The organism is Alcanivorax sp. IL2, from assembly GCF_047495475.1.
GTDB lineage: Bacteria > Pseudomonadota > Gammaproteobacteria > Pseudomonadales > Alcanivoracaceae > Alcanivorax.
In genome coordinates this window covers 1,369,820-1,425,416 of the sequence record NZ_CP179932.1, presented here as the reverse complement: position 1 = coordinate 1,425,416, position 55,597 = coordinate 1,369,820, and the positions used below count along the sequence as shown (strand labels likewise).

General features: G+C 60.0%; 57 protein-coding genes (2 of these 57 cut by a window edge). 31 read left to right on the top strand and 26 right to left on the bottom strand.

The window, feature by feature from the left end; all coding sequences use genetic code 11:
* Both ACMG4N_RS06675 and ACMG4N_RS06670 read left to right on the top strand, forming a co-directional pair.
* Positions 1-844: the 3' portion of an esterase/lipase family protein gene (locus ACMG4N_RS06675; protein WP_414433125.1), read on the top strand. 113 nt of this gene lie to the left of the window's left edge; 844 of the gene's 957 nt are visible here — the last part of the coding sequence; its start codon lies beyond the left edge, outside the window; its stop codon occupies positions 842-844.
* Positions 845-898: 54 nt separating this feature from the next.
* The gene (locus tag ACMG4N_RS06670; RefSeq protein ID WP_297770355.1) at positions 899-1,897 is read left to right on the top strand and encodes a lipase secretion chaperone; all 999 of its coding nucleotides are present in this window, start codon (positions 899-901) and stop codon (positions 1,895-1,897) included.
* A gap of 93 nt (positions 1,898-1,990) precedes the next feature.
* Here the strand turns inward: ACMG4N_RS06670 and ACMG4N_RS06665 are convergent, their stop codons facing one another.
* Positions 1,991-2,515 carry a hypothetical protein gene (locus ACMG4N_RS06665; RefSeq protein ID WP_272962911.1) on the bottom strand — a complete coding sequence of 175 codons (525 nt, stop codon included), beginning with the start codon at positions 2,513-2,515 and terminating at the stop codon, positions 1,991-1,993.
* Positions 2,516-2,817: 302 nt separating this feature from the next.
* Between ACMG4N_RS06665 and ACMG4N_RS06660 the strand changes: the two genes are divergently transcribed.
* Positions 2,818-4,080 carry a 6-phosphofructokinase gene (locus ACMG4N_RS06660; protein ID WP_297770352.1) on the top strand — a complete coding sequence of 421 codons (1,263 nt, stop codon included), beginning with the start codon at positions 2,818-2,820 and terminating at the stop codon, positions 4,078-4,080.
* A gap of 109 nt (positions 4,081-4,189) precedes the next feature.
* Here the strand turns inward: ACMG4N_RS06660 and ACMG4N_RS06655 are convergent, their stop codons facing one another.
* From ACMG4N_RS06655 to ACMG4N_RS06645, 3 genes are all read right to left on the bottom strand, one after another.
* Positions 4,190-4,594: a VOC family protein gene (locus ACMG4N_RS06655; RefSeq protein WP_297770351.1), complete on the bottom strand. Its 405-nt coding sequence runs from the start codon at positions 4,592-4,594 to the stop codon at positions 4,190-4,192.
* 115 nt (positions 4,595-4,709) lie between these two features.
* On the bottom strand, positions 4,710-5,498 hold the full coding sequence (gene murI, locus ACMG4N_RS06650; RefSeq protein WP_297770348.1) for a glutamate racemase: 789 nt from the start codon (positions 5,496-5,498) through the stop codon (positions 4,710-4,712).
* A 138-nt stretch (positions 5,499-5,636) separates the two neighbouring features.
* On the bottom strand, positions 5,637-6,275 hold the full coding sequence (locus ACMG4N_RS06645) for a glutathione S-transferase family protein (RefSeq protein WP_297770345.1): 639 nt from the start codon (positions 6,273-6,275) through the stop codon (positions 5,637-5,639).
* A 320-nt stretch (positions 6,276-6,595) separates the two neighbouring features.
* Between ACMG4N_RS06645 and ACMG4N_RS06640 the strand changes: the two genes are divergently transcribed.
* Genes ACMG4N_RS06640 through ACMG4N_RS06625 form a run of 4 tightly spaced genes read left to right on the top strand, consistent with a single transcriptional unit; the run spans position 6,596 to position 8,595 of the window.
* On the top strand, positions 6,596-7,219 hold the full coding sequence (locus ACMG4N_RS06640) for a DUF2459 domain-containing protein (RefSeq protein WP_297770342.1): 624 nt from the start codon (positions 6,596-6,598) through the stop codon (positions 7,217-7,219).
* Positions 7,220-7,269: 50 nt separating this feature from the next.
* Positions 7,270-7,599 carry an ArsR/SmtB family transcription factor gene (locus tag ACMG4N_RS06635; protein ID WP_297770339.1) on the top strand — a complete coding sequence of 110 codons (330 nt, stop codon included), beginning with the start codon at positions 7,270-7,272 and terminating at the stop codon, positions 7,597-7,599.
* 25 nt (positions 7,600-7,624) lie between these two features.
* Positions 7,625-8,155, top strand: coding sequence for an SRPBCC family protein (locus tag ACMG4N_RS06630; RefSeq protein ID WP_297770336.1), 531 nt, complete (start codon positions 7,625-7,627; stop codon positions 8,153-8,155).
* Positions 8,156-8,193: 38 nt separating this feature from the next.
* Positions 8,194-8,595, top strand: a complete 402-nt coding sequence (locus ACMG4N_RS06625) for a VOC family protein (protein ID WP_297770333.1) — start codon at positions 8,194-8,196, stop codon at positions 8,593-8,595.
* A 270-nt stretch (positions 8,596-8,865) separates the two neighbouring features.
* Here ACMG4N_RS06625 and ACMG4N_RS06620 read toward each other — a convergent pair whose 3' ends face one another.
* The 3 genes from ACMG4N_RS06620 to upp form a co-directional block, all read right to left on the bottom strand.
* Positions 8,866-9,936 carry a peptidoglycan-binding domain-containing protein gene (locus ACMG4N_RS06620; RefSeq protein ID WP_297770330.1) on the bottom strand — a complete coding sequence of 357 codons (1,071 nt, stop codon included), beginning with the start codon at positions 9,934-9,936 and terminating at the stop codon, positions 8,866-8,868.
* 224 nt (positions 9,937-10,160) lie between these two features.
* Positions 10,161-11,459, bottom strand: coding sequence for a uracil-xanthine permease family protein (locus ACMG4N_RS06615; RefSeq protein ID WP_297770327.1), 1,299 nt, complete (start codon positions 11,457-11,459; stop codon positions 10,161-10,163).
* A 31-nt stretch (positions 11,460-11,490) separates the two neighbouring features.
* A complete protein-coding gene (upp, locus tag ACMG4N_RS06610; RefSeq protein ID WP_297770324.1) occupies positions 11,491-12,117 on the bottom strand; it encodes a uracil phosphoribosyltransferase in 627 nt (208 codons plus the stop codon).
* 140 nt (positions 12,118-12,257) lie between these two features.
* Here upp and ACMG4N_RS06605 point away from each other — a divergent pair, with 140 nt between their 5' ends.
* From ACMG4N_RS06605 to ppa, 3 genes are all read left to right on the top strand, one after another.
* Positions 12,258-12,440, top strand: coding sequence for a hypothetical protein (locus ACMG4N_RS06605; protein ID WP_290509341.1), 183 nt, complete (start codon positions 12,258-12,260; stop codon positions 12,438-12,440).
* Entirely contained in the window at positions 12,437-12,802 is a 366-nt protein-coding gene (locus ACMG4N_RS06600) for a rhodanese-like domain-containing protein (protein WP_297770318.1), read from the top strand. The genes ACMG4N_RS06605 and ACMG4N_RS06600 overlap by 4 nt, the downstream gene beginning before the upstream one ends.
* 152 nt (positions 12,803-12,954) lie before the next feature.
* Positions 12,955-13,485 (top strand): inorganic diphosphatase, encoded by a 531-nt coding sequence (gene ppa, locus ACMG4N_RS06595; protein WP_297770315.1) that lies wholly within the window; start codon positions 12,955-12,957, stop codon positions 13,483-13,485.
* Positions 13,486-13,687: 202 nt separating this feature from the next.
* On the opposite strand, the gene ACMG4N_RS06590 is transcribed toward ppa, so the two are convergent.
* Positions 13,688-14,716, bottom strand: a complete 1,029-nt coding sequence (locus tag ACMG4N_RS06590) for a helix-turn-helix domain-containing protein (RefSeq protein WP_297770312.1) — start codon at positions 14,714-14,716, stop codon at positions 13,688-13,690.
* 96 nt (positions 14,717-14,812) lie between these two features.
* Between ACMG4N_RS06590 and ACMG4N_RS06585 the strand changes: the two genes are divergently transcribed.
* Positions 14,813-15,676, top strand: a complete 864-nt coding sequence (locus ACMG4N_RS06585; RefSeq protein ID WP_297770309.1) for a metal-dependent hydrolase — start codon at positions 14,813-14,815, stop codon at positions 15,674-15,676.
* Between the two features lie 172 nt (positions 15,677-15,848).
* On the opposite strand, the gene ACMG4N_RS06580 is transcribed toward ACMG4N_RS06585, so the two are convergent.
* Complete coding sequence (locus ACMG4N_RS06580) at positions 15,849-16,856, bottom strand: DUF2333 family protein (protein WP_297770305.1); 1,008 nt, start codon at positions 16,854-16,856, stop codon at positions 15,849-15,851.
* Between the two features lie 258 nt (positions 16,857-17,114).
* Between ACMG4N_RS06580 and dsbD the strand changes: the two genes are divergently transcribed.
* The 12 genes from dsbD (at position 17,115) to ACMG4N_RS06520 (ending at position 32,466) form a co-directional block, all read left to right on the top strand.
* Entirely contained in the window at positions 17,115-18,980 is a 1,866-nt protein-coding gene (gene dsbD, locus ACMG4N_RS06575; RefSeq protein ID WP_297770302.1) for a protein-disulfide reductase DsbD, read from the top strand.
* Positions 18,981-19,213: 233 nt separating this feature from the next.
* Positions 19,214-19,654, top strand: a complete 441-nt coding sequence (aroQ, locus tag ACMG4N_RS06570; protein ID WP_297770299.1) for a type II 3-dehydroquinate dehydratase — start codon at positions 19,214-19,216, stop codon at positions 19,652-19,654.
* Between the two features lie 3 nt (positions 19,655-19,657).
* Positions 19,658-20,116 (top strand): acetyl-CoA carboxylase biotin carboxyl carrier protein, encoded by a 459-nt coding sequence (accB, locus tag ACMG4N_RS06565; RefSeq protein ID WP_297770296.1) that lies wholly within the window; start codon positions 19,658-19,660, stop codon positions 20,114-20,116.
* Positions 20,117-20,128: 12 nt separating this feature from the next.
* The gene (accC, locus tag ACMG4N_RS06560; RefSeq protein ID WP_297770293.1) at positions 20,129-21,478 is read left to right on the top strand and encodes an acetyl-CoA carboxylase biotin carboxylase subunit; all 1,350 of its coding nucleotides are present in this window, start codon (positions 20,129-20,131) and stop codon (positions 21,476-21,478) included.
* A gap of 167 nt (positions 21,479-21,645) precedes the next feature.
* A complete protein-coding gene (gene prmA / locus ACMG4N_RS06555; protein ID WP_297770290.1) occupies positions 21,646-22,527 on the top strand; it encodes a 50S ribosomal protein L11 methyltransferase in 882 nt (293 codons plus the stop codon).
* Between the two features lie 179 nt (positions 22,528-22,706).
* Positions 22,707-23,909, top strand: a complete 1,203-nt coding sequence (locus tag ACMG4N_RS06550) for a zinc-ribbon and DUF3426 domain-containing protein (protein ID WP_297770287.1) — start codon at positions 22,707-22,709, stop codon at positions 23,907-23,909.
* 230 nt (positions 23,910-24,139) lie between these two features.
* Positions 24,140-25,180, top strand: coding sequence for a tRNA dihydrouridine synthase DusB (gene dusB / locus ACMG4N_RS06545; RefSeq protein WP_297770285.1), 1,041 nt, complete (start codon positions 24,140-24,142; stop codon positions 25,178-25,180).
* Positions 25,181-25,224: 44 nt separating this feature from the next.
* Positions 25,225-25,506, top strand: coding sequence for a DNA-binding transcriptional regulator Fis (gene fis / locus ACMG4N_RS06540; protein ID WP_035250194.1), 282 nt, complete (start codon positions 25,225-25,227; stop codon positions 25,504-25,506).
* Positions 25,507-25,597: 91 nt separating this feature from the next.
* Complete coding sequence (purH, locus tag ACMG4N_RS06535) at positions 25,598-27,166, top strand: bifunctional phosphoribosylaminoimidazolecarboxamide formyltransferase/IMP cyclohydrolase (protein WP_297770281.1); 1,569 nt, start codon at positions 25,598-25,600, stop codon at positions 27,164-27,166.
* Between the two features lie 106 nt (positions 27,167-27,272).
* The gene (gene purD, locus ACMG4N_RS06530) at positions 27,273-28,559 is read left to right on the top strand and encodes a phosphoribosylamine--glycine ligase (protein ID WP_297770278.1); all 1,287 of its coding nucleotides are present in this window, start codon (positions 27,273-27,275) and stop codon (positions 28,557-28,559) included.
* 84 nt (positions 28,560-28,643) lie between these two features.
* Complete coding sequence (locus ACMG4N_RS06525) at positions 28,644-29,699, top strand: cyclic nucleotide-binding domain-containing protein (RefSeq protein ID WP_297770276.1); 1,056 nt, start codon at positions 28,644-28,646, stop codon at positions 29,697-29,699.
* The gene (locus tag ACMG4N_RS06520) at positions 29,671-32,466 is read left to right on the top strand and encodes a hybrid sensor histidine kinase/response regulator (RefSeq protein WP_297770273.1); all 2,796 of its coding nucleotides are present in this window, start codon (positions 29,671-29,673) and stop codon (positions 32,464-32,466) included. The genes ACMG4N_RS06525 and ACMG4N_RS06520 overlap by 29 nt, the downstream gene beginning before the upstream one ends.
* On the opposite strand, the gene ACMG4N_RS06515 is transcribed toward ACMG4N_RS06520, so the two are convergent.
* On the bottom strand, positions 32,405-33,436 hold the full coding sequence (locus tag ACMG4N_RS06515; RefSeq protein ID WP_297770270.1) for an AraC family transcriptional regulator: 1,032 nt from the start codon (positions 33,434-33,436) through the stop codon (positions 32,405-32,407). The genes ACMG4N_RS06520 and ACMG4N_RS06515 overlap by 62 nt on opposite strands.
* Complete coding sequence (locus tag ACMG4N_RS06510) at positions 33,423-34,898, bottom strand: AAA family ATPase (protein WP_414433124.1); 1,476 nt, start codon at positions 34,896-34,898, stop codon at positions 33,423-33,425. Before ACMG4N_RS06510 ends, ACMG4N_RS06515 begins: the two co-directional genes overlap by 14 nt.
* A gap of 152 nt (positions 34,899-35,050) precedes the next feature.
* Between ACMG4N_RS06510 and coq7 the strand changes: the two genes are divergently transcribed.
* Positions 35,051-35,710, top strand: coding sequence for a 2-polyprenyl-3-methyl-6-methoxy-1,4-benzoquinone monooxygenase (gene coq7 / locus ACMG4N_RS06505; RefSeq protein WP_297770263.1), 660 nt, complete (start codon positions 35,051-35,053; stop codon positions 35,708-35,710).
* 166 nt (positions 35,711-35,876) lie between these two features.
* Here the strand turns inward: coq7 and speD are convergent, their stop codons facing one another.
* Together speD and ACMG4N_RS06495 are read right to left on the bottom strand one after the other, a co-directional pair.
* Positions 35,877-36,683 (bottom strand): adenosylmethionine decarboxylase, encoded by an 807-nt coding sequence (speD, locus tag ACMG4N_RS06500; protein WP_052043094.1) that lies wholly within the window; start codon positions 36,681-36,683, stop codon positions 35,877-35,879.
* Between the two features lie 131 nt (positions 36,684-36,814).
* A complete protein-coding gene (locus ACMG4N_RS06495) occupies positions 36,815-37,240 on the bottom strand; it encodes an OsmC family protein (RefSeq protein WP_290539253.1) in 426 nt (141 codons plus the stop codon).
* Positions 37,241-37,540: 300 nt separating this feature from the next.
* Here ACMG4N_RS06495 and crp point away from each other — a divergent pair, with 300 nt between their 5' ends.
* Positions 37,541-38,170 carry a cAMP-activated global transcriptional regulator CRP gene (gene crp / locus ACMG4N_RS06490; protein ID WP_035250214.1) on the top strand — a complete coding sequence of 210 codons (630 nt, stop codon included), beginning with the start codon at positions 37,541-37,543 and terminating at the stop codon, positions 38,168-38,170.
* Positions 38,171-38,336: 166 nt separating this feature from the next.
* On the opposite strand, the gene ACMG4N_RS06485 is transcribed toward crp, so the two are convergent.
* From ACMG4N_RS06485 to trpE, 5 genes are all read right to left on the bottom strand, one after another.
* The gene (locus tag ACMG4N_RS06485) at positions 38,337-38,636 is read right to left on the bottom strand and encodes an isochorismate lyase (protein WP_297770253.1); all 300 of its coding nucleotides are present in this window, start codon (positions 38,634-38,636) and stop codon (positions 38,337-38,339) included.
* A 127-nt stretch (positions 38,637-38,763) separates the two neighbouring features.
* Positions 38,764-39,558, bottom strand: coding sequence for an indole-3-glycerol phosphate synthase TrpC (gene trpC / locus ACMG4N_RS06480; RefSeq protein WP_297770251.1), 795 nt, complete (start codon positions 39,556-39,558; stop codon positions 38,764-38,766).
* Between the two features lie 14 nt (positions 39,559-39,572).
* Positions 39,573-40,616, bottom strand: coding sequence for an anthranilate phosphoribosyltransferase (gene trpD, locus ACMG4N_RS06475; RefSeq protein WP_297770248.1), 1,044 nt, complete (start codon positions 40,614-40,616; stop codon positions 39,573-39,575).
* The gene (locus ACMG4N_RS06470; protein WP_035250222.1) at positions 40,613-41,215 is read right to left on the bottom strand and encodes an anthranilate synthase component II; all 603 of its coding nucleotides are present in this window, start codon (positions 41,213-41,215) and stop codon (positions 40,613-40,615) included. Before ACMG4N_RS06470 ends, trpD begins: the two co-directional genes overlap by 4 nt.
* Entirely contained in the window at positions 41,215-42,708 is a 1,494-nt protein-coding gene (trpE, locus tag ACMG4N_RS06465; RefSeq protein ID WP_297770243.1) for an anthranilate synthase component I, read from the bottom strand. Before trpE ends, ACMG4N_RS06470 begins: the two co-directional genes overlap by 1 nt.
* Before the next feature lie 354 nt (positions 42,709-43,062).
* On the opposite strand from trpE, the gene ACMG4N_RS06460 reads away from it, so the two are divergent.
* Genes ACMG4N_RS06460 through ACMG4N_RS06450 form a run of 3 tightly spaced genes read left to right on the top strand, consistent with a single transcriptional unit; the run spans position 43,063 to position 44,422 of the window.
* Entirely contained in the window at positions 43,063-43,521 is a 459-nt protein-coding gene (locus ACMG4N_RS06460; protein ID WP_297770239.1) for an MOSC domain-containing protein, read from the top strand.
* On the top strand, positions 43,518-44,084 hold the full coding sequence (locus ACMG4N_RS06455) for a DUF1415 domain-containing protein (protein WP_414433123.1): 567 nt from the start codon (positions 43,518-43,520) through the stop codon (positions 44,082-44,084). The genes ACMG4N_RS06460 and ACMG4N_RS06455 overlap by 4 nt, the downstream gene beginning before the upstream one ends.
* Positions 44,081-44,422, top strand: coding sequence for a DUF3301 domain-containing protein (locus ACMG4N_RS06450; RefSeq protein ID WP_297770232.1), 342 nt, complete (start codon positions 44,081-44,083; stop codon positions 44,420-44,422). The genes ACMG4N_RS06455 and ACMG4N_RS06450 overlap by 4 nt, the downstream gene beginning before the upstream one ends.
* 84 nt (positions 44,423-44,506) lie before the next feature.
* Here ACMG4N_RS06450 and ACMG4N_RS06445 read toward each other — a convergent pair whose 3' ends face one another.
* The 7 genes from ACMG4N_RS06445 to cyoA all read right to left on the bottom strand — a co-directional run bounded on the left by ACMG4N_RS06445 (position 44,507) and on the right by cyoA (position 51,438).
* A complete protein-coding gene (locus tag ACMG4N_RS06445) occupies positions 44,507-45,058 on the bottom strand; it encodes a response regulator transcription factor (protein WP_297770230.1) in 552 nt (183 codons plus the stop codon).
* A 3-nt stretch (positions 45,059-45,061) separates the two neighbouring features.
* On the bottom strand, positions 45,062-46,390 hold the full coding sequence (locus ACMG4N_RS06440; RefSeq protein ID WP_297770228.1) for an ATP-binding protein: 1,329 nt from the start codon (positions 46,388-46,390) through the stop codon (positions 45,062-45,064).
* A gap of 117 nt (positions 46,391-46,507) precedes the next feature.
* Complete coding sequence (locus ACMG4N_RS06435; protein WP_297770226.1) at positions 46,508-47,218, bottom strand: SURF1 family protein; 711 nt, start codon at positions 47,216-47,218, stop codon at positions 46,508-46,510.
* A 111-nt stretch (positions 47,219-47,329) separates the two neighbouring features.
* The gene (gene cyoD / locus ACMG4N_RS06430; protein WP_035250241.1) at positions 47,330-47,686 is read right to left on the bottom strand and encodes a cytochrome o ubiquinol oxidase subunit IV; all 357 of its coding nucleotides are present in this window, start codon (positions 47,684-47,686) and stop codon (positions 47,330-47,332) included.
* Positions 47,683-48,318, bottom strand: a complete 636-nt coding sequence (gene cyoC, locus ACMG4N_RS06425) for a cytochrome o ubiquinol oxidase subunit III (RefSeq protein ID WP_297770221.1) — start codon at positions 48,316-48,318, stop codon at positions 47,683-47,685. Before cyoC ends, cyoD begins: the two co-directional genes overlap by 4 nt.
* Positions 48,311-50,311, bottom strand: coding sequence for a cytochrome o ubiquinol oxidase subunit I (cyoB, locus tag ACMG4N_RS06420; protein ID WP_297770218.1), 2,001 nt, complete (start codon positions 50,309-50,311; stop codon positions 48,311-48,313). The genes cyoC and cyoB overlap by 8 nt, the downstream gene beginning before the upstream one ends.
* 140 nt (positions 50,312-50,451) lie before the next feature.
* Positions 50,452-51,438 carry a ubiquinol oxidase subunit II gene (cyoA, locus tag ACMG4N_RS06415; protein ID WP_297770215.1) on the bottom strand — a complete coding sequence of 329 codons (987 nt, stop codon included), beginning with the start codon at positions 51,436-51,438 and terminating at the stop codon, positions 50,452-50,454.
* 284 nt (positions 51,439-51,722) lie between these two features.
* On the opposite strand from cyoA, the gene ACMG4N_RS06410 reads away from it, so the two are divergent.
* Positions 51,723-53,021 (top strand): MFS transporter, encoded by a 1,299-nt coding sequence (locus ACMG4N_RS06410; protein ID WP_297770211.1) that lies wholly within the window; start codon positions 51,723-51,725, stop codon positions 53,019-53,021.
* Between the two features lie 295 nt (positions 53,022-53,316).
* Here the strand turns inward: ACMG4N_RS06410 and ACMG4N_RS06405 are convergent, their stop codons facing one another.
* Entirely contained in the window at positions 53,317-54,426 is a 1,110-nt protein-coding gene (locus ACMG4N_RS06405) for an NADH:flavin oxidoreductase (RefSeq protein ID WP_297770207.1), read from the bottom strand.
* A 158-nt stretch (positions 54,427-54,584) separates the two neighbouring features.
* Between ACMG4N_RS06405 and ACMG4N_RS06400 the strand changes: the two genes are divergently transcribed.
* Positions 54,585-55,046 carry a winged helix-turn-helix transcriptional regulator gene (locus tag ACMG4N_RS06400; RefSeq protein WP_297770205.1) on the top strand — a complete coding sequence of 154 codons (462 nt, stop codon included), beginning with the start codon at positions 54,585-54,587 and terminating at the stop codon, positions 55,044-55,046.
* Positions 55,043-55,597: the 5' portion of an N-methyl-D-aspartate receptor NMDAR2C subunit gene (locus tag ACMG4N_RS06395; protein WP_297770202.1), read on the top strand. It continues 72 nt past the right edge of the window; only the first 555 of its 627 coding nucleotides appear in the window; its start codon is at positions 55,043-55,045; its stop codon lies beyond the right edge, outside the window. The genes ACMG4N_RS06400 and ACMG4N_RS06395 overlap by 4 nt, the downstream gene beginning before the upstream one ends.

Here is a 55,597-nt window from a genome sequence, read left to right as displayed (position 1 = left end):
CCCCATCGTGCTGGTCGGCGGCATTATCGCCTTCGATGATATCGCCGGCGTGGACTACTTCTACGGCATTGCCGACAACCTGCGTGACTATGGCGCCCAGGTGTACGAAAGCAATGTCAGCGCGCTGCAAAGCAACGAATACCGCGGCGAGGAACTGATCGTCCAGATAGAGAACTACCTGGCAGTCACCGGCGCCGACAAGGTGAACCTGATTGCCCACTCCCAGGGCGCGCCCACCTCTCGCTACGTGGCGGCGGTACGGCCGGATCTGGTGGCATCAGTCACCTCTGTGCACGGTGAAAACCGTGGCACCGCCCTGGCCGATGTGATTCGCGGCCTTGCACCAGAAGGCGGCATTGGTGAAGGCCTGGCCGACAGCATCGCCGGCGCTTTCGGCGCGCTGTGGGAATTCGCCTCCGGCGGCCCCAACCCGGATAACCAGTCCGCCAGTACCGTGCTGGCCGCCTCCACCACCGCAGGCATGACCAAATTCAACCAGCGTTACCCGCAAGCGCTGCCCGCCGATGCCTGTGGCACCAGCGGCCAGCATAGTGTCAACGGCGTACGCTACTGGTCCTGGGGCGGCACCGGTGTGCACACCAACCTGCTCGACCCGTTCGATAGCATTATGGTCACCGTCACCCGGTTCGCCTTCCCATCAGGCGTCAAACATGACGGTATCCTGCCCCTGTGCGGTATGTACCTGGGCAAACCCATCCGCCATGACTACCGCCACAACCATGCGGATGCCATTCGTCACCTGTTTGGTCTGATGGGTTGGGAAACCGACCCCAAGACGCTCTACCGCAACCACGCCAACCGGCTCCGAAACGCGGGCCTGTAAAACCGACCCGCAGGGCCTGGTGCCCTGCGGGCCAACAGGAACAGGAGAGCCGTTATGAAACGCCATCTCGCCCTGCTGACCACTGTCGGGTTTTTGGCCGCTGCTGGCTTGTGGGGACTGCGACAGATGCCTGCCTCCGCGCATGGGGAAACCCGCCCGGCGGCTGCCCCCCTCCCGCAGACTGCCCGCGCTGACAGCCCCACTACCTCCCAGCCTTCGCACCCGGTTGCCCAGGCTCTGGCCAACACCTCTCTGGCCGGCACCAAAGTCCCTGCCGATCTGCTCATGGACGGCGAGGGGCAACTGATCATGAACAGCGGCACCCGTGCCATTATCGAATACTTCCTGTCACTGAGCGGGGAGCTGCCGGATACGCAGATCCGCCATCTGATCCGGCAATGGGCGGAAGAGAATGCCTCCCCCCGTGCGGCCAGTGACCTGCTCGCATTACTGGATCGCTACAACGATTACCGCCAGCGATTTGCCAGCGGCGACTTTGCCGCCAGCAGCGCAAGCGACATCACCGACAAGCTGAACCAGCGCCGACAATTGCGTGAAGCGATATTCGGCGCCGATGCCGCAGCCCTGTTCGCTGACGAGGATCGCTATGACAATTTCAGCCTGCAGCGGCATGCCATCCTCACCGGTGATATGAGCGATGCGGAAAAGGAGCGGGCCATGCAGACTCTGCATGCATCACTGCCGGCACATCTGGCAGATCAGTACCGGCAACAACAGGCCCTTCAGCATCTGCAAGAAACAGAGCAAGCCATCGAGGACACAGGAAAGAACCAAACAGACCGGTTTGCCTACCATCAGCAAACGTTCGGCGATGAAGCCGCGCTGCGCTTGCAGTCTCTGGCCAGGAAGCGGCAGCAATGGCAACAGCGCTATCAGGACTATGCGACACAGCGGGATCACATTCTGGCATCCGGCTTGGCTGACAGCGATAAACAGCAACAGCTGGAGCAATTGCGGGCCAGATTGTTTGCGGAAAGCGAACAACAGCGGGTGGCAGCCCTGGACCGGCTTGAGGAGCCGGCCGGCGAATAACTGGGCCTGGAGACAAGGGCAATGGCGATGTGGGCCGTGCTGAAAGTCACGACAAACAGACTGGCCTCAGAGCATTGATGCGCTGAAGGCGGATCAGCGAGTCACCGTCACCACTTCCGGCACCAGCATCACTACCGCCGCATAGCCGGCCACCAGCAGGGTCAGGGCAATACCCAGGCCCAGGAACGGCCCCACATTCATGGCCCGGTGGTAAACGAAGCTCTGCGCAGCCAGTTGCCAACTTACCAGCACCAGATACAGCCCCTCGATCCAGCCCAGGGACTGCTCCGCACCCGCATTGATCGCCAGCAGTGGCAGGGTCACCAGGGTCAGCACCACATCGATGCCCACCAGCGACAGGGCTGTCTGCAACCAACGGCTCTGCAGCCCCTTGAACCCCAACAGCACAAAGATGCCGGCCAGAATCACCGTCATCGAGGTGAGCTGGCTGCTCAGCAACACCAGTACCGGCAGCGCCGTCTGCAAGCTGCCAACCAGCAGTTGCAGGGCACACCAGCCCAGCAACACCAGGCCCAGCAGGCTGGGCGAGTAGGGGGCGTTTTCGGGGCCGGCACGAAATATCGCCAGCCGCCAGAACAAAGTCATCAATGCAGTCATGGATCCTCCGGCGGGCTATTGTTCCAGAGCCGGGGCGAAATAGTAAGCAGCAACAAGCTACAAGCCTCAAGCTGCAACGCGAAAACCAGTGTAGCCATACGACGCACTCCTTCCCCGCTAGCATCACACTTAGCATCGCATCGCGGGCAGGGCATTGTCGGTGCCACCGAATCCACCCCGCGCCTTGTCACTTGCAGCTTGAAGCTTGTCGCTGCCTTTTCCCTGTCATCGTCCGACAACACCGGGTGTGTTTCATGGGCTCCTTCGCTAGAATGCACGCAAATTGAATCAAGGGGTCTCTCATGGCGCGTAAAAACGCTTTCTATGCTCAGTCCGGCGGTGTTACCGCTGTCATCAATGCTTCCGCCGCCGGCGTGATCGAAGCCGCCCGCGAAAACAAGGATGTCATCGGCAAGGTCTACGCCGGCCGTAATGGCATTATCGGCGCCCTCACCGAGGAGCTGATCGACACCAGCAAAGAAAGCAAAAGCGCCATCGACGCGCTCAAGCACACCCCTGGCGGCGCCTTCGGCTCCTGCCGCTACAAGCTGAAAGACCTGAAGACCTCGCAGCGCGAGTACGAGCGCCTGATCGAAGTGTTCAAGGCCCACAACATCGGCTACTTCTTCTACAACGGTGGTGGCGACTCCGCTGACACCTGCCTCAAGGTGTCCCAACTGTCCGAAAAGATGGGCTACCCGATCCAGGCGATCCACGTCCCCAAGACCGTGGACAACGATCTGCCCTTCACTGATGTCAGCCCGGGCTTCGGCTCCGTGGCCAAATACACTGCGGTAAGCTGCCGTGAGGCGGCTCTCGACGTGGCCAGCATGTGCGCCACCTCCACCAAGGTGTTCGTCATGGAAGTGATGGGCCGCCACGCCGGCTGGATCGCCGCCGCTGCCGGCCTGGCAAAGGAAGACAATGACGACGCCCCGCACCTGATCCTGTTCCCGGAAATTGCCTTCGACAAGGCCGCCTTCATGAAGAAGGTGCAGGCCACCGTGGAGAAGGTCGGCTACTGCGTGATCGTGGTTTCCGAAGGCGCCCGCTATGAAGACGGCACCTTCCTGGCTGACGCCGGCAACACCGACGCCTTCGGCCACAAGCAGCTCGGTGGCGTAGCCCCGGTGATCGCGCAGATGGTCAAAGACGAATTCGGCTACAAATACCACTGGGCTGTGAGCGACTACCTGCAACGGGCTGCCCGTCACATTGCCTCCGCCACCGATGTGGAACAGGCCTACGCCGTAGGCCGCGCCGCCGTGGAATTTGCCGTAGCCGGCAAAAACGCGGTGATGCCCACCATCGAGCGCAAGAAAACCAAGAAATACAGCTGGACCATTGGTGAAGCGCCACTGAAAAAAGTGGCCAACGTGGAAAAGAAAATGCCGCGCAAGTTCATCACCAAGGATGGCTTCGGCATCACCCCCAGCGCCCGTGAGTATCTGGCCCCGCTGATCGGCGGCGAGTCCTACCCGCCGTACAAGGATGGTCTGCCGCAATTCGCCAAGCTGAAACTGGCCCCGGTGGCCAAGAAGCTGAACGACGCGTTCGAGGTGTAAGCGCACCCCGATACGACAAACGCCCCGCATCGCGGGGCGTTTTTGTTTTAGCCTTCCAACCCCACTATGGAGCCCCCCTGTAGCTCGGAAAGGGATCGGGGAGCCTGCACTAGCCCTCCATCGCCGCCATGTCCATCCACATCATTTCCCACACATGCCCATCCGGATCCGCCAGGTTACGGTTATACATGAACCCCAGATCCTGAACCGGGTTGATATCTGCCGTGCCGCCATTGTCCGCAGCAGCCCTGTTCACGGCATCCACCGCATCACGACTGTCAAAGGACAGTGCCAACATCACTTCACTGGCAGAGGAAGGCGGAATCGGTCGATCTGTGAAGGTCCGCCACTTGCCGTGGGTCAGCAGCATTACATGGATGGCTTCACTCCACACCATGCAGGCGGCCGTCTCGTCGGTGAATTGCGGGTTGTTCTCGAAACCCAGGGCACTGTAAAACGCCATGGACGCTTGCAGGTCAGTTACGGGCAGGTTTACAAAGATCATTCTGGTCATGATGCTGTCTCCTAAGGGCGGGTTCACAACAACCTTGCGAGCTGTCATCACCTTATCGAACTGCCCTCGGCGCTTTCGACACAGCCATCACATTTTTTAGCAAGACGCTTCGCGCCTATAACGAATAAACCGCCTTCTCCGGACCCCACAAGCGGTCAATCTGCCGGCCAAATACCGCCAGTTCGCCACTGGTGTAAAACGTTTCATCCCCACTTTTACCGGCCTCTGCCAGCAACCCCTCGCACGTTAACCGCCGCACCACTTCACGAGCCACCGCCGACTCGGTACTGACAATCTGCACCCCGGGCCCAGCCACCTGGGCAATCCGCTCGGCCAGATAGTTATAGTGGGTGCAGCCCAGCACAATGGTGTCCGCGCCCTTATCCAGCAACGGGGCAATATAGCGGTTCAACAACACTGCGGTCTCCTCGTCATCAAAGCGCAACGCCTCAATCTGGCCAACCAGATCCGGACAGGGCTGTACCGCAATACTCACCGTACTGGAAAACCGCGCCGCCAGGGCGCTGAAGGAATGGGTCTGCAGGGTTCTGGGCGTGGCCAGCACTCCCACCACCCCGCTACGAGTCGCCAGCACGGCCGGCTTCACACCCGGCTCCACACCGATAATCGGCACCGACCAGGTGGCCCGTAGCTGCGCAATGGCAGAGGTGGTCGCGGTATTGCAAGCCACCACCACGGCTTTGGCCCCCTGCCCAAGCAGGAAGTCCGTCACCGTGTTCATTCGCTCCAGAATAAAGCCATCGGATTTGTCGCCATAGGGCGCATGACGGGAATCGGCCACATAGAGGATATCGTCGGCAGGCAGTAGCTCACGGACCTTCGCGGCCACGGAAAGGCCACCGATGCCGGAGTCGAAGATACCAATGGGACGGGAATGGGACATGGCAGAATCTGGGGGTCGGATTGATCTTGGCTGGATAGTGTACTCGACCGGGGCAGGAACCGGGAAAGATATGGGTTAGTCCTGGCTCTCTACCGCAAGCAATGATCCAGGAGGCCGCGGTTTATATGAAGAGAAACTTCAGTCTGCGGCCGCAAAATGCGCCATCTGGTCGGCATGGGCCTTCACAAAGGCCGGCCGAGCCTTGGCCCGGACCACATAGTCTCGACAGACGGGATAGTCGGCCAGGCCGTCAAAGCGGTCCACCAACCGCAGAACATCCGCCATCAGGATATCGGCGACAGAAAAGGTACTGACCAGCCACTGGCACTCCGTCAACACAGCCTCCATACGCTGCAGGCGAGCCTGGAGGAACGCCTCAATATGCTGCCGCCCAGGTGTGTCGACCGTGTCACTGGAGAACTGAAAAAGCGACCAGGGCAAACTCGCTGCTTCTACCGAGTTGAGGCCCGCAAATAGCCACTGGGTCACTTCACTTCTGCCTTGCGGATCGGCTGGCATCAACGCCTCACTACGCTCAGCCAGATGCAAAAGAATGGCACCGCTTTCGAAAATAGAAAGATTCCCATCAGCCAGCCAGGGCACCTGCCCGAAGGGTTGATGGGAAAAATGCTCGGCAGTCCGGTCTCGGAACGGCACGCTCTCTACACGGTAAGGCAAACCAGCTTCTTCCAGCGCCCAGCGAATGCGCAGATCACGGACATAGCCGCGAGGAACCTCGGGCACCCAATCGAATGTGGTGAGGATCATGTGGGTCATTGGTTACTCCTGCTCCCTGCACTATCAGCTATCTGGCGTTATTCAAATTTCCAGTAGGCGATTAATATAGATGCCGAACGATTCGGCATGCACCATTAAAACCGTGTTATTTGAACACGTGCGCAATTACGTCTTTCTGGTGGCTCCCCAACACGTCGTTATTGACGATAGTCACGCGCAGCAACCCGGACTCGCGGCGTGAAATTTTTATATCCGTAAATTAGCCAGAAGCCTCAATTACCTACAACGCTAATATAGCTGAGAGACGCCCTCAGTATTTCGTGTCATGGTCTTGCTACACTGGCAGCATGATGCGTTTCTTGGCGAGTTTGCTTGCGATGTTGCTGTCGCTGCCGGTTATGGCCGAAGGCGAAGGCGAAGGCGATAATGTAACAGTGCTGGTGGTACGCCATCGCTGGCATACCGGTATTGCCTTTCCGGCGGATCGGCTATCCCCTGCCCTGGCGTTTCTTGAACCGCACTTCAGTGATCCCACGTTCTACGAGTTCGGTTGGGGGGATGATGCCTTTTACCGACAGGATGACAGCTGGTGGCTGCGGGTTCGGGCCATGCTGTGGCCAACCCGATCAGCACTTCATGTGGTGGGGCTGGAGCGACATCCCGCTGAGTTGCCGCATACAGACCTGCAGGCGCTGTGTCTGCGCGGGGAACAGCTCCGCCAGCTACAGGAAAGCCTGGCCGGTTATTTCCGGCTGGATTCACAGGGCCAGCTGCCTGCCGGTGACCCCGGACTGTACGGGGACAGCCGTTTCTTCCCCGCCGAAGGCACCTTCTGGTTCGGCAACACCTGCAATACCTGGACAGACAAACGATTGCGGGATGCTGGGCTACCGCTACGACCCCTTTTTACTGTGACTGCCGGCCAGGTGTTAAGCCAGTTGCGGGACAGTGACTTCACCGGCGCTTGTCCGCCCGTCGATTAAATTAAACAAAATGGTTGAATGTTGGATCATTCACTCCTAAATTAAACCATATGGTTAAACTTAATGATCAACATCTTGATGCCGTCTTTGCCGCCCTGGCGGACCCGACACGCCGGGCCATGTTGCAACATCTGGAGCATGGCCCCTGCAGTGTGGGGGAACTGGCAGGGCCTTTCGACATGTCCTTCGCTGGCGCCTCCAAGCATGTGAAGGTGCTGGAGAAGGCCGGACTGGTAACCCGTGAGGTGCAGGGGCGTATCCATCACTGCCACCTGAACGCCACGCCTATGGCCGAGGCAGATGCCTGGCTGCAACGCTACCGGGTGTTCTGGAACGACAAGCTGGATGCTCTGGAGCAGGCGATAAAAGACGGAGACTGACATTCACACGACAAGGAGATCTGTCATGGAATCCGATGTGCAGTTCACCAACCCCACCACTCTGACGGTGGAACGCACCCTGCCCGGCCCCATCGAGCGTGTCTGGGCCTACCTTACCGAACCGGACAAGCGAGCTCGCTGGCTGGGCGGCGGTGCGCTCGGACAGTTTGTGGGTGGCGCGGTGGAAATCCATTTCCATAACCGGGATCTGTCAGAGGACAAACAGCCTGCTCCGCCCCAGTACAAACACATCGAAAATCAGGCCGCATTATCAGGCACCATCACCCGCTTCGAGCCGCCCCATGTGCTGGCCCATACCTGGGGCGACAATGAGGGAGAAGTGACCTTTGAGCTGACGGAAAAAGGAGACCAGGTACACCTGCTGCTTACCCATCGTCGGCTACCGGAGGATATGGAAACCCGCACCAGCGTGGCAGGTGGCTGGCATACTCATCTGGGCATCCTGGTCGAGGACCTGAACGGCTTGGCCCGCAGCGCCTTCTGGCCGCGCCATACGGAGCTGCAAGCCCACTACCGCAAACAGCTCGCAGGGTAATCCTGCGGGCGCTCCGGCAAAGGGAAGGAGGCAATATTATGAGCGCGCAACTCACCCTGCAGCTAATGTTCCAGGGCCAGGCTAACCAGGCTCTCACCTTGTACGCCAAAGTAATTCCCGGTTTTACCCTGATACGCAAAGACCTCTACGGGCCCCATGGACCCGGCAAGGAAGGCAGTGTTCATGAAGCCGTGTTTGCCATTGGTGATACCACAGTGCACTGCATCGACAGCCCGGTGGATCATGCATTTGCTTTTACGCCATCCACGTCGCTGTGTTTGACCCTGGATGACAGAACAGCCGTCGAGCATGTTTTCAGCGCCCTGGCAGAAAACGGCAAGCCGCTAATGCCGCTGGATGACTATGGATTCAACCCCTGCTTTGGCTGGCTGCAAGATCGTTTCGGTGTGTCCTGGCAGATCGCAGTGAAATCAGTGTAATGCCAGGCGCTTCTGCCATAACACTCCACAGAGTACGAGCAAGGCTGAAATATGGACCAGTCATCAACGTCTTTCAGGGAGCCAGATCTTCATCGCCGCGATGACATTGAAGACTTACCCGCAGGTGTTCAGACATTCTGGATTTCAATTCCAGCCAGTCGTATTCAGCTGAAATCCCAGCGATATGCTGCATGATGAGATGATCAAATTTTCGCAGATAAAAAAAGGCCGGCAAAAGCCGGCCTTAAATACTAGGAAAGGAGCAGGACGTTAGAGTTTCACGCCCAGGTGGTCCAGCGTCTGCATGGTCAGCTGACCGGAGGCCAAATCATTGTCCTTCTGGTAAGCGACCACAGCGGCGCGGGTCTTGGAGCCGTAGACACCATCAATCCACACCGGATCATAGCCTTTATCTTCCAGGGCTTTCTGGAGGCGGCGGACCACATCCTGGGTGGTGTTGGTTTCACAGAGGATTTCGCGCCATTCCATATCGGCATCGGTGACCTTGACCTGCTTGGGCACGTCCTTGTACACGGCGGGGATAACGGTTTTCTGCTCTTTCGGCGGCTCTACCTGCTTGACCACATCAACCGTGCTGTAGACTGCCGGCACGGTGACTGTTTCGGTGCGCGCGGGCTGATCAACCACTTTCTTGGTAACGGTCTTGTACACCGCAGGAATTTTTACTTCTTCGGTACGCTCGGGTTGTACCAGTTCCTTGCGGCTAACCGTCCTGTACTCCGCAGGCACTTCTACCAGACACATGATTTCCCCGGTAGAGTCGTCGATTTTCTCGATGGGCCCACGACCTTTTTTCCAGGTGGTATAGGCAGGCTTGACCAGCACTTGCTCGGTAACGGTTTTATATTCCGCCGGCTTGGTGATCAGCTTGGTGGTGGCTTCTTTCACCAGCACTTTCTCGGTCACGGTCTTGTAGGTGGCCGGAATCACTTTCAGCTTGTCATAGGCTTCGCTGACCAGCACCTGCTCCTGGACGGTTTCATAGCTGGCAGGAGTCGTTGTGATCTTGCTGTCTTCCTGGGACACCATGACCCGCTGCATCTCGGTCTTGTAGGTTTCCGGAATGACAACTCGCGCATAACAATGGCCAGGCTTGGCGTTAGGCGGAAGGAGCTGATTCCCGGAGCTCGCGGGCGCCGGCGCAGGCTGCTGCTCACTGGAACTCAGCGCAGCACGCAGCTGCTGGTTTTCCTGTTCCAGTTGCTGCTGCTGACTTTGCAGCGACTGATATTCGGCACTTTCCTGAACGGTCTGGTTGCTGGCACAACCGGTGGCAAGAGCGGCAATAATAGCCGGCAACATGAGACGATTAAGTTTCATAGTCTGTTCCCTTTTGACAGGCTTCCTTGATTTCATCAGGGACAAACAATGCGCAATTAAAATGACAGAAACAGTTACAAAGATGTAATTTTACAAAAAACCTTTTTGAAAATTATTTTTGCGGATTTCATTTGTAAAATAGTAAGCAAAAAACTTTTTATCTTTAAAAAACTTTTTGCTTACTGGCAGTAAAAAAACACAACAGCCATGCACGGGTGTGCCAACTATTTTCTACCGCCACCGTGCTCCAGAACATCTTCCACGTAGGCACGCTCTTCATTCAGGTCATCACTGACCACCGGCGCAGCCGGCAGAACCTGATTCAGAATCACCGCTACCAGTCCACACAGGCTGACCCCCTGCAAAGTGAAATCGCCATTGCCCATCACCATACCGCCGATACCGAAAATCAGCGTCACCGCGACGATAACCAGATTGCGCTGAGCATTGAGATCCACCTGCGCCTTGATCAATGTGCTCATGCCTACACTGGCGATGGAACCAAACATGAGAATCAGAATGCCACCCATGACCGGGGTAGGAATGCTCTGCAGCAACAAACCGAATTTGCCGATAAACGCCAGGCTGATGGCAAATAACGCAGTCCAGGTCATCACCACCGGGTTGAACACTTTCGTCAGCATCACCGCTCCGGTGACTTCCGAGTAAGTGGTATTAGGCGGGCCACCGAACAAGGCGGCCGCCATGCTGGCGATACCGTCGCCGGTGAGGGTGCGATGCAGGCCGGGTTTGCGGAGGTAATCCTTGCCGGTGACGCTGCTGATCGCCAGTACGTCACCCACATGCTCGATGGCCGGTGCCAGAGCCACAGGTACCATGAACAGGATCGCCTGCCACTGGAAGCTGGGCGCCACGAAGTCCGGCATAGCCAACCAGCCAGCCTGTTCTACCGCAGTAAAATCCACCATCCCCATCAGCAAGGCTGCCAGGTAACCACTAACCACACCGCAAAGAATCGGCAACAAGCGGAACAGGCCATGCCCCAAGGTTGCCACCAGCATGGTGGCCAACAGGGCCACCATGGACACCAGCAGCGCCTCGCCGTAGGGGAAAAGCCGCTCGGCACCATTGCCGGTCATGCCCATGGCGAAGTTCACCGCTGTGGGCGCCAGACTCAACCCGATCACCATAATGATGGGGCCGGTGACCACTGGCGGCATCAGCCGGTGCAGGAAGCCGGGTCCACGCCATTTCACCAGTGCTCCCAGCACCACATAGACCACGGCGGTACACAACAGCGCCCCCATGGTGGCAGAGACGCCCCACTGTTCGACACCGTGAGCAATAGGCGCCACAAACACAAAGGATGAGGCCAGGAACACCGGTACCGAACGGCGGGTAATCCACTGGAACAGCAGCGTGCCAAGACCGGCGGTAAACAGGGCGACACTGGGGTCCAGCCCGGTGATCAGCGGCATCAGCACCATGGCGCCGAAGGCCACGAACAGCATCTGCGCACCGATAAGGATAATTTTCCAGTTCCAGAATCCGGGCTGTTGCATGCCGGAGGCTCCTGTTTTGGCAGAAAGAGGATTAGCGGGTGCCGAAAATCTTGTCCCCGGCGTCGCCCAGGCCGGGGATGATATAGCCATCTTCATTGAGCCCCTGGTCCACCGAGGCGGTGTAAATCGCCACATCCGGGTGGGCAGCCTTTACCTTTTCAATGCCTTCCGGCGCCGCCACCAGCACCAGGGCACGGATCTGTTGGCAACCCGCCTTTTTCAGCATGTCGATGCAGGCGACCAGGGAGCCACCGGTGGCCAGCATGGGGTCCACCACTAGTGCCAGGCGTTCATCAATATCGTGGGCCAGCTTTTCAAAGTAGGCCACCGGCTCCAGAGTTTCCTCGTTGCGGTAGACCCCTACTACGCTGACCTTGGCGCTGGGGATGAGCTCCAACACTCCGTCGAGCATGCCGATGCCGGCACGCAGGATCGGCACCACCGTGACTTTCTTGCCTTTGATGCGCTGGGCCGGCGCCGGGCCCATCCAGGTGTCCACCTGATAATCCTCCAGCTCCAGATCGCTAGTGGCTTCATAGGTCAGCAGGCTGCCCACTTCTGCGGTGAGCTGGCGAAAACTGCGAGTGGACAGGCTTTGTTGGCGCAACAGGCCCAGCTTGTGTTTGACCAGAGGGTGGGTGATTTCGTGGACGGACATGGACACGCTCCTTGGCACCGGGTGGCGAAATACAGATGGCCAATATTGTGCCGTTTACGCGGCAAAAGTCACTGCCGTGCACCTGTCACTGTTCTCGGGACCACAGCGGTGGTAGCGTCAGAAAGTAAAAAGGAGAACCCGTGAGCAAAACCCTCGACGAGTTGTCAAAACAGGCGTTCGTATATGAATGTGCCAGCCGCGCCCTCGCGGCCAGTTTTTCCAACCCTGCAGCCAAGCCTTCTGTTGCCAGCATGGTGCGGGATGCGGAGAAGCTGTGGGACGAGTTGCAGGAATGGCAAACCCGACAGGAGTCAGAGTCATGAAACGTATCAGCCTGGGCCTACTAATGCTGCTGAGCATTCTCGCCACCCCACTTTGGGCGGCCGACAGTATCAGCATCAACGAGCTCAAACAGGCCATGCAGGCCGACCGGGCCCCCATCATCATTGATGTCCGTGACGAGGATGAGTACCTGGCCGGCCACATTCCCGGCGCCATCATGGTGCCGGCCAAGCAGATGGAGCAGCACCTGGATATGCTCAAGCAATACCGCAAGCAGGAAATCGTGCTGTACTGCGTATCCGGACGCCGCGCCAGCGCCGCTGCCACCGTGCTGGAGGACGCCGGTTTCAAGAAGGTGCGGCTGCTGGAGGGCAACTATCCCGGCTGGAGCGAAGCCCAATAACCCGCCCGGGAGCCCACCACGGGCTCCCTAACTCATTGACCATAAAGCCATTATCCTTACGCCTTCGGCTACGACTTTCCGCCATTAGCCGGGACCGCCTCGCATTGCTATAATCCGCGCCCACCACCAACCCTGTTTGAGAAGGATAGATCATGGATTTTGCTAAGGTTCCCGCCGGGAAAGAGATTCCGGAAGACATCTACGTGGTCATCGAGATCCCGGCCAACGCTGACCCGATCAAGTACGAGATCGACAAAGACAGCAACGCCGTATTCGTGGACCGCTTCATGGCAACCCCCATGTTCTATCCGGCCAACTATGGCTACATCCCCAACACCCTGTCCGAAGATGGCGACCCGCTGGACGTGCTGGTTGTGACCCCCTACCCGGTGGTTCCCGGCTCCGTGATCCGCTGCCGTCCCGTCGGCATCCTGAACATGACCGACGAAGCCGGTAAAGATGCCAAGCTGGTTGCCGTGCCGCATACCAAGCTGACCAAGATCTACGACAACGTGAAAGAGATCAACGATCTGCCCGAGCTGCTGCTGGCCCAGATCAAGCACTTCTTCGAGCACTACAAAGAGCTGGAAGCTGGCAAGTGGGTGAAGGTCGATGGCTGGGACGGCGCCGAAGCCGCCAAGGCCGAGATCCTGAAGTCTGTGGAAGCCTACGAAAAAGGGTAAGGCAAGCCACAAGCTTCAAGCTGCAACGCGAGATAGTGTCGTGGAGCAGCAAGCAAAGAGGCCGCGCCCAGATAATGGGCGCGGCCTTTTTTTCAGCTGCCTTGATAACCCCTGGCAGGCTCCGTGCGCGGGCACAGCGGAGCACTCCTCTCCAGCCCTTCCCGTGGCTTCTAGCTCTTAGCTTGTAGCTTGAAGCTTGTTGTTATCTCTGCTCCCGGTAGGCTCGCGGCGTCACCCCACTCCAGCGCTTGAACGCCTTGGAGAAGTTGGCCACATCGCTATACCCCAAGGAATAAGCCACCTCGCTGATGCTGTTATCCGGCTTCGCCAGCAGACGCTGCGCCTGACGATAACGCTCCTGATCCTGGAGTTGCCGGTAGCTGAGCCCGGATTGTTGCAGATGGCGCTTGAGGGTACGGGGTGACACCGACAGCTTTTCCGCCATGGCTTCCAGAGACAACAACGGCGCCGGCCGATCCTGCAGGGCACTACGGATACGCTCTGCCATAACGCCGTCTTCGTCGGTACGCCACTGACGGAACTCCAGCTCACACTGCTCCCTTGCCAGCGCCGCCACCTGCGGATCAGCCAGACGGGGGCGGGCAGCCAGTGCTGTCAGCGGAAATACCAGAGCGTCCTCATCCTGATCGAACAGAACCGGCACCCCCACCTCTTTTTTGAGCGTCGACAGATAGGCCGGCGCACTGCCCCGGCGGCGAATCTCCAGCCCTTCCGGCGGTGCATCCAATAACTGTTCGATCATGAACACCAATCCCACCAGCATGGCTTCGATAACAAAATCATGGGCCACACCCAGCGAAGCCGTACTGCGAAGTCGCAGATGGGCCAACTCGCCAAGACGACACTGATCAATCACCAGGAAAGGCGCCCGCAGACCGAGGAAGCGGCAAGCCGCATCCAGGGCATCCTGGGCGCTGGCGCTGGACAAGGCCAGCAGGCCAACCGGGCCATGCAGGGTGATGCTCATGGCCCGGGCATAACGGAACCCCAGCCCCTGCTCGCCGACCATGGCCACACCCCGCTCGGCCACGGTCTGGGCCAGGGACATGGATACCCGCCGGTCCGGAGCCAGTAACTCGTCGCGGCTCACCCCCTGCCCCGCCAGCAGAGACGGGGCATCCAGCCCCATGCCCGCCAGCACGTCATAGAGCAATACCACGTAAATACCCGGTATCCCGGCACTTCCCCAGGGACGGCCCGAACTCACCATTTGTTGGCCCTCCACGACAAGACCTTGACTGCAAGACTGAGCATAGTAGTTGTCATTGAACGATGTCATCAATGGCATTTGTACCAGGAGACACTGATGAATCTGAAGCTGGTGAAAAAAAAGCAGCGCCCTTCTGTGCCCATTATCCCCCGTCGCATGGGGTTTTCCTTCGACGGCATACAGCACGATGATTACTGGTTCGATAACGATCCGGTACTGACCCATCTGCTGAACATCCTGTCACTGACCTTTCCTGAGGGCGAGCGTTTCTTCGTGGATTCTGTTCGGGCCCTGCGTGACCAAGTAGAGGATAAGGATCGCCAGAAAGATATTTCCGGCTTTATTGGCCAGGAAGCCATGCACTCCCTGGAGCATCAGGCATTCAACGACCTGATTGCTGACGGCAAGTATGACGACATCGTTGCCCATGCCCTTGGCGTCACCAACAAGCTGTTGGCCGGTGCCCGCAAGTACATGAGCAAACGTCAGCAGCTGGCAGCTACCGCAGGCCTGGAGCACTTTACCGCCATTCTTGCCGACGCCATCCTGCGCCGCCCGGAGTTGCTGGAAAAGATGGACCCGGCAGTGCGTGACCTGTGGGTGTGGCACGCCATCGAAGAAACCGAACACAAGGCCGTCGCCTACGACTTGTACATGGATGTCAGCGGCAACTACCTGGAGCGCCAGCGACTGTTCCTCTCCAGCACCGCCTACCTGATCGGCTTCTCCAGCTACTTCACCTGGCAGATGCTCAAGCGCGACAATGCCCACCGCAAGCCCCTCACCCTGGCCAAAGGACTGTGGAAAGGGTTCGGCTACAAAGGCGTGATCAGCAGCATCATACCTGCCTGGTTCAGCTACCTGAAACCCGGCTTTCATCCCTGGGATGATGACAACAGCGCACTCATTGAAAAATGGCGAGCAAGCCTGCCACAGCCCAAGGAAAAGAACGCGGCGTGATTTAAGTTAACAGTTAATAGTGAATAGTTAACAGCTACGCGAACAATATTTGTTGTGTCTGAAACGCAAGAGGCCGCGCCCACAGGTTGGGCGCGGCCTCTTTGCTTTGGATAACCGCTAACGCTTTCCGCGCCGCTGTTAACTATTCACTATTAACTGTTAACTGCCTTCCTCACCCTTCCTGCAACAGTTTCCGCAGATCCACCAGTGCCGCATTGGCCCGCGACACATAGTTGGCCATCACCAGGGAATGGTTGGCCAGCATGCCAAAACCATCGCCGTTGAGAATCAGCGGACTCCACAGGGTTTCCTGGGTGGCTTCCAGTTCGCGCACCATCTGGCGGAAGCTGACGGTGGCGTTCTTTTTCCGTAACACCTCGGCGAAATCCACCTCGGCGGCTCGCATCAACTGGGTCAGCGCCCAGGTTGCGCCCCGTGCTTCGTAAAACGCATCGTCGATCTTCAACCAGGGCGTTTTCACAAAGTCTTCCTTATTACCTGGCTTGGCAACGGACTCGGCACTGCCCACATCCATGTTCAGCTCACTGCGCCCCACACTCTGGCTCAGTTTCAGGCTCAGGGAACCCAGCCGGCTCTGCACTTCGTTGAGCCAGTAATTGAGGTTATCCGCCCGGGCATAGAATTTGCCGTCGCCTTCGTTGGCATCGGTAAGGCGATCCAGGTAGCTCTGCAGCGCCTTGATACCCCGGCGGTATTCACTTTCCGTGGCCGGCATGGCCCAGCTTTGCGCATCAAAGTTGAATTGAGGCTCGGCAATGGCCAGATCGCGGTCTTCCTGACTCTGGGACTGGGAGCGGCTCATATCCCGACGCAGCACCCGGGTAAAATCACGCACCTGCACCAGTACGCCGTATTCCCAGGCTGGCATGTTATCCATCCACAGACGGTGGGGCAGGATATCGTTACTGAGATAGCCTCCCGGCTTGGACAGCAAGGTGTCGGAAACGAAGATAAGTTCACGGGCAATGGTTTCCCCGGCGACCGCGTTCTCTCGACTGGGCAATTCACGCAGATCAGGCTCCTGGCTCCAGTACCAGCTCAGCAGAACATCCACCAGCAGTAGTAGCCCCAGCAACCACAGAATCCCTTTCCAAATCCGGTTATGGCGGGGGTCGAGCATGGCGTCACCCATTTTTTCGCTGAATTTTTCGTTACTCATGATCACTCCCAAGATCCATCTGCGAATCACTATACAATAGGCCGACGGTGAAAACTCAAATCTCCAGCAGGCTGTTGAAAAGCCTGCTACGCCCGGCCAGAAATATGCACCGCCCGGGTCGACACCCTTTGCCTTCTGCCCGCCCACTGGCGAGAATAGCGGCCCGACGCCACTGCGCTGCCGGGCTTTGCGGGTTACAGCCAATGAAACTTCCCGCCCTTTTGTGCATCGAAGCAGTGGCCATCATAGGAGACAGGCATGCGATCAGCTTGGCAACCGCTACTTTTCATTATTGCGCTTTTCCCGGTGTGGGCGGGTGCCAGTGATCTGTTCGGGGACGCCCCTTTACCCACCGTGGACGAAGCCATCCAGCTTGTCACTGATGCAGACTGGGACAACCAGCAACTGCTGCTGGATTTCGAGCTGATCGATGACGTTTACCTCTATCAGCACCGTTTCGGCTTCAGCCTGCGTGACCAGAACGGCAACGTGCTGGAGGATTTCGCTGACTATGCCCTGCCCCCCGGCAAGGACAAGACCGACGAGATTTTCGGGGATGTGGAGGTGTATTACGACCGTCTCTCCCTGACCTTGCCGGTTAACAGCGTGCCGCTGGTGGCGACCGAGCTGGAGGTGCGCTATCAGGGCTGTATCGAGGACACCCTGTGCTACCCGCCCACCAAAAAAGTCATCCCGCTGGCCAACCCGTCACCAGCAAAAAAGTCTCCGGCCGCGACCGCGGCCACTCCCCCTGAGTCCGCCAGCCCCCGCGATGATGACGGCGGCTTTCTCAGCACCCTGCAATCCGAAGACGCCAATGCCTTTAACCGGTGGATGACCGACCGCTCTCTGGGCCTGATTATCGGCCTGTTCTTCGTGGGCGGCCTGCTGCTGGCGTTCACGCCTTGTGTCTTCCCCATGGTGCCGATCCTCTCCGGGATCATCGCCGGCGAAAAGGAGCCCAGTGCCAGTCGCGGCTTTGTGCTTAGCACCAGTTATGTGCTGGGCATGGCGGTGCCCTATACCCTGGCCGGGCTGCTGGTGGCGGTATTTGGGGCCGGCTTGAACCTTCAGGTCCTGCTGCAACAACCGGCGGCCATCATTACCTCCACGGTGATCTTCGTGTTGCTGGCGCTGTCCATGTTTGGTCTCTACGAGCTGCAACTGCCCGCCTTTCTGCGTAACAAGCTGCACCAGCCCGGCGACAGCAAGCGCGGCAGCCTGTTCGGTGCCGCTATCATGGGCACCATCTCCGCCCTGGTGGTGTCTCCCTGTGTCACCCCGATTCTGGCCGGCGCACTGATCTATGTAGCCGCCAGCGGTGATGCCCTCACCGGAGCGGCGTCCCTGTTCGCCCTGTCCATGGGTATGGGCCTGCCACTGATCATCTTTGGCACCGGCGGCGGCAGCCTGCTGCCCCGGGCCGGAATGTGGATGGAAGAAATCAAACGCTTCTTCGGCGTGGTCATGCTCGGGGTGGCCATCTGGCTGCTGGATCGCATCATCAGCGGCACCATTACCCTGGGCCTTTACGGCTTGCTTCTGGCGGTCTACGGCGTGCAGCTCGGCGCCCTGGAAGCCGCCGGCGAGGGGCTCGCCCGGCTCAAGCGCGGCATTGCCCTGGTGCTGGCCCTGTATGGCTCGGTGATGATTGTCGGCGCGCTCAGTGGCGGTGACGATCCACTGCAACCCCTGGCCCCGATGACGCAATCGGCACCGGCAGCTGCCACTGCCAACACCCCGGGGGATCATGGCCCCTGGCAAACCATCCTGGGCCGCGACAATCTCAACGCCGCCCTGGCCGATTCCCGCCAGGCAGGCAACCCGGTGCTGGTGGATTTCTTTGCCGAGTGGTGCGTGGCCTGCAAGGTACTGGAGGAAACCACCCTCAGCGACCCGCAGGTACTCGCCGCCATGAAAGACTTCGATCTTTATCGGGTGGATATTACCGAGATCAGTGCGGACAGCCAGGCGATCATGGAGCAATACAACATCCTCGGCCTGCCGGCGCTGGTGTTCTTTACCCCCGCAGGCACGGAGCTGCCTGAATCGCGGGTACTGGGGGAAATGAAACCGGAACGGTTTCTGGAGCACCTGAACAAGCGTGTCATGCCGGGGCTGTAACAGGATCGCTCTACGTAGCCGCTGTAGGAGCGGCGCTCTCCCGCCCGAACAAAAATCGTGAAACAGTACCGATTGCACGGCATCTTCCGGTAACTTGTAACGAATGTTGTAAAACCCTTTTTTCTGTCATGATTTCCCCCTAATATTGCACAAGTGCCAGAAACGCCGGGATAACCGGTGCTTTTCCTGCACGTTCACGGCAAATAACGACAAATTCCCCAGGGGGACCTGTTTTGGCTTCCATTCTGGTCTTACACGGCCCAAACCTGAACCTGCTCGGCACCCGCGAGCCGGACAAGTACGGCCATACCACCCTGGCCGATATCAACCAGCAATTGCAGGCCCAGGCCGGCGATGCAGGCCACCACCTGCAGCATCTGCAAAGCAACGCGGAATACGAGCTGGTTGAACGGATCCACGATGCCCGCACCGAAGGCATCGACTTCATCATCATCAATCCGGCGGCATTCACCCATACCAGCGTGGCCCTGCGTGACGCCCTGCTGGCGGTGGACATCCCCTTTATCGAGGTGCACTTGTCGAACGTGCATGCCCGGGAAAGTTTCCGCCATCATTCCTATTTTTCCGATATTGCCCGGGGCGTGATCTGCGGGCTCGGCGCAACTGGCTACCCGCTGGCGCTGACCGCCGCCCTTGAACAACTGGATGGTTAATACATGGATATTCGCAAGGTAAAGAAACTGATTGAGCTGCTGGAGGAATCCGGCATTGAAGAGCTGGAGATCTGTGAGGGAGAAGAGTCCGTGCGCATCAGTCGCGGCTCGCGTCACCCTGCAGCGCCGGCCCATTACTATGCCGCCCCACAGGCCGCCGCGCCCGCTCCGGCTCCTGCCCCTGCTGCCGCTGCTGAAACACCGGCACCGGCTGACAACACCCCCAGCGGTCATCTGGTGCGCTCGCCCATGGTTGGCACTTTCTATCGCTCACCGTCACCGGGAGCCTCGTCCTTTGTCGAGGTAGGCAAGAAAGTCCAGGCTGGTGACGTACTGTGCATCGTCGAAGCCATGAAGATGATGAACCAGATCGAAGCGGACAAATCCGGCACCATTGATGCCATCCTTGTGGAAGACGGCGAACCGGTTGAGTTCGATCAGCCTCTGTTCTCCATCGTTTAACGGAGGCATCTCATGCTGGAAAAGGTTGTCATTGCCAACCGCGGCGAAATCGCCCTGCGCATCCTGCGCGCTTGCAAGGAGCTGGGCATTCGCACCGTGGCGGTTTATTCCAAGGCGGACCGGGATCTGATGCACGTGCGACTGGCCGACGAAGCGGTCTGCATCGGCCCGGCCTCGTCCACCGAGTCCTACCTGAACATCCCGGCGATCATCAGTGCGGCGGAAGTGACCGACGCCGATGGCATTCACCCCGGTTACGGCTTCCTCGCCGAAAACGCGGATTTTGCCGAAAGCGTGGAACGCTCCGGCTTCACCTTTATCGGCCCCAAGGCGGACACCATTCGCCTGATGGGCAACAAGGTGGCCGCCATTGAGGCCATGAAAAAGGCCGGCGTTCCCACCGTACCCGGCTCCGACGGCCCCCTGGGTGACGACGGCGATGCGTCACTGGCCATGGCCGAGAAGATCGGCTACCCGGTGATCATCAAGGCCGCCGCCGGCGGCGGTGGCCGTGGCATGCGCGTAGTGGAAGAAGCCAAGCACCTGCTCAACGCCATCACCCTGACCCGCTCCGAAGCCAAGAACGCCTTCGGCGACGCCACTGTCTACATGGAAAAATTCCTGCAGAAGCCCCGTCACGTGGAAGTGCAGGTACTGGCAGACGGCGCCGGCCACGCCATTCATCTGGGCGACCGGGACTGCTCCCTGCAACGTCGTCACCAGAAAGTGGTGGAAGAAGCACCGGCGCCTGGCATTCCCCAGCACCTGAAAGACGAAGTGGCCGAGCGTTGCGTCAACGCCTGCAAGGAAATCAATTATCGGGGTGCCGGCACCTTCGAGTTCCTCTACGAAAATGAAGGTTTCTACTTCATTGAGATGAACACCCGCGTGCAGGTGGAACACCCGGTCACCGAAATGATCACCGGTGTGGACATCGTCAAGGAACAGCTGCGTATCGCCAGCGACGAAGGCCTGCAATTGCAGCAGTCCGACGTAACGTTCCTGGGCCATGCCATCGAGGTGCGTATCAACGCCGAAGACCCGGTGCGCTTCACACCCTGCCCCGGCAAGATCACCTATTTCCATGCCCCTGGCGGTAATGGCGTGCGGGTAGATTCCCATATCTACAGCGGCTACACCGTGCCCCCCTATTACGACTCCCTGATCGGCAAGCTGATCACCTGGGGCGAAAATCGCGAGATCGCCTTCGCCCGCATGAAAAATGCGCTGGACGAAATCGTGGTGGAAGGCATCAAGACCAATGTGGAGCTGCACCGCAACAAGATCTTCAAGGACAAGGCCTTTATTGCCGGCGGGGTGGATATCCACCACCTGGAGAAAAAACTGGGAAGCAGTGAATAGTTAACAATGAACAGTGAATAGCTCGCGTTCACCGTTAGCTGTTATATTACCCCCTGAGGCCGCGCCCATACCCTGTGCGCGGCCTCATGCGTTCTGAATAACGACCGCATCTCTCGCGCAGCTATTCACTGTTAACTGTTCACTATTAACTAGAGCGAAGCGACAACATGGCCTGGCTCCAGCTACACCTTGCCACCACCGAAGCCCACGCCGATGCCTTTCAGTCCGCACTGGAAGATATGGGAGCTTGTGCGGTCACCCTGACTGATGGCGCCGATCAGCCGGTGTTTGAACCGCCTCCCGGTGCCCGCCCGCTGTGGCAAAACATCGTGGTCAGCGCCCTGTTCGATGCGGACCGTGACCCGGCATTGATCCTCGCCGCCCTGCAACAACAGGGGCTGGACGCCCAGGCACACCACCACGAAACACTGGATGACCAGGTCTGGGAACGGGCCTGGATGGATGACTTCGCCCCCATGCGCTTTGGCGAACGGCTGTGGATCGTCCCCAGCTGGAGCGAGTCACCGGATCCGCAGGCAGTGAACCTGAAGTTGGACCCGGGGCTGGCCTTCGGCACCGGCACCCACGAAACCACGGCATTGTGCCTGGAATGGCTGGATCGGGCCGACCTGCACGGCAAGACGGTGCTGGATTTCGGCTGTGGCTCCGGGGTGCTGGCCATTGCTGCCCTGCTGCTGGGCGCCGGCAATGCCACCGGCACCGACATCGACCCCCAGGCACTCACCGCCAGCGAGGATAATGCCCGCAATAACGGTGTGGCCGACGGGCTCAGCCTCTACCTGCCGGAAAATCTGCCGGCGGATTACCGCTGTGATGTACTGGTCGCCAATATCCTGGCCGGCCCCCTGGTGGAACTGGCCGACCAGCTTGCCGGTTATTGTCGCGCCGGGGCCAGCCTTGCCCTGTCCGGCATTCTTGCCGAGCAGGCAGAATCGGTACGCAGCGCCTATGCCCCCTGGTTCGACCTGAACCCCACCACCCAACAGGGCGACTGGGTGCGAATTGACGGGGTGCGCCGTAACACCTGAATTCATTGATTCAGGTAAAACTGAGTGACAGGTCCTTGCGGCCTGTCCTGCTTTTTCTGTAAAACATACCTGACTCATCTGCACGCGTTTTCTGGATTCCAGGGCTGCGTAAAGTGTTCCGTGAAAGCCCGGTGCGTGTAGCGTGTTGCGTCTCGTCCAATAACAATCAGGCGAAAGCCATGGCCGCCCAATACAAGACCCGCTGCCCGCACTGTGCAGCCCAGTTCAAGATTACCGAAGAACACCTGAAGCAGGCCCGCGGCGCGGTTCGCTGCGGCTCATGCCTGCAGATTTTTCAGGCCAGTGACTACCTGATTGATCCGCCCCCCGCCCAGGAAGAACCCGCCGGCGACCGCTGGGCCGGAGCCCTGGAAAGCGAAAGCGCCAGCGTGCCGGATAGTGACGAACAAACCTTCGGCGATGACGATGACGGCGCCTCCTCGGGCTCCAGCATCGAGGGCATGGAGCTGAGCGACTCTTTCATCAATCTGGATGAAGATGCCGCCGACTCCGGTCTCGGCGAAGACTTCTCCGATATGCAGGGCGCCGGTCGCGCCAGCCACAACGAGAATGCCGACGAGGCCTGGGCCGAAGCCCTGCTCAAGGAACTGGAAGACGACGAGGACCAGCCAGCAAAGCAGGAAGCCCGTCAGCCCGCCAGCTTTGGCCCCCGGGAAAGCCAGGCAGACAAACGCAAAGCGCCTTCACCGCCGCCAGAGACCAAAAAGAAACCGGCCCCCAAACCACCCAAGGATGACGACGAAGACGATTTCTTCGGCGGCCTGGACCTGTTTGGTGACGACCTGACCGAGGAGCCGGTGCCGCTGTCCCGGCCGGTACGCGAACGCGACGCCCCCTTCCGCCAACAGCGCGACTGGGGCGGCCTGCTCAAGTGGAGCGGCCTGTCCGTGCTGGCCCTGGTGGTATTGGTAGGGCAATACGCCTACTTCAATTTCGACGACCTGGCCCGCAGCCCGCAATGGCGGCCGCTCTACCAACAGGCCTGCGGCGTGCTTGGCTGTCGGCTACCCAACCGCACCGACATCAGCAAGCTGCGCGGCGCCAACCTGGTAGTGCGTAGCCACCCGGATTACGCCAACGCCCTGATCGTGGATGCCATCCTGTTCAATGAAGCCCGCTACCCGCAACCCTTTCCGGAGCTGGAACTGAGCTTCAGTGCCCTCAACGGCAATCCGGTAGCCAGCCGTCGCTTCAGCCCGGCGGAATACCTGCGTGGCGACCTGACCAACCTGGAGGCCATGCCGGTGAACACCCCGCTGCACATCTCCCTGGAAATCGTCGATCCTGGCGAGCAGGCGGTAAACTATAACCTGCGTCTGCTGCCGGCGGTGGAGACTCAGGAACGGGTGAGCCAGCGCTAACGCCCCTGTGCCGTCTGCCGCAGGAACAGCGTGTAACAAGGTACGGGTGGCGAAAGGCCAGGGTGACTTTTCGGCACCCGTGCCTCACTGCTCAGTAGCCAGCAACCATCGAAATAGCAGCACCGCATGTAATCCTGGGTGGAATCGCGCATTTTTTACCCTGCGCCCTTTCATCCCCGCGTTCCGCTCACTATCATTAGCCCCCCTTTGACACATGCCATCCCGACCCTATGCAGATCGGCCCATATACCTTGCCCAATTCGCTGATTCTGGCCCCCATGGCCGGCGTCACGGATCGCCCTTTCCGGCGTTTGTGCCGGGATCTGGGCGCAGGTCTGCTGGTATCGGAAATGGTGACCTCGGACACCCGTCTGTGGAACTCTCGAAAGTCACGCCAACGGCTTGATCACAGTGGTGAACCCGGCCCGGTGTCGGTACAGATTGCCGGCGGCGAGCCGACAATGCTGGCCGATGCGGCCCGCGCCAATGTGGATCATGGCGCCCAGATCATTGATATCAATATGGGCTGCCCGGCAAAGAAAGTGTGCAAACGCGCCGCAGGCTCTGCCCTGCTGGCTGACCCGGACCTGGTGGCCCGCATCCTGGATGCCGTCGTCGCTGCCGTGGACGTCCCGGTGACCCTGAAGATTCGAACCGGGCCCGATCGCGACCATCGCAATGCGTTGGAGATCGCCCGTATCGCGGAAGCGGCGGGCATTCAGGCCCTGGCCATCCATGGCCGCACCCGTGCCGACAAGTTCAACGGTGACGCCGAGTACGCCTCCATCGCCCAGGTGGTGGCCGCGGTGAATATTCCGGTTATGGCTAACGGTGACGTGGATAGCCCGGAAAAAGCTAAACGGGTACTGGAATCCACCGGCGCGGGTGGTATCATGATCGGCCGCGCTGCACAGGGGAACCCGTGGATCTTCCGGGATACCCTGCATTACCTCGAGCACGGCTCGCTACCCGCAGCGCCGTTCGTAACGGAAGTCCACGATTGTGTGCAACAGCACCTCGCCGAACTCCACCAGTTCTACGGAGAGTTCATGGGAGTGCGTATCGCACGCAAGCATCTGGGCTGGTATACGCAAAACCTGCCCGGAGGGGAAGACTTCCGGCGCGGATTTAACACACTGGAAAATGCCGCCGATCAACGGCTGGCAATCGAGCAGTTTTTCCAACAGATAAACGCCACGACCGACCGGGTACGATTCGGTTGTTATGGCGAGGTGTCTGCCCGGAAGAAAAACGGAGCCTTGGCCGCATGACCCTTTCTTCAGTTAACACAGCCGCTGCACGGACACTTACTGAAATGAACACCGCAGAAGCACGAAAGCCGCACCTGACCATTGCGCGCAGCGAAACCCACGACACTCTGCGCAATTGTGTGCGACGTTCGTTAAACGATTATTTCAACCAGCTGGACGGTGAGGCCGTAAGCGAACTCTACCCGATGGTACTGGCGGAAATGGAAATCCCGCTGCTTGAGAAAGTGCTCGAGTACACCCGCGGCAACCAGACCAAGGCCGCCGAGCTGCTGGGCCTGAACCGCGGCACCCTGCGCAAGAAGCTCAAGCAGTACGGTCTGCTCTAAGCACGACCACAGCGATAAAGGGCAGTCCTTACTGCCCTTTTTTTGTTTTTAAATGAACCACTTATCCCAGAACGCAACTTGGTGAAATCCCATGAGCAACGCGGTTGAACGTGCACTGATCAGTGTTTCCGACAAGACAGGTATCGTCGAATTTGCAAAGGCCCTGGCCGAGCAAGGCGTGGAAATTCTTTCCACCGGCGGCACCTACAAGAAACTGCAGGACGAAGGCATCGCCGTGCGCGAAGTCTCCGACTACACCGGTTTCCCGGAAATGATGGCCGGCCGGGTGAAAACCCTGCACCCGAAAGTGCACGGTGGCATCCTTGGCCGTCGCGGCCAGGACGAACAGGTCATGGCCGACAACGACATCAGCCGCATTGATCTGGTGGTAGTCAATCTCTACCCGTTCGAAGCCACCGTGGCCAACCCGGATTGCTCACTGGAAGACGCCATCGAGAACATCGATATCGGCGGTCCGACCATGGTGCGTTCTGCCGCCAAGAACAACGCCAGCGTGGGCATTGTCACCAATGCCAGCGACTACCAGCGTGTTCTCGACGACATGGCCGCCCACAACGGCGCCCTGTCCGACACCCTGCGTTTCGACCTGGCTATCAAGGCGTTCGAACACACCGCCGCCTATGACAGCGCCATTGCCAACTACTTTGGCAAGAAAGTCGGAGAGAACAATCAGGACTTCCCCCGCACCATCAACCTGAATTTCGAGAAAACCCAGAACATGCGCTACGGCGAGAACCCGCACCAGAAAGCGGCCTTCTACACCGAGCGCACCCCGGCCGCGGCCTCCATCGCCACCGCCAAACAGCTGCAGGGCAAAGAACTGAGCTACAACAACATTGCCGACACCGACGCGGCGCTGGAATGCGTCAAAGGCTTCACCAAGCCCGCCTGCGTGATCGTCAAACATGCCAACCCGTGCGGCGTGGCAGTGAGCCTGGACGGCATCGGCAAGGCCTATGACCTGGCCTTCGAAACCGATACCGAATCCGCCTTCGGCGGCATCATCGCCTTCAATCGCGAGCTGGATGCGGCCACTGCCCAGGCTATCGTCGATCGCCAGTTTGTGGAAGTGATCATCGCGCCGTCTGCCACTGACGAAGCCCTGGCCATCACCGCCGCCAAGAAGAACGTGCGTGTGCTGGTATGTGGCGAGATCAAGGGAGCGGCAGCGCAAGGCCTGGACTACAAGCGCGTGAATGGCGGCCTGCTGGTGCAGGACCGTGACATCGGCATGATCACCGAAGGCGAGCTGAAAGTGGTCACCAAGCGCGCCCCCACCGAAGCGGAGATGCACGACCTGATCTTCGCCTGGAAAGTGGCCAAGTTCGTCAAATCCAACGCCATCGTCTATGCCAAGAACCGCCAGACCGTGGGCGTGGGCGCCGGCCAGATGAGCCGCGTCAACTCCGCCCGCATTGCCGCCATCAAGGCCGAGCATGCCGGCCTGCAGGTAGAAGGCTCCGTCATGGCATCCGACGCCTTCTTCCCGTTCCGCGACGGCATCGACAATGCCGCCAAGGTCGGCATCAGCTGCGTGATCCAGCCGGGCGGTTCGATCCGCGACGAAGAAGTGATTGCCGCTGCCGACGAAGCCGGCATGGCCATGGTCTTCACCGGCATGCGCCATTTCCGTCACTAACAGCATCTCTCTGTAGGAGCGGCGCTCGAGCCGCGAAGCTGCTTGCGACAACGATTCGCGGCTCAAGCGCCACTCCTACGGCGAACCTGAAAGGGTTGAGGTAGACATGAAAGTTCTGATCATTGGCGGCGGTGGCCGCGAGCATGCACTGGCCTGGAAAGTGGCACAGGCGGAACAGGTTGAGAAAGTGTTCGTGGCCCCCGGCAATGCCGGTACCGCCCGGGAAGCCAAGCTGGAAAACGTGGCCATCGATGTACTGGACCAGCCCGCTCTGCTGGCCTTTGCCAAGGACAACGGCATCGACCTGACCATCGTCGGCCCGGAAGCGCCGCTGGTGGAAGGGCTGGTGGACAACTTCCAGGCCAATGGCCTGAAGTGTTTCGGCCCCAGCAAGGCCGCCGCCCAGCTGGAAGGCTCAAAAGCCTTCACCAAGGATTTCCTGGCCCGCCAGAACATTCCTACCGGCGCCTACGGCAACTTCACCGATATGGACGAGGCCCTGGCCTATGTCCGTGAACAGGGCGCCCCCATCGTCATCAAGGCCGACGGCCTGGCGGCGGGCAAAGGCGTAATTGTCGCCATGACCCTGCAGGACGCAGAAGACGCCGTGCGCGACATGCTGGACGGCAATAAATTCGGCGACGCCGGCCACCGCGTGGTGGTGGAGGAATTCCTGGAAGGCGAGGAAGCCAGCTTTATCGTCATGGTGGACGGCAAGAACGTGCTGCCCATGGCCACCAGCCAGGACCACAAACGCGTGGGCGACGGCGATACCGGCCCCAACACCGGCGGCATGGGTGCCTACTCCCCGGCGCCGGTGGTCACCGATGCAGTCTACCAGCGCATCATGGACGAGGTGATCACCCCCACCGTGGAAGGCATGGCCGCCGAGGGTATGCCCTACACCGGCTTCCTTTACGCCGGGCTAATGATCAACCCGGATGGCGCCCCCAAGGTCATCGAGTACAACTGCCGCTTCGGCGACCCGGAAACCCAGCCGATCATGATGCGCCTGCAATCCGATCTAGCTGCCCTGTGCCTGGCGGCCCTGGACGGCAAGCTGGACCAGACCTCAATCCAGTGGGACCCGCGCCCCACCCTGGGCGTGGTGATGGCCGCCGGCGGCTACCCGGACAGCTACGACAAGGGTGACGTCATTGAGGGCCTGGATCAGGCCGATTCCGACACCGTTAAGGTATTCCATGCCGGTACCGCGCAGAAAGACGGCCAGGTAGTGACCAGCGGCGGCCGCGTTCTCTGCGTCACCGGAGTTGGCGATACCGTCAGCGAAGCCCAGACCAACGCCTACGCCGGTGTGAAGCAGGTCACATGGCGCGGTGCCTATCACCGCACCGACATCGGTTACCGTGCAGTGGCCCGCGAAAAGTCATAAAGTAGTAGCAACTAAGAAGTAAGGGTGAGCCCGGCAGGGCTCACCCACCAACGCTGCACGTTTATCGACCGCTGGGGGTTAGCAATGAGCGATGTCGTAGCCGACATGTCTCGTCTCGAGAATTTCATTCCCTTTGACTGCCTGGGCGAATCGCACCTGAAGGAAATTCAGGGCCAGATCGAAGTCATCAAGATAGGCCCCGGACGGCTGCTGTTCAAACGCGGCCAGACCAGCGACAAGGCCTATTTTCTGGTGGAAGGCTCGGTTGATCTCACCGACGCCAGTTTCCAGGTACGCCACTTCGCCGCCGATGACGACGAGAACTACCTGGCGCTGGACAACTACCCGGAACACACCATCAACGCCATCAGCGCGGAAGCCACTACCCTTTACGCCATCGACCGCAACAAGCTGGATCTACTGATGACCTGGACCCAGGCCGCCGAATCCATGCTTGATGAAGACGATGACGAAAGCGAACGCGACTGGATGGATGCGCTGCTGTCCTCGGAACTGTTTTCTGCCATACCGCCGGCCATGATTCACAGCCTGTTCGTGAAATTCGAGGAACGGGAGGTGCAGCTGGGCGAAACCGTGGTTAACGAAGGGGATGATGGCGACACCTTCTTCGTGATCAAGCAGGGCAAGGCCATGGTCACCCGCTCCAAGGGGGCCAAGCAGGAAACCCTGGCGGCCCTGTCCGCCGGGCGCTTCTTCGGCGAAGACGCCCTGATCAGCGACAGCCCCCGCAATGCCACCATCACCATGACCAGCGACGGCACATTAATGTGCCTGGGCAAACAGGACTTCCAGTCCATCCTGCAGGACTCGGTGATCCGCCATCTCAGCGAAGACGAGCTGGATACCATGGTGCTGGAGGCGGAGACCGCCTGCATCCTGGTGGATGTGCGCCTGCCCATGGAGTTCCGTCACGACCGTACCCCGGGTGCCCGCAACCTTCCCCTCAACGAACTACGCCGCGAAGTGCACAACCTGGAAAAGGATTTTTTCTATGTGGTGTGCGGAGATGGTCGACGCAGCGAGCTGGGAGCCTATATCCTCTCGGAAGCAGGCCTGAATGCCTATGTGCTGGACCGGGGAAAAGCGACGGATGCAAAAAAACCAACGGAAGTGGCCTGACTCTTTTCTGTTCAGAGGCGCCCTGATACTCCTGCTGAGTCTGGCGGGCAGCCTCTGCCGGGCCAATCCGGAACCACCTCCGCCCTTTGTGATTCACAGCCTGCCTGACCAGGCGCGGATTACCATCTACTCCGAATACCTGCGTGACCCCTCCGGCGAGCTCGACATCCATACCGCCAGCCAGCTACCGGCCATGGATCACTTCCAGCCGGCCACCCGCTACATCGAGCGCCTGGGCATCCGCAACGGGCACTGGTGGGTGCGCGTTGCCATCAAAAACGAGCTGGGTAACCAGCATGATTTTGCCCTGCATCTGCGCGGCAACCCGGCGGCACAGCTCTATCTACCTGACGGGAACGGCGGCTACCGGCAACTCAGTCCACAAGAACGTATCCCAGGCCGTGGCAGCAGCTTCCGGGTGCAGCTGCCTACCGGTGAAACCCAGCTCGCCTATCTGCAATTGCCGCCTCGGGCCTATCTCACTTACGGACTCACCCTGACCACCGTTAACGGCTTGCTCCAGCATCAGCAGCAACAACATGCCATCTACATGTTGCTGGCCGGCGCCCTGTTGATACTGGCAATGTATAACCTGATTGTCGGCGCTCTGCGCGGAGGAGCCACCTACTACTACCACTGCGGCTTTATCCTCAGCATCCTGTTGATCGGGCTGACCCTGGCGGACTTGCTGCCCTGGGCTCTGAGTCAAAATAACCTGCTGCATCCACGACTGCTGTTTGCCGGCATGATGCTGGCCATGTGGTCGGCCACCGGCCTGTCACGCAGCTTTTTCAACCTGTCTGACCAGACCGGCTGGCTGCATTACTGCACCCGTCTGCTGCAGATGCTGGCCCTGGCCAATCTGCCTTTCACCATCATTCTGCCGCTGGCCGCCGCCGGCTACATCAGTTTCGCTCTGGTCACCATGGCCACCCTGTTTCTGCTCACCATGGGCTACACCGCCTGGCACCGTGAAATCACTGGCGGCGGACTGTTTTTCCTCACGTCCCTGTTGATCAGTTTTCCGGCGTTGCTGGTATGCCTGGCCTGCCTGGGAATCGTGCAAACCGGCGCGGAACTCCCCCAATGGCTACTTGGCGCTACCGTGCTGGAAGCAATGACTCTGGGCATCGGCCTGCGGCTGCAACATGCCCAACAGGCCCGTATGCAGATCGAGAAGAAACGCTCCGAGGCGGTTGCCGAAACCGTAGACAGCACCCGCCGGGAAACCCTTTCACGGATCGGCCATGATATTCGCACCCCGCTGAGCGGCATCCTGGGGATGGCGGAAATTCTTGGCGACACCCCGCTTACCCCCAACCAACGTGAATGCGTCTGCGCCATCCAGAATGCCGGCGACAGCCTGCTGCGCATCATCAATGACGTACTGGAGCACTCGCAGCTATCCACCCAGGGCGCCGACATCAATCACAGCGCCCTGGACATCCATGACCTGATCATGGAAGCCATCGACCTGTTCAAGGAAAAGGCCGAAGAAAAACAGATCGAACTGATCACCCACGTACATACCAATGTACCCACAAGGGTAATCGGCGACGCCGGACGACTGCGCCAGATCCTCACCAACCTGATGGGCGCCCTGGTACGCCATGGCAGCCACGGGGAACTGGTGGTAGATGTGTCCATGGAGCCAACCGGCCAGGCGGACCGGGTTCGCTTCGGGTTCTCCGGCAGCGCCATCAGCGACGACATCCTCAAGCGCCTTCGCAGCACCACCAAACAGCCGGAAAGCAGCCATCTGAGCCTGGCCATCGCCGAACAGCTGGTGGAAGCCCTGCACGGCCGCATGGGCACCCTGCAGGATCAGCGCGGCGCCCATTACTGGTTTGTGGTTCCCCTGCCACCGGAAATCACCGATGCGCCACCGCCGCTAATGGTGGACACCTCGGCGCTGGAAGGACGCAGTCTGCTGGTGGTTGATGATTCCAGCACCGTGACCCGGGTACTGCGCCATCACGCCCTGTCCTGGGGGATGCGCGTCACCGCCTGCCACGACCCCCGTGAGGCGCTGGCCTCCCTGCGAACCCAGGCCAACATCAACGAGCCCTACGACGTGGTGGTGCTGGACCACAACATGCCCGGCATGGACGGCATGCAACTGGCCGCCCGGATCCACGAGGACCCGGTGATCATGCACCCCACCGTGCTGGTGATGCTCACCGGTATCAGCCTTGCTCCCACTGCCACCCAGGCACGCAATGTGGGCATCCACCGGGTGCTGTCGAAACCCGTTTCGTCTCCCCGCCTTCGCCAGGTACTGGCCGAAGAGCTGGGGCTGGGCCACCGCCCCATGCCCAGCAAGACCGAGCACAAGCCCGACCCGCAACTGAACATCCTGGTGGCAGAGGATCATTATCTGAGCCAGAAAGTGATTCGTGGCATGCTCGCCAAACTGGGCCTCAAGGCCGACATCGCCTCCAACGGCCAGGAAGCCCTGACCCTGGCCGAGAAGCACCGCTATGACCTGATCCTGATGGATTGCGAAATGCCGGAGATGGATGGCTTCGAAGCCACTCGACGGATTCGTCAGTACGAGCAGAAACAGGGTCTGCCGGCGGTGCCCATTGTCGCCCTCACCGCCCATATCCTGCGCGAGCACAAGGAACGCAGCCTGGCAGCGGGCATGAATGCCCACCTGCCCAAGCCGGTGGAGTTGAATGTGCTACGCGATACCCTGGTGCGCTTTACCCGCCCCGACGCCACTGATTCGGACTTGTTCCTCGCCAACGACGAAATGCCCGACTGAAAGAACTGGATTCGGCGAAGCCCAGCAGCAGGGCTATCTCTGTCAAAGACAGGGCCGGATCCTGCAGATACAGCTCCGCCAGACTCTGACGCAGGCCATCAAGAATTTCCGCAAATCGCAATGAACGGCGCGCCAGCCGTGCACTGAGCGTGCGGGCAGGCATGCCCAGGCTATCCGCCACGGATTCCAGAGATGGCTCGCCATCTGCCAGCTGCTGATAGATGCGAGCGCGCACGGCGCTGACCAGATTGGTATTGGCGTCAAAGTCGGCCAGCAGGTCACGGGCCTCGCGCTCCATCATTACCGAGAGCCCCGGATCTGCCGATTCCAGCGGCAACGACAGATACTCAGCCGGCAACTCCACCCCGTCGAAATCCGCCGCGAACTGCACCGGCGCATCAAAAAACGCCTGATAGCGTTGTTCGTCATCCGGCGCCGGGTGGCGGAAACACACCCTGGCAGGGCTCAGCTGCCGGGCCATCAGCGGGCGCATGAACGCCACCCATCCGGTCACCGCCGCCTCGGTGAGATAACGGCCCGGCTCGCCGGCCAGCGGACACTGCCAGCTCAGACGTACCGTGTCACCCTGGTGCGAAAGTTGCGTCTCGCCCAGCTTGCCGGACAGGCTTTCAAAGCGGATCAGGCGATCCATGGCCTGGCCCAGATCGCGGCTGGCCAGAATCACATAACCCAGCACTTGATAAGAGCGGGGCTTAACCCGCTTGCCGATTTCGAAACCCAGGCCGGAATCGCCGCTGGCTTGCAGAATCACCAGAAACAGCCTTAATACATCCACCAACGGCAGCAACTGGCCCGGTTCGGCAAACGGTGTCTCACTGAGCCCGGCTTGCTGCAGCACCGCCTCCCGGGACAGACCGTAATGCGCCAGTAACGGCGGCAGCACCGCATCTACATAGGCAGCCGTGAGGCTGCGATCAGAGCCTGCCAGGCCGGGATCAAGTACCGGCATGAACCGCCCTGCCCTGGCACCACTGGCGCAGCCGCGCCAGGGATTCCGCCATGGTCACCGACAGCGGCACGGTGGCCGCCAACTCCGCTTCCAGCAGCGCCTGGTCCAGCACGCCATCGGCGGCGCCGGCGCTGTAGAGTCCGGCCACCACGGCCTGTTCGATTTCCGCCCCGGTAAACCCGTCACTGTGCGCCGACAGGGTGGGCAGATCGAACCGCTCGCTTGCCTGGCCGCGTTTTTCCAGGTGGATACGGAAAATCACCTCGCGCACCGCCGGCGATGGCAGATCCACAAAGAAGATTTCGTCCAGGCGTCCCTTGCGGATCAGCTCCGGTGGCAGGCGCTCGATGTCGTTGGCCGTGGCCACCAGGAACACCTGGCTCTGGTTCTCCGCCATCCAGGTAAGCAGGGTGCCGAGTACGCGCCGGGAGGTGCCGCCATCGTTGCCGCCCACGGCGATGCCCTTTTCGATTTCATCGATCCACAGCACACAGGGAGACATGGTCTCGGCCAACTCCAGCGCCTCGCGCACGTTGCGTTCGGATTCACCGAAGAACTTGTTATAGATGGCGCCCATGTCCATGCGCAGCAGCGGCAGCCCCCACAACCCGGCCACCGCCTTGGCGGCCAGGCTCTTGCCGCCACCCTGCACCCCTACCATCATGATGCCGCGGGGGCTGTCGATATCGCTTTGCCCGTGAAAGGCTTTCTCGCGTTTGCCCAACCAGTCTTTCAGCCCCTGCAGACCGCCCACGTCGGCAAAGCTTTCCGTGTCGTACTCATAGCTGAGCACGCCGTCCATTTCCATCAGGGCAAACTTGGCCTTGTTGATCTCCGGCAGGTCCGCCTCGGTAATAGCGCCGTCGTGGATAATGGCACCCCGAGCCAGCTTGCGGGCATCTTCCACGCTCAGGCCGCGCAGGTTGCGCACCAGTCGATCGAGTGAGTTCCGATCCGCGCGCACCCGTTCCCCTTTCTCCTGTTTGAAACGACGAGCCTCGTCCTGAACGATATGCTCCAGCTGCTTCTCGTCCGGCATGGACAGGGAAAAGCGGGTGCAGTAACGGCGGATTTCCGGGGGAATGGAAAACTGGTGGCTGATCAACACCAGGGTGTGGTGCAGGCGCTCATGATGGAGGGCGATTTCCTTGAGCAGGCGCACCTGTTTGGGCTCACCCTCCAGATAAGGATGCAGATCACACAGGGCGTAGATGCCCGGTTCATTGGTGCCACGAATCTGCCCGAGCACCGCGTCAGGCTCCACCGTGTGCTTCTGGCTGGGGGCGTCCTCGAATTCCAGCCGGCGCAGGCCATCCACCCCGTTCCAGGCGAACACCGGCCGGCCCTCACGCATCCCCAACCGGCGAATCAGATCCAGCGCCCGCAATTCCTCCCAGGTCTCGATGACCACGATGGGATAGCGGGATTCCAGCAGCATTTTCAGGTCGTTCAAGTCACTCATTTGTTATCATTCTTCACAGGTCACTGTCAGCGCTATGCTAGCATGAAGCCTGACACTGTTTTGTAGCGCCGCGGAAGACTGCCTGCTCACCGGGAGCACTCTGTTTTCCTGCACCCCATGTGCGCCGTAGCAAACCGTTTTGGAAGATCCCCATGAGCGAACGTCGACTGTCACCGCTGGACAAACTGCTGGCCCGGGCCGATAACGCCCTGCGTACACTGACGCCGGGCACCATCCAGGCGGAGCGAGCACCTGCCCATGCGTCTGCGGCGCCGGATAGCCCGGAAGCCGGGAATCTGCCCACCGATAAGCGCCGCCATGTGCTGGGGTTGATGCGTATCAATCATACCGGTGAAGTGTGCGCCCAGGCGCTGTATCAGGGCCAGGCCAGCACCGCCAGCCTGCCCCATGTGCGCCATGCCATGGAGGAAGCCGCCCGTGAGGAAGAGGATCACCTGGCCTGGTGCGAGGAGCGCATTCAGGAGCTCGGCGGTGTACCCAGCAAGCTTAACCCGCTGTTCTATGCCATGAGCTATGCGGTCGGCGCCACGGCCGGCCTGGTCGGCGACCGCTGGAGCCTGGGCTTTGTATCGGAAACGGAGAATCAGGTGGTCAAACATCTGGAAGCCCACCTGTTCCAGGTCCCGGAAAGCGACCTGCGTACCCGCGCCATTCTGGAACAGATGAAAAGTGACGAACTCAAACACGCCGTCACCGCCAAAGACGCCGGCGGCGCAGACCTGCCCCCGCCAGTGCGCCACGCCATGACACTGATGAGCAAGGTGATGACGTTTACGACCTACAGGATCTGAGTTGACAGTTGATAGTGGACAGTTGACAGCGTCACGGAAAAAGTTGGTAGTTGATTAAAGCAAAGAGGCCGCGCCCAAGTGTTGGGCGCGGCCTCTTACGTTTCCGGATAGCGATAAGCTCTAACGCGCAGCTTTCAACTGTCCACTATCAACTGTCAACTGCCCTTCAGCCCATATTCCGGCTGTAGAAGATCTCCAGCATCTCGGTGCGCAGGCGCTCCTCGATCTGCTCCAGTTCTTCCTTCTCGAATTCGTCGCTGCCAGCGCCGAACAGATAGTTGTCGATGTCGAAGTCCTTGAGCAGCATCTTGGTGTGGAAGATGTTCTCCTGGAACACATTCACGTCGATCATCTGATAGGCGTTCTGGGTGTCTTCGGTGAGGAAGTTCTGGATCGAATTGATGTCGTGATCAATGTAGTGCTTGGTGCCATCCAGATCCCGGGTCATGCCCCGCACCCGGTAGTCGACAGTGACGATATCGGAATCGAAGCTGTGGATCAGGTAATTCAGCGCCCGCAGCGGTGAAATCACCCCACAGGTGGACACATCCACGTCCACCCGGAAGGTGGAGATACCGTTATCCGGGTGGGATTCCGGGTAGGTGTGCACCGTTACATGGCTCTTGTCCAGATGCGCCACCACGGAGTCCGGCAGCGGGCCAGGCGCTTCTTCATCCCAGTCAGTGCCATCCGGCGGACTCTCATGCTCGGCAATCAGCATGGTCACGCTGGCGCCCTGGGGATCGTAATCCTGGCGAGCCACGTTGAGCACGTTGGCGCCGATGATCTTGGTCACGTTGGTGAGAATCTCGGTGAGACGCTCGGCATTATACAGCTCGTCAATATACTCGATGTACTCCTTGCGATGCTGTTCCGTCTTCGCATAGGCGATATCGAAAATATTGAAGCTCAAGGATTTGGTCAGGTTGTTGAAACCATGAACCGTAATCTTGGGATTGGGATCTTTCACCACAGCTGTACCCCGTAGGCGTCATCGCCACAATAAAACCAACACACCACCGCAGACTCTGCGGCTACCTGTTTGCGAGACCTCAGGGCCTCAGCTTGCCTCCGGCTTGCGCCGGACCGTTGACCGGGCAGGAATCAAGCTTCCTGACCCTCAATGGTATAACTATGGGTGATCTCAACACCACCTCGGGTCAGCATAATGCTGGCCGAGCAATATTTCTCCGCCGACAGCTCCACCGCCCGCTTCACCTGGGTTTCTTTCAGGTTATTACCGCTGACGATGAAGTGCAGATGAATCTTGCTGAATACCGCCGGCACCTCATCGGCACGCTCCGCGGTCAGCTCACAGCGACAGTCCGTCACGTCTTGGCGGGACTTCTTGAGGATATGCACCACATCAAAGGAGGAGCAACCGCCGACACCCAGCAACAGGGTCTCCATGGGACGCGGTCCCCGGTTCTGACCACCGTGATCCGGCGGACCATCCATGAGCACCGTATGGCCGCTTTCTGTCTGCGCTTCATAGCAGGCTTCGCCCTGCCATTTAACCACTGCTTTCATGGGGGATCTCCCAGGTTCCAGTCACCGCTCCAGGCTGCTTCTATCCAGCCCCGAAAGGGGGCGCAGAGTACCATAGCGCGGGGGCGCCGCCACCCCCCTGACAGCCCCGGATGGCAGATAATTTTGCCACCGGGCAGGCCTTCCAGGGCTCTCCCGAGCCGGTGCCGGTCAGCCGTAAGGCACCGTTTAGCCTGTGAAAATTGAGAGTGAGAGCCAGTTCCCTTGGCATCAATGATAAAAACAGGCAATATCCTTACGCTTACCAGCTAAGACATTTTTCTGGCTTAATATTGAGCACCCATGACTGACGGCAACAAAATTATTCCAAATCTGGACCAGTTTCTGGCCCACTGCCATCGCCGCAAGTACCCGGCGAAGAGCACCATCATTTATGCGGGTGATGAATCGGATGCGCTTTACTATATTTTGAAGGGCTCCGTGACAGTCATGATCGAAGACGACGATGGTCGCGAAATGATCATGGCGTACCTGAATGAAGGGGATTTCTTCGGTGAAATGGGGTTGTTCGAGAACGACCCGTCACGCTCCGCCTGGGTAAAGGCAAAGACTGAGTGCGAAGTCGCCGAAGTCAGCTACGGCAAATTCAAGCAACTGGCCCGGGAAGACGCCGACATCCTGTTCGCCGTCTCCGCCCAGATCGCCGGTCGCCTGCGCGCCACTACTCGCAAGGTAGGGGATCTGGCCTTCCTGGATGTGACTGGCCGCGTGGCCGGCACCCTGCTGGACCTGTGCAAGCAGCCCGACGCCATGACCCACCCGGACGGTATGCAGATCAAGGTAACCCGCCAGGAAATCGGCCGCATCGTCGGCTGCTCCCGGGAAATGGTCGGCCGGGTACTGAAGAACCTGGAAGAACAGGGGCTGGTGTCTGTTAAGGGTAAGACGATGGTGGTTTACGGAACGCGGTAAAAAGCAGTTAATAGTTAATAGTTAATAGTGAACAGTTAACAGCTGCGCGTTCAGCGCATGAGTGACTGAAAGCAAAGAGGCCGCGCCCAGATGATGGGCGCGGCCTCTTGCGTTTAACGACAGAACAACCTGGTCCGCGGCGCTGTTAACTGTTCACTATTAACTGTTAACTACTCTTGAACGCTGCCATCTCCCGCTGGATAAAGTGCTCCACCAGATCACGGTAAAGCTTCTCGACCATATCCGCATCCAGCCCTTCCTGCTCCGCCCAGTCGCGCCGTGTTTCTAGCATGGCTTTGAAACGCGCCGGCGCACGCACACCGTCTTCGCTGGTTTTGAACGCTGCGGCAGCATGGACATACCCGGCCCTTTCGCCCAGAAGTGCAATGATTTGCCTGTCGCGACAGTCGATTTCGGCACGGATGTCCTCCATGCCAAGACATTCCTCTGGTGACTTTCCTGTCATTCAAACTCCCTGTTTTCGCATTAAAACGAACGAAGCCGCCCCCACTTCATGGGCGCGGCCTCAAACATTCTCTGCGCGGCACCAACCTTCCCCGCGCAGCTATTAACTATTCACTATTAACTGTTAACTAAAAAAACAGCGCCTTCAGCGCCGCCCCCGGATCCTCCGCCCGCATAAAGGCCTCGCCCACCAGGAACGCATTGATGCCGTTCTTGCGCATCAGCTTCACGTCTTCCGAGGTGTGGATACCGCTTTCGGTGACAATCATACGGTCGCCGGGGACCTTTTCCGCCAGCGTCAGGGTGGTGTTCAGGCTGGTCTCGAAGGTATGCAGGTTGCGGTTGTTGATGCCGATCAGCTCGGCGTTGAGATTCACCGCCCGCTCCAGCTCTTCCTCGGTATGCACTTCCACCAGCACATCGCAGCCAGCCTGCTGGGCGGCGTGGTAGAGTTCGTTCATCTGCTCATCCGACAAGGCCGCCGCGATCAGCAGAATGGCGTCGGCACCCATGGCCCGGGACTCGAAGATCTGCCAGGGGTCGATCATGAAGTCCTTGCGCAGCACCGGCAGATTGACCGCGTTGCGCGCCGCACGCAGGTAATGCTCGTCACCCTGAAAGAAGTCCTTGTCGGTGAGTACCGACAGACAGGCCGCGCCGTTTTTCTCGTAGCTGCGGGCAATCTCCACCGGGTCGAAATCGTCCCGGATCACGCCCTTGCTGGGAGAGGCTTTCTTGATTTCGGCGATCACTGCCGGTTGGTGGTCACGCACCCGGTCGAACAGGCTGGAAATGAACCCTCTGGCCTTGCGCTCGTTGGCGGCCATGGCCTCCAGCTCACCCAGGGTGTAGTTGTTCTTGCCGACCGCAATTTCTTCCTGCTTGCGCGCAATGATCTTGTCGAGAATGGTGCCTGTGCTCATAACCGCTCTCCTTATCAGTCCGCAGCGGTGAGGGCCGTGCTGTATTGAGCCAGCTCACGCATGCGCTCTGCTGCCTCTCCATTGTGTATCAGGTCTTCGGCCATTCGTACCCCTTCTTTGTGAGTCCGGGTAATACCGCTCACATAGATAGCCGCCCCCGCGTTCAGGGCAATCATGTCCGCTGCCTTGCGGGCCGCGTCACTGCTGCGTTTGCCGAAGGCATCGCGAATCAGGGCCAGGGAGGCGTCGGAGTCGGTCACATCCAGGCCGACCAGTGAATCGGAGTCCAGCCCCAGGTCTTCCGGCGTCACCTCGTATTCGCTGATTTCCCCGTTACGGCATTCCGCCACATGGGTACGGGTGGCCAGGCTGATCTCGTCCAGGCCATCCCGGCTATGCACCACCATCACGTGCTCGGCGCCCAGTCGGCCCATCACCTCCGCCATGGGGCGGCACAGCTTCTCGGAGAAGACCCCCACGACCAGACGCTGCACGCCGGCCGGGTTGGTCATGGGGCCGAGAATATTGAACAGGGTGCGCATACCCAGTTCCTTGCGCGGGCCCACCGCGTATTTCATGGCCTTGTGGTGGTTGGGGGCAAACATGAAGCCCACTCCCACGTTATCCACGCAGCTGCCGATCTGTTCCGGGGTCAGGTCCAGGGCGATGCCAGCGGTTTCCAGCAGATCCGCCGAGCCGCTTTTGGAGCTCACCGACCGGCCACCATGCTTGGCAACCCGGGCCCCGGCCGCCGCCGCCACAAAGGCGCTGGCAGAGGACACATTGAACAGGTTGGCGCCGTCGCCACCGGTGCCGACGATATCCACCAGATACTGGCGGTTCTGCACCGGCACGGCGGTAACCAGCTCGCGCATCACCTGCACGCCACCGGTGATCTCGTCCAGGGATTCGCTCTTCATGCGCAGGGCTACCAGGAAGCCGCCGATCTGGGCGTCAGTAGCGCCGCCGGTCATGATCTGACGCATCACGTCCTGCATTTCCTCGATGCTCAGGTCGATCTGCTCGACCACCTTGGCCAGGGCCTGCTGGATATTCATGCGGCGTCCCCTTGTTGTTCGTTGTTCAGAAAGTTCTCGAGCAGGGCGTGGCCGTGCTCACTCAAAATGGACTCGGGGTGATATTGCACCCCTTCGATGGGCAGGGTTTTGTGCCGCATGCCCATCACCTCGTCCACACTGCCGTCCTCGTTGCAGGTCCAGGCGGTCATTTCCAGGCAGTCCGGCAGACTGTCCTTTTCCACCACCAGGGAGTGGTAACGGGTGGCCGTGTAGGGAGACGGCAGGTTGCGGAAAATACCCACGCCACTGTGGTAGATCGGTGAGGTCTTGCCGTGCATCACCTGGCGGGCGCGCACCACCTTGCCACCGAAGGCCTGGCCGATACTCTGATGGCCCAGACAGACCCCGAGAATCGGCAGCTTGCCGGCAAAGTGCTGAATGGCAGCAATGGAGATGCCCGCCTCGTTGGGCGTACAGGGGCCCGGAGAAATCATCAGCCGGTCCGGATTCAGCGCTTCAATCTCGTCGATGGAGATCTGGTCATTGCGGTGCACCAGCACCTCGGCGCCCAGCTCCTGCAGGTACTGCACCAGGTTGTAGGTAAAGCTGTCGTAGTTGTCGATCATCAGCACACGCATTACCGCTGCCCTCCGTCTGCCAGGTTGAGACCACCCAGTGCCAGATTCACCGCCCGGAACACGGCCCGGGCCTTGTTCATGGTCTCGTCCCACTCGGACTGGGGCACAGAGTCGGCAACAATGCCGGCACCGGCCTGCACGTAAAGGCGCTGATCCTTGACCACGGCGGTACGGATGGCGATGGCGGTATCCATGTCACCGTTGAAACCGATATAGCCCACAGCACCGCCGTAGACGCCCCGCTTGGTGGGCTCCAGTTCGTCGATGATTTCCATGGCACGAATTTTCGGCGCGCCGCTCAAGGTGCCCGCCGGGAAGGTAGCGCGCAGCACGTCCAATGGCCCCAGGCCGTCGCGCAATTCGCCTTCCACATTGGAGACGATATGCATGACGTGGGAGTAACGCTCCACCACCATCTTGTCGGTGAGCGTGACCTTGCCGGGCTTGGCCACCCGGCCCACATCGTTGCGGCCCAGGTCGATGAGCATCAGGTGCTCGGCGATTTCCTTGGGGTCGGCCAGCAGGTCTGCTTCCAGGGCCTGGTCTTCCTCGGCATTGGCACCGCGCTTGCGGGTACCGGCGATGGGTCGCACGGTGACGGCGCCCTGCTCTGCCCGGGTGAGAATTTCCGGGGAGGAGCCAGCGATATGGAAGTCCCCCAGATCCAGATAAAACATGTAAGGCGACGGGTTCAGGTAACGCAGCGCCCGGTACAGATCCAGCGCCGGCGCCTTGAAGGGGCAGCTCATGCGCTGGGCCGGCACCACCTGCATCACATCCCCGGCGAGAATGTACTCGCGCACCTTTTCCACCCCGGCCTTGAATTGCTCCTCCGGAAACTCGCTGCGGAAATCGCTCTCGTCCACCGGCTCGCCGTAAACGGTATGCTCCGGCTCCGGCAGGGGCGCACGCAGCAGCGCCTGCAGCTCATCCAGGCGCTGCGCCGCCTGCTCGCCGGCATCGGTTTCACGGGGGTCCACATGCACCACCAGGAACAAAGCTCCACGCAGGTTATCGAACACCACCACTTCTTCGGAGCGCATCAGCAGAATATCCGGCACGCCGAGCACATCCTCGCCGGGCGCCGGGCCCAGCCGGGGCTCGAAATAACGTACGCTGTCGTAACCGAAGTAGCCCACCAGGCCGCCGTTAAAACGGGGCAGCCCGGGGATTTCCGGGGAGCGGTACTGCTGACGGTAGTCTTCAATCCACTGGATCGGGTCAGCCACCTCGGTGGTGGTTTCGCCCTGTTCATTACTGACAGTAACGGCCTGGCCAGTGATGCGGATCACTTCCGTGGCCGGCAGCCCGAGAATGGAATAACGGCCCCAGCGCTCGCCGCCCTGAACGGATTCAAACAGGTAGCTGTAAGGCCCCTGGGCAAGCTTGCGGTAGGCGGTCAGCGGCGTATCCAGATCCGCCAGCACCTCGCGTACCAGCGGCACCCGGGTATAGCCCTCTCGGGCATAACGATCCAGTTGCTGTTGTGACATGGTTGTCCCTATTGGTCTTCGCTCGGCCATTCAAACGCACAGGCCGACAAGTGCAACAATTGTAGAGGAAAAACAAGGCAAAAAGGGCGTGTCCGTGCAAGCGTTCAACACCGGCACAGAGGGAGCGTCACCATCGCCAGCTGGCGGGTGCGGAGAGGAAGGCAAAGCTGTTGATCAGGGCACGGTCCAAGGGGGACGTCCTTTCTCAAACGTGAAGATTGGGGGAATTCTAGCTAATGAGAACGCCGGACGCCAGACGCGCTACCCCAGACGCTGAAAACCCGGAGGAAACTGCTAAACTGGCGCCTCGATCTATACTTGGCATCCAGCGTCCGGCGTCAATCCAGGAGCCCCATGAAAATCCTCGCCCTTTACACTGCCAGCGAATCCCGCGGCCCTGTGGAAAGCCAGCCCGCTGTGCAGCTACGTGCCGGGTGCGGCATCGTTGGCGACCGTCATTACAAACGCAATGCAAAACCCGCCGAACAGATTACCCTGATCGAATCCGAAGCCATCGCCGCCTTCAACCGGGATTATCAGCAGCAGGTTGAATCACACACCCTGCGCCGCAATGTCCTCACCGAGGGAGTCGACCTGAATGCCCTGGAGGGCCGGGAATTTCTGCTCGGCAACATCCGCCTGCGCGGCATCGAATTGTGCGAGCCCTGCTCCGTGGTGGGCAAATTGCTGGCCGGCGACCTGACACCCCCTCAGGTGGTCAAGGCCCTGCTGGGCCGGGGCGGCCTGCGTTGTGAAATCCTGTCCAGCGGCGTGGTTCGCGTGGGCGACAGCATCAAGACTGAGACCCCATGAATACCACTACACCGCAAACCGTTATCAGCACCACCCGCCAGTGGCTGGAGCAGGTCGTCGTCGGCCTCAACCTGTGCCCCTTTGCCCGCAAGCCTCTCGGTGCCGGTCAGGTTCACTTTGCCGTCAGCGACAGCCGCAATGTGGAAACCCTGCTGGTGGATTTGTATGACGAGCTGGTGCGGCTGGATAACACCCCTGCCGAGCAAATCGACACCACCCTGCTGATCATTCCCGATCAGCTGGACGATTTTCTCGACTATAACGACATGCTCGATCTGGCCGATGGCTTGCTGGAACAGCAAGGCTGGGAAGGCACCTATCAGATTGCCAGTTTCCATCCGGCCTATCAGTTTGCCGATACGCAGGTGGACGACCGCGAGAACTTCACCAACCGGGCCCCCTACCCGATCCTGCATATCCTCCGTGAAGCCAGCCTGGACCGGGGCCTGGCCAGCTACCCGGACCCGGAACAGATCCCCGAGCGCAACATCGCCACTCTCAACGGCCTCAGTGACGACCAGTGGCGCAGCCTGTTCAGCAATCTGACAGGGAAAACTCCATGAATCTGGATCTGACCGACATCGGCCTGGTCACAGCAGTGGTGGTGATTGCCGCCCTGTTCTGGCGCTCCCACGGCATCCGCGAACGAGCACTGATCTACACCCGGCGATTTTGCCAACGGGAAGAGGTGGAGTTTCTGGATGATACCGTAGGGCTGGAAAAACTGGCGCTGATGAAAGACCGCCACGGCAAACGGCGCATAACACGCATCTACCGCTTCGAATTCACCGTCACCGGCGGCGAGCGCTACCCCGGCCACACCTATGTGCAGGGCGGCCACGTGCAGCGGGTCGAGCTGCCGCCCCACCGCTACACCCCGGACCCGGAACAGCTGCACTGAGCCGTACTGTAGCGGCGCGATTCCATATGGTGGCTATCGCGCCGCCAGCGTCGCTCCTACGCGGCGTTGTTGAGAACTTCGAGGTTATTTAACGCGCTGCTTGCCCAGCTTCCTGGCCAGGGTGCGGCGGTGCATGCCAAGACGTCTGGCGGTTTCGGAGATATTGAAGCCGGTCTCTGCCAGGGTTTCGTGAATGCGTTCCCACTCCAGGGTTTTCAGATCGGTTTCCCGGGCGGTGAGGGCCACATCCACGTCGCCCTCGGCACGCAGGAAGGCGGCTTCAATGTCATCGGTGTTGGAGGGTTTGGCCAGGTAATGACAGGCCCCCAGCTTCACCGCTTCCACCGCCGTGGCAATACTGGCGTAGCCGGTGAGCACCACGATCAGCATATCTTCATTGTGCTCGTGCAGACTCTGGACACAGGCCAAACCGGAGGCCTCTCCTTTCAGCTTCAGGTCGACCACCGCGTAACCCGGATCATGGTTTGCCAGCAGGGCATCCATTTCTTCCATGCCGGCAGCATGGATCACCGTATAGCCTCGTCGCTCAAAGGAACGGCTGAGGGTACGGGCGAATGCCTCGTCATCTTCCACGATCAGCAGCAACCGCTCTGTCTGTTGATCAACATCACTCACAACTTATTCCTCTTCCAGGATGACTGCGGACAGGGGCAACGACAGCATTACCACGGCACCGCCCTGGACCAGATTGCGGGCGCGCAGGTTGCCGCCCAGGGTGCGCAGCACATTCATCACCAGGAACAGGCCCAGCCCACTGCCCGATCGTCCCTTACTGGATTGGTAGGGCCGCCCCAGGCTTTCCAGCATGGCCGGCGGGAAGCCAGGACCTCGGTCGGTCACCGAGATCACCAGGGTGTCGTCGTCACGGTGCACATCCAGACGCAGCCATTGCGGGGATGCCTCCAGGGCATTGTCCAGCACGTTATGAATACTTTGCTTCAGGGCCGAATCGGAAACGATGCTCAGGTCCTGACCGAAGTCATTGCGGTAGATAAAGTCTTTTACTGGCCGGGTTTCTCGCCATTCGGTGACCAGGTCATCCAGGAATTCCCGGGCGGTGGTTTCCTCGGAGGATTCTCCACGGGCCTCACCGGCGGACAACAGAATGCCACTGACAATGGATTTACAGCGCAGCACCTGAGTCTGCATTTCGCCAATTTCCTGGGCCATGTCCCGGTCGGATTTGAACGGTTCCATGTGCCGCCAGTCACCGAGAATCACCGACAGGGTCGCCAGCGGTGTGCCCAGCTCGTGGGCGGCACCGGAGGCCAGCAGCCCCATACGCACAATGTGCTCTTCCTCAGCGGCGCGCTGGCGCAACTCCGCCAGATGCTCGTCGCGCTGGCGGCGATTGCGGGTAATACGGTTGATAAAGATCACCAGCAGCACCCCGTTGAGCACAAAGCAGATGATCATCCCTTCGATATAGAGACTGAACAGCCCTTTTGAATGATCCAGCGGCAGCGGCAGCGGCTTGCCCGACCAGGCCAACCAGGCAAAACACAGGGTGGTGGTAATCAGGATCACCCAGGTGGACCACACCTTGAGCAGCACGGCACCAAGAATCACCTGCAACAGGTAAAGAAACACAAAGGGGTTGGTGGCCCCGCCACTGAGATACAGCAGGATGGTCAGCGTCGCCACATCAATCAGCAGCGACAGAAACAGCTCGGTATTGCCGATGCTTTTCGGCAGCTTGAGGCGCAGCAGACTGACCGCGTTGAGCAACAGCAAACCAAACAGCACCACCAGCATCTGCCCCAGGGGCAGGGTGATGCCGAAACCAAAGTGCACCAGAAGGATGGTGGCCAGCTGACCGCCCATGGCGATCCAGCGCAGCTGAATCAGCAGCTGCAGGTTCTTGCGGCCGGCCACATCTTCACTGGAACGGCGGATGGCCGCCAGGGGCGGGGTGCCGGCGGGAGCTGTCATTGTCAGTTTTTCCATGGCGAGTCAGTTTACCGACTTCGGCGTGAAGGTGTGAGGAGGTTATGGACCGGGCATGATGGCCGCCTGGGCGAGGGCGGGTTCGCCATGCAAGCACAGCTCCTACAAAAAACGGCTTCAGCGCTTGCGCTGTTCGCGTATCACCAGCCAGGCCGCCAGCATCACACCCAGCGCCAGGGCAAACCAGGTGATGGCGTAAACCAAGTGATTATTGGGGAAACGGATTACGGTCAGCCCACCAATCGGTCCGGGTTGGTCGCTGGCCTCCGCATCGATAAAGAAGGGTGCCACCGGTACCAGCCCGTGCCGTTCTCCCATGGCCAGTACATCCCGAGAATACCAGCGGTGTTCAGCGGGCACATTGTCCCGCAACAGGCCACCGCCCGGTTCGTTGAGGCGCAGCAAGCCGGCCACCGAGACCTCACCGTGCGGGGTAAAATCTCCCCGACTGGCTTGCACCCGCTCGGCCTGGGGCACGAACCCCCGGTTGATGTAGACCCAGCTGCCATCCGTCCGCTGCAACGGCGTCATCACCCAGTAGCCCTGGCCCTCCTCCGTGGCTGCGGTCACCAGGGAGATTCCTTCGGGCAGATACTCCCCCGTTAGCTGAACACGCAGATATTCATGGGAGGCTTTATTGACGGCGGACCAGTCACCCTGCCCGGGCGCGTCTACCGGTAGCGCATGGACGCGGGCATCCACCCGGGCGATGAGATCCTCTTTCCAGGCCAGGCGCTGCACCTGCCAGACGCCCAGGGCAATAAAGCCGGCAAAGGCCGCCAGACAAAACAGCAGAAACAGGAATGAAAGAAGACGCCGACGAGCCATTGCTATGCCTCTTCAAACGAAGGAGAGAGCAGGAGGCGTCTGCCAGCAAACCCAGCCTCTTTTCGAGGTCGAATTCGCTGGCAGGCAAGCTCCTGCAGGGAGACTGAGGTGTTACCCCATCATGCCCGGCATCATGTTGTTGTTCAGGCTGATCATCACCCACAGGGAACCGGCCAGGGTGATAAACACCAGCACCAGGGTGAAGATCAGTGCCAGCATGTTCCAGCCCCCTTCCGAATGGAAGTTCATGTGCAGGAAAAACACCATGTGGACAACGATCTGCACCACCATGAAGGACAGGATCAGCAGCGCTGTGGTGGTGGAGCTTTCGAAGACATTGCCCATCACCAGCCAGAACGGGATCACGGTAAGAATCACCGCCAGCACAAAGCCGATCACGTATTCCTTCAGGCTAACGTGGGGGCCTTCCGCCTCGTGGTGATCGTGGTCGTGTGTATGCTCACTCATGGCAGCACTCCCATCAGATAGACATAGGTAAAGACACCCACCCAGACCACGTCCAGGAAGTGCCAGAACATGGACAGACAGAACACCCGACGCTTGTTGGCAGGGATCAGGCCGTGCTTCTTCAGCTGGAACAACAGGGTCACCAGCCAGACGATGCCAAACAGCACGTGCAGGCCGTGGGTGCCCACCAGGGCGAAGAAGGCGGTGAGGAAGCCGCTGGTCTGCGGCGTCGCACCGATGTGGATCAGGTGATAGAACTCGTACAGCTCCAGCCCCAGGAAGGCCGCGCCCAGCAGGGCGGTGATCGCCAGCCAGAACAGGGTGCCCTTCAGGCGGTTGGCCTGCATCTGCAGCATGGCAAAGCCATAGGTGATGGAGGACAACAGCAGGAACGAGGTGTTGATCGCCACCAGGGACAGATCGAACACTTCCATGCCGGTGGGCCCGCCCGCATAGCTGCGCGCCAACACACCGTAGGTGGCGAACAGGGCAGCGAAGATCAGGCAGTCGCTCATCAGGTAGAGCCAGAAGCCCAGCAGGGTACCGTTCTGGGGGTGGTGATCCCCCTTCACCAGAAACTCCAGCTGGCCATCCTGCGTTTTCACGTCAGCGGTCATGGTTGCTTCAGACATTGGCAAGCACCTTGGTTCGTTCGGCTTCAATCCGTTCTACTTCCTCAGCGGGGATGTAGTAGTCACGGTCGTAATTGAAGGTGTGGTAGATGGCGGTGCCGATCAGTGCCACGAAGGTCACCGCTGCCGCCAGCCACATGTGCCAGATCAGGGCGAAGCCACAGGCCACGCTGATCGCCGACAGCACGATGCCTGCCCAGGTGCCCTTGGGCATGTGAATCGGGATAAAGCCGGATTCCGGGCGCTTGAAGCCGTGCTGTTTCATCTGCCACCAGGCGTCCAGATCGTGCACACGCGGAGTGAAGGCAAAGTTGTAAGGCGGCGGCGGCGAGGAAGTAGACCACTCCAGGGTACGGCCATCCCACGGGTCACCGGTCTCATCGGCCAGCGCTTCGCGGCGACGGAAGCTGACGATCAACTGGATCAGGAAGGCCGCAATACCCACCGCAATCAGCACCGCACCGAAGGCGGCAATCTGGAACCAGATCTGCAGGGACTGATCCTCGAAGTGGCTGACACGACGGGTCACGCCCATCAGGCCGAGCACGTACAGCGGCATGAAGGCGAAGTAGAAACCGATCAGCCAGAACCAGAACGACAGCTTGCCCCAGAACTCATCCAGCTTGTAACCGGTGGCTTTCGGGAACCAGTAAGTGATACCGGCAAACAGACCGAACAGCACGCCACCGATGATCACGTTATGGAAGTGGGCGATCAGGAACAGGCTGTTATGCAGCACGAAGTCCACCGGCGGTACCGCCAGCAACACCCCGGTCATGCCACCGATCACGAAGGTGACCATGAAGCCCAGGGTCCACAGCATGGGCACATCGAACTTGATGCGGCCACGGAACATGGTGAACAGCCAGTTGAAGATCTTCGCCCCTGTCGGTATCGAGATAATCATGGTGGTGATCCCGAAGAACGAGTTCACGCTGGCCCCCGAGCCCATGGTGAAGAAGTGGTGCAGCCATACCAGGTAGGACAGCACGGTAATCACCACGGTGGCGTAGACCATGGAGGTGTACCCGAACAGCGGCTTGCGGCTGTAGGTGGCCACGATCTCGGAGAAGATACCGAACACCGGCAGGATCAGGATGTACACCTCCGGGTGACCCCAGATCCAGATCAGGTTCACGTACATCATGGCGTTGCCGCCCATGTCGTTGGTGAAGAAGGCGGTGCCCAGATAACGATCCAGGGTCAGCATGCCCAGCACGGCGGTCAGCACCGGGAAGGCCGCCACGATCAACACGTTGGTGCACAGGGAGGTCCAGGTGAACACCGGCATCTTCATCAGGCTCATGCCCGGGGCACGCATCTTGACGATGGTCACCAGCAGGTTGATCCCCGATAGCAGCGTACCCACCCCGGCGATCTGCAACGACCAGATGTAGTAATCCACCCCCACCCCGGGACTCTGCAATATCCCCGATAGTGGCGGATAGGCCAGCCAGCCGGTCTTGGCGAACTCGCCCACGAACAGGGACACCATCATCAGCGCGGCGCCACCGGCGGTCATCCAGAAGCTGAAGTTGTTCAGGAACGGGAAGGCCACATCACGGGTGCCGATCTGCAACGGGATCAGGTAGTTCATGATCCCGGTCACCAGCGGCATGGCCACGAAGAAAATCATGATCACGCCGTGGGCGGTGAAGATCTGGTCGTAGTGATCCGGTGGCAGATAGCCCATGTTGTCGCCGAAGGCGAAGGCCTGCTGCAGGCGCATCATGATGGCATCGGCGAAACCGCGCAGCAGCATCACCAACCCCAGGATGATGTACATGATGCCGATCTTCTTGTGGTCGATGGAGGTGAACCACTCGGTCCACAGATACCCCCACAGCTTGTAGCGAGTCAGCGCCACCAGCATGGCCACGCCACCCACTGCCACCACGGCGAAGGTAGCCAGAATGATCGGATCATGGAACGGAATCGCGTCCCAGGTGAGACGTCCGAAAATGAGTTTGGTCAGGTCCAGGTTTTCAAACATGGGCGACACCTGCTACGACAATTTTTGTTTGCTCCCCTCTCCCTTTGGGGGACCAGCGCAGCGCAGAACAGCCGCAGGCTGGCCCGAAGGGTGAGCGAAGCGAATAAAGGGGCCGGGGGAGAGGGAAAATCCGCAAGGATTTATTCATGGTGGCCTCCATGCGCGTCATGGCCGGCGTGGGCGTCGTGCCCTTCAGCGGCATCCGCCTCCTGCTTGCCATGGCCGCTGTGATACATCATGTCTTCCATGCACACGGTGCCCGGGTCCACGCAGCGGTTGAGAATGGCGTGGTACAGGGTCGGGTCGACGCTGGCATAGCGCTTCACCGGGTCCTTGATGCTGGGCACTTCCAGCGCCTTGTAGACCTCACGGCTGAGGGTGTTGCCGCTGGCCTTGTTCTTGTCCACCCAGGCCTGGAAGTCCGCCTCGCTGAGGCCATGGAACTGGAACTTCATGTGCGAGTAGCCGGCGCCACTGTAGTTGGCGGAGAAGCCCTGGTAGACGCCCGGCTCGTTGATCACGCCGTGCAGCTTGGTCTCCATGCCGGCCATGGCGTAGATCTGCCCGGCCATGGCGGGGATGAAGAAGGAATTCATCATGGTGGAGGCGGTGATCTTGAAGCGGATCGGCTGATCCACCGGCGCCGCCAGCTCATTCACCGTGGCGATGCCCTGCTCCGGGTAAATGAACAGCCACTTCCAGTCCAGCGCCACCACTTCCACGGTGAGCGGCTCCAGATCCGCCGGGATCGGGGTGTTGGCGTCGATGCGATCCAGCGGCCGGTAGGGATCCAGCTTGTGGGTATACACCCAGGTCATCGCCCCCAGGGCAATGATGATCAGCAGCGGCACCGCCCAGATCACCAGTTCCAGCACGGTGGAATGGGTCCAGTCCGGTTTGTAGGTGGCCTCGGTGTTTGACGCGCGGTAACGCCAGGCAAACCACAAGGTCAGCACGATGACAGGAACGATGACCAGCAGCATCAGGATGGTGGACCAGACAAGCAGGTCCCGCTGTTGCACTGCCACATCACCAGAGGGGGACATCACGACTGCATCGCAACCCGACAGCAGGGCAGCGACAAGCAACGTCAGCGACACTCCACGCAAGTATTTGAATATTTGCATTGGCGGCTATTCTGGTTGGCTTATGGGATAGGGGAACTCTAGCCAAGGCAATGGGAAGCGGGTATTGGACATTTTGTCCCATGGCCTTAAAGTGCTAGGGGAATGAGCTACAAGCTACAAGCTTCAAGCTGCAACGCGATCAGACTGATTCGTTGTAGCAATTCTGTGCCCGCGCCTAGGGCAATACGCGGGCACGGCCGAGCAGAGCCGCGAAGCCATCACCGCGCCTTGCAGCTTGAAGCTTGTAGCTTGCAACTCCCCAACACGAAATTCGAGCGCACAACATGTCCCAACCCCAGCAGTCCCACGGTTCCAGTCATGCCCCGGTGGCGCCCAATGAAATCGCCGTCGGAGTGGTCATCGGCCGGACTTCCGAATACTTCGACTTCTTTGTCTACGGCATCGCCTCGGTACTGATCTTCCCGCAGGTATTCTTCCCCTTCGCCGACCCGCTACAGGGCATGCTCTATTCCTTCTCCCTGTTTGCCCTGGCGTTTGTGGCCCGGCCCTTCGGTACCGCCCTGTTCATGACCATCCAGCGTCATTGGGGTCGCGGCATCAAACTCACCGCCGCCCTGTTCCTGCTGGGCACCGCCACCGCCGGCATCGCCTTCCTGCCCGGGTACGAGAAGCTGGGTGGCTACGCCATTACCCTGCTGGCCCTGTTCCGCATCATGCAGGGGGTGGCTTTCGGCGGCTCCTGGGATGGTCTGCCCTCGCTGCTGGCCCTGAACGCACCAAAGGAAAAGCGTAGCTGGTACGCCATGATCGGGCAGCTGGGCGCCCCGCTGGGCTTCGTCATTGCCAGCGCCCTGTTCCTGTTTCTCTATAACAGCCTGAGCGCCCCGGATTTCCTGGGCTGGGGCTGGCGTTACCCGTTCTTCGTAGCCTTCGCCATCAACGTGGTCGCCCTGTTCGCCCGCCTGCGTCTGGTGCTCACCGAGGAATACACCGAAGCCCTGGAAGAAAGCGAGCTGGAGCCCATCGGCACCACCGAGATGGTGCGCAAGCAGGGCTACAACATCTTTATCGGCTCCTTCGCCGCCCTGGCCAGCTATGCCCTGTTCCACCTGGTGACCATCTTCCCGCTGTCCTGGATCGCCCTGCAGGGCAGCCAGACCACCGGCCAGGTGCTGACCGTGCAGATCGTCGGCGGCATCGTGGGCATTATCGCCACCATCGGCTCCGGCTGGATCGCCGCGCGCATCGGCAAGCGCACCACCGTGGGCGCCCTGGCGGCGGTGATCGGCGTCTTCAGCCTGCTCACCCCGCTATTGATGGGGGGCAGCCCGGCCATGCAGGACACCTTCATCCTGCTCGGCTTTGCCCTGCTGGGGATTTCCTACGGCCAGGCCTCCGGCACCGTCACCGCCAACTTCGAGCGCCGCTTCCGCTACACCGGTGCCGCCCTCACCTCCGACTTCGCCTGGCTGTTCGGCGCCGCCTTCGCCCCCCTGGTGGCCCTGGGCCTGTCCGCCAAGTTCGGCCTGCTGTCGGTCACCGTCTACCTGCTCTCCGGCGTCATCTGCACCCTGCTGGCGTTGGCGGTGAACCAGACCCTGGTGGACCAAAGCGAGGACTAAGCTCTCGACAAGGCCGCCGTAGGAGCGGCGCTTGAGCCGCGAACCGCGTGCAAACGCGGAATCGTCCGGAGGACGATCAGGGTCGTCAGAACGGAACAGGGCTCCCGATAGAGAGACCCGAACCAGCTGATAATCTCTTCCTCGCTGTCGCTCGGTTCGCGCCTCAAGAGGCGCTCCTACAGCGGCTCCGTAGAACGCAAAAAGGCCGCATCCAACATCTGGACGCGGCCTCTTTCCTATCAGACCCGACAAACCCGGATCCGCGTTGCAGCTTGTAGCTTGTAGCTTGTAGCTCTTAACTCAAGCTCCCCAACGCTTTCTTGGTAAACGGCGCGATCTCTTCCTCACGCCCTTCCTTCACCTTCAGCAGCCAGTTCGGGTCCTGCAGCAGCGCCCGGCCCACCGCAATCATGTCGAACTCGTCGTTGTCCATGCGTCGGGTCAGCTCATCCAGCGCCGCCGGGTTGGCGGTGCCGCCCATGCCTTCCGGGCTGTTCAGGAAATCCCCATCCAGCCCCACGCTACCCACAGAAATGGTGGGCTTCCCGGTAATCTTCTTGGTCCAGCCGGCCAGGTTCAGGTCGGAACCCTCGAACTCCGGCAGCCAGAAACGACGGGTAGACGCATGGAAAATATCCACGCCGGCGTCCACGAACGGCATCAGGAAGCGTTCCAGCTCTTCCGGATTCTGGGCCAGCTTGGCGTCGTAATCCTGCTGCTTCCATTGGGAAAAGCGCAGCACAATGGCGAACTCCTCACCTACCGCTTCACGGACCGCCTTGACGATCTCCACGCCGAAGCGGGCGCGGTTCTCGATGGAGCCACCGTACTCGTCATCGCGCTGGTTGGTGCCTTCCCAGAAGAACTGGTCCAGCAGATAGCCGTGGGCACCATGAATCTCTACCCCGTCAAAGCCCACCGCTTTGGCGGCCCTGGCGGAGTCAGCAAACGCCTGCACCACGTCCTGGATGTCCTCATGGGTCATGGCGTGGCCATTTTCCTTGCCCGGCTTGAACAGGCCGGACGGCGAATGCCCGGGCACGTCCTTGTCCGGACCAATCCCGGGCTTGCGCACCGAGCCCACGTGCCAGAGCTGCGGGATAATCTGGCCACCGGCCTCGTGGACCGCATCCACCACCTTCTTCCAGCCCGCCATGGCCACATCACCGTAGATCGCCGGCACCCGCTCATAGCCGTTGGCCGCCTTGTGGCCCACAAAGGTGCCCTCGGTGATGATCAGGCCCACCTCGCCTTCCGCCCGACGGCGGTAGTAACCCACCACCTCGTCATTGGGCACATAGCCCGGCGAGAAGGTGCGGGTCATGGGGGCCATGGCCACCCGGTTACGCAGGTTCAGGGATTTGTGCGCAAAAGGGCGCAGCAGACTGTCCAGGGAACCACTCATTGTTACTCTCCCGAATTTTGTTTCACTCTGGCGCTCAAGCGAGCGCGATAAAAAACAACAGAATCAGCGAGGCCACCAATCGGCGGCCCTCAATTTGGTTGCGTAATAAAACCTTATTTGGTTTCGTTATGCAACCTTTCTGGCGTACAATGCCACCCATGACACGCAAACGCTTCGATGAAATGGGCTGCTCGGTAGCCTGCGCCCTCAATGAGGTCGGTGACTGGTGGTCCCTGCTGGTGGTCAAGCAGGCCATGCTGGGCACCCGCCGCTTTGTGGATTTCCAGCACAACCTGGGCATCGCCAAGAACATCCTCTGCAACCGCCTGACCCGGCTGGTGGACAACGGGGTAATGGTGCGTGTGGACGTGGGCGAGCACGGCAAGCGCTACGAATACCGCCTCACCGACAAGGGCCGCGACCTGTTTACGGTAGTCACCGCCCTGCGCCAGTGGAGCGAACGCTGGAACGGCGAGAAAGACACCATGCAGCTGGTGGACCGCCAGACCGGAGAGCCGCTGGCGCCGGTTACCGTCCAGAACCAGCAGGGTCAGACCCTCACCGTGCGGGATGTGCGGTTTGTGGATGAAGATGGGAAGCCGCTGGAGGAAGCGGGATGACCACCGGGTCCGCCCTGCACCAACGATGGCGCACCGCCGTCGCCCCGCTACTGCCTGACCCGGAGCCCACCTGGCAACAACTGGTCAACCACTACAGCGAGCCCCACCGCCACTACCACACCCTGGACCACGTCGCCGCCTGCCTGGGATGGCTGGACCATTACCGACACCTCGCCGCAGATCCGCTTAGCCTGGAACTGGCCTTGTGGGCCCATGATGTAATCTACGATCCCCGCGCCAGTGATAACGAAGCTCGCAGTGCAGACTGGTTTGCCCAGCACTTTGCTGGCAGCTACCTCACGGATCAACAGCGCGCCCGAGTACACGAACTCATCCTGGCCACCATCCACCCGCACCCTCCCACAGACCCGGACATGGCCCTGCTGCAGGATATCGACCTGAGTATTCTTGGGGCAGATGCGGAATTGTACGACCGGTATGAAGGGTGGATTCGGAAGGAATATGACTTTGTGCCGGAGGCGGCGTTTCGGAAAGGGCGTAGCGCTGTGTTGGAGAGTTTTCTGGATCAAGGGGTGATTTATCACACCGCT

What these genes read in the sequence shown, in the direction of transcription:
- ACMG4N_RS06670 (WP_297770355.1), top strand. Translation starts at nt 899, where the DNA reads ATGAAACGCCATCTCGCCCTGCTGACCACTGTCGGGTTTTTGGCCGCT.
- ACMG4N_RS06665 (WP_272962911.1), bottom strand. Translation starts at nt 2,515, where the DNA reads ATGACTGCATTGATGACTTTGTTCTGGCGGCTGGCGATATTTCGTGCC.
- ACMG4N_RS06660 (WP_297770352.1), top strand. Translation starts at nt 2,818, where the DNA reads ATGGCGCGTAAAAACGCTTTCTATGCTCAGTCCGGCGGTGTTACCGCT.
- ACMG4N_RS06655 (WP_297770351.1), bottom strand. Translation starts at nt 4,594, where the DNA reads ATGACCAGAATGATCTTTGTAAACCTGCCCGTAACTGACCTGCAAGCG.
- murI (WP_297770348.1), bottom strand. Translation starts at nt 5,498, where the DNA reads ATGTCCCATTCCCGTCCCATTGGTATCTTCGACTCCGGCATCGGTGGC.
- ACMG4N_RS06645 (WP_297770345.1), bottom strand. Translation starts at nt 6,275, where the DNA reads ATGACCCACATGATCCTCACCACATTCGATTGGGTGCCCGAGGTTCCT.
- ACMG4N_RS06635 (WP_297770339.1), top strand. Translation starts at nt 7,270, where the DNA reads ATGGTTAAACTTAATGATCAACATCTTGATGCCGTCTTTGCCGCCCTG.
- ACMG4N_RS06630 (WP_297770336.1), top strand. Translation starts at nt 7,625, where the DNA reads ATGGAATCCGATGTGCAGTTCACCAACCCCACCACTCTGACGGTGGAA.
- ACMG4N_RS06625 (WP_297770333.1), top strand. Translation starts at nt 8,194, where the DNA reads ATGAGCGCGCAACTCACCCTGCAGCTAATGTTCCAGGGCCAGGCTAAC.
- ACMG4N_RS06620 (WP_297770330.1), bottom strand. Translation starts at nt 9,936, where the DNA reads ATGAAACTTAATCGTCTCATGTTGCCGGCTATTATTGCCGCTCTTGCC.
- ACMG4N_RS06615 (WP_297770327.1), bottom strand. Translation starts at nt 11,459, where the DNA reads ATGCAACAGCCCGGATTCTGGAACTGGAAAATTATCCTTATCGGTGCG.
- upp (WP_297770324.1), bottom strand. Translation starts at nt 12,117, where the DNA reads ATGTCCGTCCACGAAATCACCCACCCTCTGGTCAAACACAAGCTGGGC.
- ACMG4N_RS06600 (WP_297770318.1), top strand. Translation starts at nt 12,437, where the DNA reads ATGAAACGTATCAGCCTGGGCCTACTAATGCTGCTGAGCATTCTCGCC.
- ppa (WP_297770315.1), top strand. Translation starts at nt 12,955, where the DNA reads ATGGATTTTGCTAAGGTTCCCGCCGGGAAAGAGATTCCGGAAGACATC.
- ACMG4N_RS06590 (WP_297770312.1), bottom strand. Translation starts at nt 14,716, where the DNA reads ATGGTGAGTTCGGGCCGTCCCTGGGGAAGTGCCGGGATACCGGGTATT.
- ACMG4N_RS06585 (WP_297770309.1), top strand. Translation starts at nt 14,813, where the DNA reads ATGAATCTGAAGCTGGTGAAAAAAAAGCAGCGCCCTTCTGTGCCCATT.
- ACMG4N_RS06580 (WP_297770305.1), bottom strand. Translation starts at nt 16,856, where the DNA reads ATGAGTAACGAAAAATTCAGCGAAAAAATGGGTGACGCCATGCTCGAC.
- dsbD (WP_297770302.1), top strand. Translation starts at nt 17,115, where the DNA reads ATGCGATCAGCTTGGCAACCGCTACTTTTCATTATTGCGCTTTTCCCG.
- accB (WP_297770296.1), top strand. Translation starts at nt 19,658, where the DNA reads ATGGATATTCGCAAGGTAAAGAAACTGATTGAGCTGCTGGAGGAATCC.
- accC (WP_297770293.1), top strand. Translation starts at nt 20,129, where the DNA reads ATGCTGGAAAAGGTTGTCATTGCCAACCGCGGCGAAATCGCCCTGCGC.
- prmA (WP_297770290.1), top strand. Translation starts at nt 21,646, where the DNA reads ATGGCCTGGCTCCAGCTACACCTTGCCACCACCGAAGCCCACGCCGAT.
- ACMG4N_RS06550 (WP_297770287.1), top strand. Translation starts at nt 22,707, where the DNA reads ATGGCCGCCCAATACAAGACCCGCTGCCCGCACTGTGCAGCCCAGTTC.
- dusB (WP_297770285.1), top strand. Translation starts at nt 24,140, where the DNA reads ATGCAGATCGGCCCATATACCTTGCCCAATTCGCTGATTCTGGCCCCC.
- fis (WP_035250194.1), top strand. Translation starts at nt 25,225, where the DNA reads ATGAACACCGCAGAAGCACGAAAGCCGCACCTGACCATTGCGCGCAGC.
- purH (WP_297770281.1), top strand. Translation starts at nt 25,598, where the DNA reads ATGAGCAACGCGGTTGAACGTGCACTGATCAGTGTTTCCGACAAGACA.
- purD (WP_297770278.1), top strand. Translation starts at nt 27,273, where the DNA reads ATGAAAGTTCTGATCATTGGCGGCGGTGGCCGCGAGCATGCACTGGCC.
- ACMG4N_RS06525 (WP_297770276.1), top strand. Translation starts at nt 28,644, where the DNA reads ATGAGCGATGTCGTAGCCGACATGTCTCGTCTCGAGAATTTCATTCCC.
- ACMG4N_RS06520 (WP_297770273.1), top strand. Translation starts at nt 29,671, where the DNA reads ATGCAAAAAAACCAACGGAAGTGGCCTGACTCTTTTCTGTTCAGAGGC.
- ACMG4N_RS06515 (WP_297770270.1), bottom strand. Translation starts at nt 33,436, where the DNA reads ATGCCGGTACTTGATCCCGGCCTGGCAGGCTCTGATCGCAGCCTCACG.
- ACMG4N_RS06510 (WP_414433124.1), bottom strand. Translation starts at nt 34,898, where the DNA reads ATGAGTGACTTGAACGACCTGAAAATGCTGCTGGAATCCCGCTATCCC.
- coq7 (WP_297770263.1), top strand. Translation starts at nt 35,051, where the DNA reads ATGAGCGAACGTCGACTGTCACCGCTGGACAAACTGCTGGCCCGGGCC.
- ACMG4N_RS06495 (WP_290539253.1), bottom strand. Translation starts at nt 37,240, where the DNA reads ATGAAAGCAGTGGTTAAATGGCAGGGCGAAGCCTGCTATGAAGCGCAG.
- crp (WP_035250214.1), top strand. Translation starts at nt 37,541, where the DNA reads ATGACTGACGGCAACAAAATTATTCCAAATCTGGACCAGTTTCTGGCC.
- ACMG4N_RS06485 (WP_297770253.1), bottom strand. Translation starts at nt 38,636, where the DNA reads ATGACAGGAAAGTCACCAGAGGAATGTCTTGGCATGGAGGACATCCGT.
- trpC (WP_297770251.1), bottom strand. Translation starts at nt 39,558, where the DNA reads ATGAGCACAGGCACCATTCTCGACAAGATCATTGCGCGCAAGCAGGAA.
- trpD (WP_297770248.1), bottom strand. Translation starts at nt 40,616, where the DNA reads ATGAATATCCAGCAGGCCCTGGCCAAGGTGGTCGAGCAGATCGACCTG.
- ACMG4N_RS06470 (WP_035250222.1), bottom strand. Translation starts at nt 41,215, where the DNA reads ATGCGTGTGCTGATGATCGACAACTACGACAGCTTTACCTACAACCTG.
- trpE (WP_297770243.1), bottom strand. Translation starts at nt 42,708, where the DNA reads ATGTCACAACAGCAACTGGATCGTTATGCCCGAGAGGGCTATACCCGG.
- ACMG4N_RS06460 (WP_297770239.1), top strand. Translation starts at nt 43,063, where the DNA reads ATGAAAATCCTCGCCCTTTACACTGCCAGCGAATCCCGCGGCCCTGTG.
- ACMG4N_RS06455 (WP_414433123.1), top strand. Translation starts at nt 43,518, where the DNA reads ATGAATACCACTACACCGCAAACCGTTATCAGCACCACCCGCCAGTGG.
- ACMG4N_RS06450 (WP_297770232.1), top strand. Translation starts at nt 44,081, where the DNA reads ATGAATCTGGATCTGACCGACATCGGCCTGGTCACAGCAGTGGTGGTG.
- ACMG4N_RS06440 (WP_297770228.1), bottom strand. Translation starts at nt 46,390, where the DNA reads ATGGAAAAACTGACAATGACAGCTCCCGCCGGCACCCCGCCCCTGGCG.
- ACMG4N_RS06435 (WP_297770226.1), bottom strand. Translation starts at nt 47,218, where the DNA reads ATGGCTCGTCGGCGTCTTCTTTCATTCCTGTTTCTGCTGTTTTGTCTG.
- cyoD (WP_035250241.1), bottom strand. Translation starts at nt 47,686, where the DNA reads ATGAGTGAGCATACACACGACCACGATCACCACGAGGCGGAAGGCCCC.
- cyoC (WP_297770221.1), bottom strand. Translation starts at nt 48,318, where the DNA reads ATGTCTGAAGCAACCATGACCGCTGACGTGAAAACGCAGGATGGCCAG.
- cyoB (WP_297770218.1), bottom strand. Translation starts at nt 50,311, where the DNA reads ATGTTTGAAAACCTGGACCTGACCAAACTCATTTTCGGACGTCTCACC.
- cyoA (WP_297770215.1), bottom strand. Translation starts at nt 51,438, where the DNA reads ATGCAAATATTCAAATACTTGCGTGGAGTGTCGCTGACGTTGCTTGTC.
- ACMG4N_RS06410 (WP_297770211.1), top strand. Translation starts at nt 51,723, where the DNA reads ATGTCCCAACCCCAGCAGTCCCACGGTTCCAGTCATGCCCCGGTGGCG.
- ACMG4N_RS06405 (WP_297770207.1), bottom strand. Translation starts at nt 54,426, where the DNA reads ATGAGTGGTTCCCTGGACAGTCTGCTGCGCCCTTTTGCGCACAAATCC.
- ACMG4N_RS06400 (WP_297770205.1), top strand. Translation starts at nt 54,585, where the DNA reads ATGACACGCAAACGCTTCGATGAAATGGGCTGCTCGGTAGCCTGCGCC.